This window comes from Paenibacillus sp. FSL R5-0766 (assembly GCF_037971845.1).
Classification (GTDB): domain Bacteria; phylum Bacillota; class Bacilli; order Paenibacillales; family Paenibacillaceae; genus Paenibacillus.
In genome coordinates this window covers 4,671,034-4,728,704 of the sequence record NZ_CP150227.1, presented here as the reverse complement: position 1 = coordinate 4,728,704, position 57,671 = coordinate 4,671,034, and the positions used below count along the sequence as shown (strand labels likewise).

Sequence of the window (57,671 nt, the reverse complement as noted above, 5' to 3'; positions counted from 1 at the left end):
CCAGTGTGTTGGGTGAACTGGAGTTAAGAGATCGCTGATTAGCCGTCTTGCCGGATTTGTTTTTGATATGGACAGATGCTCTGGAATGCCTGGAAGCCGACTGTAACTGGGATGTATGAGGACGCGTAGGTATCGATTTTTTCTTTGAGGGATTCAATAGTCAACCTCCTTATAACGGAGTTCAGTGCTTCCATCGTTCATACTATGTTATGTCGATTTTCAGATTGAGTTCGCAAAAATGAGTGAATCCCCAGCCCGTTAGATGTTGGGCCCGGTCGCTAGTATTAGCGAAGCAGGTAACCCATTATACGCTCTGTTAATACAGGTCTAACAAACGGTGTTTATAGTGAGGATCATAGAGTGAAGCTTGAACACAGGAGGCGCTGGAATGAGGAACATGGAGATTATTGCCCATCGCGGTGCATCTGCCGTATGCCCGGAGAATACGATGAGCGCTTTTGAACGGAGTCTGGAGCTTGGAGCAACAGGCATTGAAACCGATGTGCAGATGACGAGTGATGGCAGACTGGTACTGATTCATGATGAGACGTTAAGCCGAACTGGCGGCGCAGAAGGCTGGGTTAAGGATACGACTTACCATCAATTGCGCACACGGGATGCGGGGTCCTGGTTCCATGCTGATTTTACCGGGGAACGTATTCCTTCTCTGGAGGAGTTATTCAAGCTGGTACAGGGGAAAGGAACACTGCTTAATCTGGAATTGAAAAATGGTATTGTGAGTTATAAGGGGATGGAAGAGAAGGTTATACAAGCGATCCGGGATTGGAATCTGGAGCAACAGGTTGTGCTGTCGAGCTTCAATCATGCTTCGCTTGTGAGATGTAAACGCCTTGCCCCGGAGATTCGTACAGCACTTCTATATATGGAAAAGCTGTACCGTCCCTATGATTATGCCGCCAAACTCGAAGCTTCCGGCCTTCATCCCTACAAGCTGGCAGTCACACAAGAAGATGTTGCTGCTGCACTGGCACATGGCGTTGTTACCTATCCATTTACCGTGAATGATCCTGTCGAGATGCAGGCCATGATTGACATGGGTGTGCAAGGGATCATTACCGATGTTCCGGATGTCCTGGCATCCTTACTTACGGTACATGCCCGTTAAACGAGTCTGTATTTTACATGTTCTACATATGCAATGATAAGGCTGTGTTCGAGCTTTTTGGCTCTTGCGCAGCCTTTTTGCGGGTAAAATTGTGTGCAAATCTTCATATATGCAATAAACATGTCCTATTTGTCCATTGCCAGCGCCGGTGGATTCACTTACAATGGTTTATGGGAATGAGAATCAATATCATTAAAGTTCGGTATTTATAGAGAGGTGATTGTTATGTACATAGGTTTGAGCAGTACCACTCATAGCGAGGGTGGGCGCGTATGAGTTCACAAGCTTCACCAGAAAAACATAATCCGGATTCACCCACTGCGAAGATACACACTCGTCCGTGGGCAGCCACGCTTATTCTTACAGGGGGAGTTTTGCTACTCGCTCTGGGTATGGCGTTGTCCATTTCTTTTGGCGCTGCTGATATTAAGCTTAGTGTAGTCTGGAAGGCTATCTTTGATTTCAATCCTGAATTGACTCCACATCAGATTATATGGGAGATTCGGTTACCACGTATTCTTGGAGGAGCAATGGTAGGTGCATGTTTCGCTGTAGCTGGTGCGATCATGCAGGGCATGACTCGTAACCCGCTGGCCGATTCAGGTCTGCTTGGGTTAAATGCGGGAGCTGGATTTGCACTTGCAGTTTGTTTTGCCTTCTTCCCTGGCTTGCCATTTATGTATATCATCATGTATTCCTTCCTTGGGGCAGGGCTTGGTGTCCTGTTGGTGTATGGTTTTGGTGCAGCTTCCAAATCAGGCCTTACACCACTACGCCTTGTACTTGCAGGTGCAGCTGTATCAGCGATGTTGTCGGCACTCAGTGAAGGGATTGCATTGTATTTCAGAATTGGACAAGATCTGGCTTTCTGGACAGCCGGTGGTGTAGCCGGAACGAAGTGGTCTCAACTTGAGGTCATGTTCCCATGGGTACTCGCGGCACTGATCGCAGGTCTTCTCATCTCCCGTTCCATTACTCTGCTTAGTCTCGGAGAAGATATTGCGGTGGGCTTGGGGCAACGTACTGGGTTGATCAAGCTCATAGGCCTGATTGTTGTACTGATTCTCGCGGGTACAGCTGTGTCCGTGGTGGGTGCGGTCGGTTTTGTTGGACTCATTATTCCCCATCTCACGCGGAAGCTGGTTGGGGTAGATTATCGCTGGATTATTCCATGTTCCGCTGTGATGGGGAGTTTGCTACTCGTATTTGCGGATCTGGCTGCACGTATGATTAACCCGCCGTACGAGACGCCAATTGGCGCATTGGTTGCCCTCATCGGGGTACCATTCTTCCTGTATCTGGCGCGTAAAGAAAGGAGGACTCTGTAACGATGGAATCCTCAACAATAGTTGGAGCAGAGCGCAAGAAGAGAACCAAGAGTACGATTGTCCTCATTGTGCTTGCCCTATTAATTATTACGGCTTTTGTGGTGAGCATGAACACAGGTTTTACCAAGCTTTCGCCGCTTGAGGTGTTGCGAACCCTGTTTGGTGGAGGCACGGCGAAACAGGAATTGATCCTGTTTGAATTCCGTCTGCCACGGATTGTGATTTCGGTGCTGGTCGGGGCCGGACTTGCGTTATCTGGTTGTATTTTGCAGGGAGTATCTCGGAATGCGTTGGCAGATCCGGGGATCCTCGGGATTAATGCAGGTGCTGGTCTGGTCGTCATGTTATTTGTTTCCTTTTTCCCGACAACGACAGCAGCGCCGGTATTTCTTTTGCCAATTCTGGCCCTGATCGGTTCCGGTTTTGCTGCATTTCTGATCTACGTTCTCTCTTACAAAAAAGGAGAGGGCATTATGCCTACTCGTATGTTGCTTACGGGGATCGGGGTAGCGGCGGGAATCAGTTCTGCCATGATCGTGCTTACGTTACGGCTTAGTCCGGAAAAATATCAATTTGTAGCTACCTGGATGGCAGGCAGCATCTGGGGTTCGAACTGGAAATTTGTAACGGCATTGCTACCGTTTCTTATTATTCTTGTCCCGCTTGTTCTGTATAAGGCACGTGTACTAAACGTACTGAATCTGGGGGACCAGACTGCAAGTGGACTCGGGACTCCGGTTGAGCGTGAGCGACTGATTTTGCTTGCGGCTGCTGTAGGACTTGCCGGCTCATGTGTATCTGTGAGTGGGGGGATCGGTTTTGTAGGTCTGATCGGACCGCATTTGGCGCGTCGTCTGGTGGGTCCAAAACATCAATTCCTTTTACCCGCATCTGCACTGATCGGTTCTTTGCTCGTACTGGTTGCAGATACGCTCGGTCGTGTCATCCTGCAGCCTTCGGAGATTCCTGCGGGGATCCTGGTTGCCATTATTGGTGCGCCATACTTCCTGTACCTCTTAAGCAAGACGAAATAGAACGTAATCATTATTGTGTGATTGCATAAGGAGGACTTCAGTCCATGCTTCGCCGTTTCTTTGCCTATTATAGGCCTTACAAAAAGCTTTTTATTCTTGACTTCAGCTGTGCGATTCTAGTCGCGCTGCTTGAACTGGCTTTTCCACTGGCGGTCAACCGGGTAGTCGATGATCTGCTGCCAGGCGGTCGCTGGGACTGGATTCTATGGGCATGTCTGGCATTGCTCGGCATCTACTTATTGAATTCATTTTTGAACTTCGTGGTTACCTATTGGGGACACAAGCTAGGCATTAACATTGAGACGGATATGCGTAAAAGTCTGTTTAATCATGTGCAGAAGTTATCGTTTCGTTTCTTCGATAATACAAAAACAGGACACCTCGTCTCCCGCATGACTAACGACCTGATGGATATCGGTGAGATTGCCCATCATGGTCCAGAGGATGTATTTATCGCGGTCATGACCCTAATTGGGGCATTCAGCATCATGATGAGCATTAACGGAAATCTGGCGGTGTTAACCTTTATCATCGTACCGTTGATTATTTATCTGTCGCTCTACTTTGGTAGCAAAATGTCCAAGGCATTCAGCCGAATGTTTGGAGATATTGCGGACTTCAACGCTCGTGTAGAGAACAATATTACAGGTATCCGTGTTGTTCAGGCTTTTGCCAATGAAGAGCATGAAAAAGCACAATTCGCTGTGAACAACGGTCGTTTCCGTCAGACCAAGCTGATCGCATACAAAATCATGGCCTGGAACTCCTCTGTCAGTTATATGCTGATGAAGCTGGTATCCCTCTTTGTCTTGGTATGCGGAACATGGTTTGTCATTAAAGGCAGTATGACCTACGGTCAGTTCATTGCATTTATTATGCTGTCCAATGTGTTCCTGACACCGATTCAGAAGATCAACTCGGTTATTGAGACGTATCCGAAAGGGATTGCAGGCTTTAAACGTTATACGGAGTTACTTGATATGGAACCGGATGTGGAAGATCGTCCAGGAGCCGTTACAGTATCCCATTTGCGTGGAGATATCCGTTATGAGCAAGTGACCTTTGGTTATTCAGATCAGGAGCCTGTGCTCAAAGGTATTGATCTAAACGTACGTGCAGGTGAAACTGTAGCGCTTGTCGGTCCATCAGGGGCAGGTAAAACAACGCTATGCAGTCTGCTGCCGCGGTTCTATGATGTGCTGGAAGGTCGCATCACGATCGATGGGCAGGAGATACAGGGTATGACACTGGACTCCTTACGTAGTCATATCGGAATTGTACAACAGGACGTGTTCCTCTTCGATGGAAGCATTCGGGAGAACATTGCCTACGGCAAGCTGGATGCATCCGAAGAAGAAATCTGGATGGCCGCTAGACGTGCCCAGATGGAACCTTTGATTCAATCGATGCCGGAAGGATTGGATACGTTAATTGGTGAACGCGGTGTGAAGCTGTCCGGTGGACAGAAACAGCGTTTATCTATTGCCCGTATGTTCCTGAAAAACCCGCCAATTCTGATCCTGGACGAAGCCACATCCGCGCTGGATACAGAAACGGAAGCGGCGATTCAGCAATCCCTTGCTGAACTGTCAGAGGGTCGGACCACACTGGTTATTGCTCACCGATTGGCTACGATCAAAAATGCAGACCGCATTATTGTCGTTGCTGAACAAGGTATTACGGAGCAGGGACGTCATGAAGAATTACTCGCAGCTGGTGGGGTGTATAGCCGCCTTCACTATGCGCAGTTTGGCGCGTAACCTATTCAATGTGGATGTAACAATGTAAATACGAGAAGTAACGCCATCGTTGTTGACTTGGAAGGAGTCAGGACGGTGGCGTTTTTTCTTTTTCATAATTATTGTGTGAGTCTGAGGTGCAACGTTGTTATCTGTCTGTGATCATGAATGTGGAAACGGGTAATATAGTAAAGAGAACGCTTAACGTGTAAGATATGTTCATCATCTTGAAGATGTAGGAGGTGCACGATATGCAGTTGAACGATATGCTGAAAATTCTTATAACCTGTCTATTATTTATTCTGATTTGGTGGCTACTGACTCAAGGGATTCGCAAAATTTCCAGTACTCGTGCGGGGTCCGGTTTCCAACGCTGGGGTGGATGGTCCATTGGACTTTTCATTGTTGGCGCTGTGCCACTCGGTTTTTCGCTATACACAGAGATCTTTGATAAGCGCCTGGATGCCAACATCGGGTTAGGTCTAGCCATGCTGTTTGTTTGGGCTTATTGTGTGATCTTGTTGTGTGCGGCGTTGATGATCTGGGGAAGGTACGTGTACAAAAGGGATATGAAGAAGTGAATATTTGGGTTGATCGTGTTGAGCCCGTCAGGAAGTTAAGGGTGAGCTGACAGCTGTATTTGTAACAATAAACTGATATGGAACGTTAATTTTAGAAAGAGGTGTTATTAAAGGGGGATTTACATATGTCCAACCTTCGTCGAGTCCTCATATTGCTCTCAATCCTAATCGTATGCCTTACGGGATGTTCAGGACATATCGAGTGCAACTCCGTGCAGACTCAAGCCAATGCACCAAGTGAAGATGGATTCACTGGTTATGTGGTTGAACGCAAAGACAATTCCATTCTTGTGGTTGATCCTGCATATGAGGATTTCAGTGCGAACGGAGGAAAAAATCGGTATTATCCGGCAAAATGGTTCTCCAATGCGCCTGATCCGCAGATCGGCTCCTATGTTGAAGTCTGGACGGATGGAGGCCCGGAAAATGAACCCTATCCTGGGCAGGCCAGAGCAGAAAAGATAGCGGTATCTTGTCCAGTGGCACCGGATGGCGCGCATATGACGGATGCGGATGCGATTCGTAGCGGACTTCTTTCACCTGATGCAGAGAACATCCGTGTTCCAGTCATTGAGGACAAGCGGTTTGATGCAGATTCAGGGACATGGACCCTTCTTATGCGAGATGCGATGACAGCGAATGAAGGGCAAGTAGTTCATGTGACCGTGAAGGACGAGAAGCAAGTTAAGATACAAGGCGAAGAATAAGGAGTTCATAGCTTTATGATGGTGGAGAAGCGTGCGTTGCACAAGATATGATTCAAATTGAAAGAAGTGACACGGATTGATTCATTGTAAGCTATCATGATTTTTGAACCGCCTGTAAGTTCTCTTACTGTCCATCATGTATTATGATTCTATAAAAAGGGAAAGGACTCCTCTGCCCATGGAACTATCAAGGTCTCAGCAATTAGCTCAAGAGCATGTAACCAATTATGCAAGAAGCCGCAAAAATGAAGCGGAGCAAACCATTAGGGAAATCCTTCGTATGTCCAACATCGAGCTGAAGACATTTGAAGATGCTATCACTAAACTAAAATCTCATGCAAGTATCGCGCTACACTTTCACCCAGATCGATTAGATCCGAATATGAAAAGCGTGGCTGAGGCACTACTTGAGCAGGGGGTTTATAAAAGTCAGTTTGAGACTTTCTTATCGAATGGAAGTGTATCCGCATTTTCAGGCGGTGAACGTGACGTTTGGGAAAATAAAATGTTTGGCGGAGCGTACCAAATAAATGGCTCAACCAATAGCGAACGGCCCAAGTATGGGGCACTCAATGTTATGTTACATCCCGATGGACCTGCTCCACGTTTTGGATCATGTTATCTCCTTTTATCGACTGAGGTCTCTCATCGTTGCACGTATACATATTTGGATTCTCACCAAGACCCCGAGGAAAAGGGAACGTATGAGGAATTTGACCTCATTTTGGCTGCTCTCTTGAGGGATGTATTCTATAGTAATTTTGCCATTGGTGAAAGAAATCTAACGGTTCAAAAGTTAATCGATTATATGCTCGTCAATCTTGAGAAACCATTCCAAAATCCATCAAACCAAGAGCCAAACCGAAATCTGGACCATTATATCGAAGCTCAGGTTCATGGTGATATTTCCCTTGAAAAAGATGTCAAGATGCTTGTTGCCGACCCATCATTTAAAGGCACCCATACTGGACGAATCTTAGAGCAGATATGTTTAAAGTATTCCATTGATCTCCACTGGCACATGGGCTTTACACTATTGGTTGATGAGGTTCCTATGGATTTTCGAGGTCCTTTGATGCCTTCACTAGCCAAGAGAATTGCAAAAAGTGATTTTATTGATGCAAATATCATTGGTTCTGCAGCTATGGACTTGAAACGAAACCCAAGCCATTGGAGCGATCGAGGAACCTACAAAGAAGTTCTACAAGAGTTAAAATTACTCTGGCATGTCTTAGTGAGATATGGAAAGCCAATGGAAGAGTGAAATAGTACTCTAACAACCTTGAGCGCTTAACCGTTCAAGGTTGTTTTTTATCATTCAAACGGATTACTGACTATACATTTATCTATAAATCTGCTGTCACAAAAACGAACGTATGTTTTACAAATACATTGACTTTTTGTCCTGACAATAATATATTGTTGTCAGGACAAAAAAAAGAGGTGAAGCAAATGTCCGCCAAAAAGATGGGGCGGCCTAAATCTGACAAACCCAAAAGCAGAACGATTGAAATACGTGTCGATGAGGAAATTATGAACAAGCTCGATATTTCGGCTGAGAAGCTGAATACGAATCGATCAGACATCGTTCGCAAAGGGATTGAGAAGATTTACGACGAACTCCAAAAATGAAAAAAGGAAGCAGCGTAAGTCCCACGAAGAACACGCTGCTTCCTAACCCACAATCACTTGTTGAATGAGCGACTGCATAAATATCCTATCATGTGTAGAACGTTCATTCAAGTGAGGTGCGAATTGATATACAGGAGGATGCACATGAATTCGATATTAGAAGCATTATATAATGGACGACTTCGACCGGATGAGATGATGATGCCGACACATCCTGAATACCAAGCGTTAGGACGGCAGATTGCAGCTCTGACAGAGCAGTGGAAGAATCGATTGAGCGGGGAAGAATTCCGTGAGCTTGAACAGTTATTTGACTTGTGTGGCAGATGTGAGGGCATGCATACGGAAGCAGCGTTTGCACAAGGTTTTCGTCTGGGTGCCAACATGTTAATTGAAGTCATGAGTCAGCGTGAGGAATCGGTGTTGGAGTTTAACTAAGTTTAACGATGTCAGCAGAGATCCGGTTTACTTTTACAGCTAAGTTCTCAGGAAATGACGTGCATACAACATACTTATTTTGCACCATAAAATGGTATCATAAATATATTATAACAAGGCCCTCGAACCTTCTCTGCATTCAGCAACAGGGTTCGAGGGCTTTACTTAAACATACAGTTAACAATATATATAGGGGAAGAACCTGTTAAACTAATTGTTTTTTAATCCGCAATATTCCCTGCCATCTTCAGACGACGCGCAATTTCCTTAAAGTCTTCTTGCGAAATACCTGGTGCAAACTCTTCCTCGACCGCAGGAGCTTCCGGAATCGGGAATCCTTCAGGTATCCCTTGAATGACTTCCAGAGGTTGTCCATCTTCGGGGTGAGTTCCTTTCCAGATCTGTCCAATCGTGTTGAAATCTTTATCACTATAGGTATACAGCTTGGTGTGTACCCCTTTTTCTTCATATTTGCGAGCCTCGTTGAAGGCTTTGTTGTTCAGTGAAGGAATAGGCACCAGCTTGGTCACATTTACGCCAGTTGCAATCTCAAGTGCTTTCGCATATGCGACAACATGAACGCCGCCACGTACCAGCAGGAAACCAACCACTTCCCGGGCTGCCGGGTGATCCGTCATCTCATATACTTTCATTTTATGAGTACGAGCGCCACATTCTAGGAAGAAGTTATGCAGCAGATCCTCGACCAGGTTGCCACTGTTGAAGACGTTTGCTCCTGTCCATGGATTACCCATAGAGTCAAAAGGCATTGCGCCTTGTGCACCTGCCAGATAGTGATACGACAGACGAGCATCTTTTACGGAACCAAGCGGCGTATCATCGGGTTCTTTGTACTCGGTTGAACCTCTGAGGCACTTGTTAATGCCATGAGACACGAGCTCAACATGACCCAATTCTTCGGCGGTAATGCTCATGACGAGGTCATAGAAAGGCTTCAGCTTTTCTTTGGATCGAAAATTAAACGATTGATAGAGGTAGTTGTTCAACGTTGACATTTCTCCGAATTTGCCGCCGAGTAATTCTTGTATAGCTGCCGCAGCATTCGGATCTGGCTTCTCGACATTGGGAATCTCAATCAGGATTTCATCCAAGCGTTTGAACATTCGGGTGTAACCTCCTCTTATTGGTATTGCAGATCGTGTAGAGTTTCAGATCGTGAAGTCACTCTGTCATGGCCTATTACACGTCTATTGGTTTTTTTAAACAAAAAATCAACCAAATGGGACTTAAGCATCGGATAACGCAAGCCGCATATCTTCTCCCATTTGTTATTTCCAATACCGTAAAATTTATGTATAATCAAACATTCAAACGAGTCTTCACGTACAAGAGAAGAGAGTCATGAATCCATAAAGGAGTAAGAGATGAACAAGCGTTGGATACGAATAGTTGGGATTGTAATGTTTCTAATGATTCTGATGTACATAAGCAGCGAGAATGCCATAGCATATGTCGTTACGAACGAGGTTCAGGTCGATGAAGCAACGAGGCAGTTACTTGAAAAGAAATACGGGTTGGAGCGTCCTGAGGAACCACAGATACAACAACATTTTCTCTCGGGTGATTGGGGAGTGAGTTTCCGGACGGAGCCTCCTGATTCGTTTGACCGACTTGTTCATGTGGTTCCTTTTTCCCTACGGCCACTGGCCTGGATCTTTCGTTTATTCGTGTAAAATGAAACCCGGACGGGCAATATAACAGAAACATATTGTCCCAAGGAGTGAGTGAAATGAGAATGCTCATCGTTACCGTCATGTCGGTAGTTCTGAGTTTAGCCGGAATTACATCAGGCACAGGCGCCGCCATCCCTGATTATGCGAAGTGGGGAATTATTGCGGTCAAAGAAACACAGACCAAGTATAATGTGGATATTTTGGACTATAAGCATATCGGTCGCACCTCTCTAACAGCAGATCAATCACGGGAACAGTTCAAGCTATGGGTTCGTGCGAAAGACGGCAAACAATTCGCAGTCTATGTAAATGTTGATTTTAATCCATCTACACAGCAATTAAAGAAAGTACAATTTTCCGAATCGGATCGACACTGATCCGCTGGACTTGGTCATTACAAGCCATGTTTTCATATTAGCTATACTATGGGTTGAACCAGACTGCCTTAATCATTAAGGTGAACGTCTGGTTTTTTATTTTACAAAAATCCTTTTTTTACTATTGAATAAAGAACTTATGTTCGCATATAATATGAAATACAAACAAACGTTCTTATCGGAGGGATGATTATGCTAGGGAAATATATTGGCCAGGTGGTGGAGCTTGTCTACATGGATCGTGCAGGGCAGATTACGCAGCGACAGATTCGAATTAACAGTGTACGTGGCGGGATGATTAGAGCATCAGCGGGAAAAGAAGGCTCACCCCGAACATTTCTGGAGCAAGGTATTCTGGCATGGCGTCCTGTTACCGATCTGAATGGGGAGGTAAAGTATGCTGAACGACTTTGAACGCAAGATTTTGCGTATTATGGTGAACTATGCAGGGCAACGGCGCAGGTTGCCGCGAATGGATGAACTGGAGAACAAGACGGGACGAAGCAGAGCTTACATTCATGAGTCTTTGCTGGAGCTTGAACGCACCGGGCACATCGCGTGGGAGAACCGGTCTAATCTCGAAGGGATACAGATTTTGCAGGCATGGGAACAGGTACAACAGCCGGTTCGCAAAAGCCAGCCTTCCGGAGACTCCGTAAAATATTTTACGGACTACTAATCATAATAAGAAAACACCAACCCGGGTAACCGGATCGGTGCTTATTGTGTCACATGTACGACATGTGTATCTATTTTAGAAATGGGGAAGTTGGTCCAGGTTGTTGGTTGGGTCACCGTCGGCATCGCCGCGAATGTACATTTCGCCATCCTTGCCTTTAAATACATTCACACCGGCAATAGCGCCAGCCTGTACTTCTGCAAGTGCCTGCTGATAATCCAGTACACGTCCTGCCGAAGTCTGAAAGGCTGTCAGGTCACCGTCGCCATTTTTCTGTACAGCTGTGAAACTCTCGCGTGTTGTTTGATCCATGATGTCACACTCTCCTTATATGACGAGATAGGAATCTGCTTACCTGATTAGCCTATCCCAATTCATCGGAAGTATGCGCCATATGCTAATAAAGACCTGCCAACGCGGAGGTTTTACAAGCTCTTTCTCATACGAACATGCAGAATATCTGCATCATAAAAAGGTTCTTCCGAAATCACTTCATAACCCAGTTTTTCATAGAATTTCTGTGCCTGACACTGCGCATCCAGTACAGAATAGGATAAGCCGAGTTCACGTGCCAGCTCCTCCATCGCGAGCAAAAGCACACGTCCATAACCAAATGAACGATGAGATTCAAGCACCGCGATCCGCTGCATTTTGGCCGTATCCTTGCTGTAATAGATCAGACGTCCTGTGGCTACTGCTTGCCCATCTGTACTTAACAATACATGATGCACATCTGGACTGATGACATCATATTGATCAATCTCAATCTCGGCAGGCACCTGTTGCTCGATCACAAAAACGTGATGGCGAATTCCCAAGGCTTGCTCCAGTTGTTCTTCTGTCGTTACATAACTAATCTCAGCTGCCAATTCCATTCCTTCTTTCTGCTCTTGCGCGACATATCAGACTGAATTATACAAAAAAATGTTTTTCCTGTATAGTGAAGTCTGGAACATATTGGGAGAGGAGGGGGTAGTGATGGGCATGACAGGCATCATGGTAATTACATTGTTAATGTCGGCGGGAATGATTACTCTGTTGTATTACGTTACGAAGAAAGCATACTCACGCAAGTGGGATGAAGATGAGTAATTCACCTGTTAACCTTCACGGCAAGACTTCACTGCTTCCTCGTGGAGAATACACATCTTGAATTACAGATTTGGAGTACACGTCCAGCCAGACGGGCAGAGACTCATCATTTTCATTGGGCTGTTGTAATTGTTGGAATTGTACCGTATGTTCATCCCTCTCCAAGCCGCAACCAGTAACGGTTGTAATGAGAATCACAAGCCCAACGCAGGGGAAGAAGCATTTGGCAAATGTATGTTTATTGGATCTTGACCGTTTTGTTATGCTTCTCATAGGGAATTCACCTCATTGTAGAAATGGTAATCTTTCCTTTATTGTGCACCATTTCGGGTGAATTATAACCAAATAAATCATTGACAATGAACACGGTTACTTGATATGATACTGTTACTTGATTGGGAAACCATTATATATCATGATCTGTTAGCTCAGCTAAGTTTGAATACATCATAATTATTACAGGGCGATAGCTCAGCGGGAGAGCATTATCTTGACAGGGTAAGGGTCGTGGGTTCGATCCCCACTCGTCCTATATGAAAAAATTAGAGGCAACTTCTTTTGAGAATTATATCTCAAGAGGAGTTGTTTTTTTATATAATAATATGGCTACCTCCAATAATAAGTGTAGGTGGTTTTTGTTGATAATAAATTTAATGGTACAGTTTCTCTTCCTCTTTTTAAACAAAACTTAAATAAAACATAAATTCAGCGTAAGGTTCGTCTTCTATACTTGGTTCTGAGGTCAATATAGAACAGGAGAAGGAGAGAACTTATGAATTATTCAAGTCCATTTACATCAAAGTTAGCCAGAGTAGGGATCGCGGGTACACTGGCTTTAATACTGGCAACAAGCCCACTGGCCAACATGGGGGTTGTTGCCGCGGAAGCAGACCCAGCACCTGTATCTACGAAGATATATAACACACAGAAAGAATCGATAGAGCAACCCCCGATTCAATACCAGATCCAGGCTCGGCTGAATGAGAAGGACATGACGATCCAGGGGAGCGAGAAGGTAACGTATCACAACACAAGCAAGGATACCCTCCAGCAGCTGGTTCTTCATACATATGCTGATGCGAACCTCTCCAAGTCTACACAGGCGAGCATGTACCAACAGCATAATGAAAAGATTAGTGAAGATCATCCGGAGAAGACAGCGGAGGACTTTCTGGGTGGCATCGATATTCAGGCTGTAAGCGCAGATAGCCAATCGCTTGATTTCAATAAGGAAAACCAAGCGTTGACCGTGCAGTTGAAAGAGCCCGTTCAACCAGGCGAATCGGTATCATTCCAACTGGAGTTTCAGTTGAATATCCCCTATGGCTCACAGCGAGTGTCCTACTACAAGGACATGATCAATGGTGCGCACTGGTTCCCGGTGATGTCTGTATACGACGAGGTTAAGCATCAATGGAACAAGGCACCGTATAGTCGAACATTTGAGAGCGATTATTACACCTCATCGGACTTTGAAGTTCAATTCAATGTTCCTGATGAGTATCAGATAGCTATGTCGGGCTCTATCACCACTCAAGACAGTACAGAACATGGTCGTAAAGTTGTGTCTGCTGTGGCCGAGAATACGAGAGAGTTTGTTTTCTTTGCAAGTCCTAATCTTCAAGTGGAGCGCGCTACCCGTAACGGTCTGACGGTGGAATACTATTATTACAACGATGATCCATCCAAGAAAAAGATAGTTGACCGCTACATTAATCAGGCATTCAAGGTCATTGACTTCTATAGTGAGAAATATGGCAAGTATCCCTATCCAGAGTTCCGAATTGTCGAGACGTATGTACAAGGCGTTGCCGTGGAGTATGCGAGGCTCATTCAGATGGGACAGATTCAAAATGGTGCTGTTCCAGAAGAAGACACAACATTTGTTCATGAAATAGCGCATCAGTGGTTCCATGCATTGATCGGTAATAATTCGGAGACAGAATCCTTCCTGGATGAAGGCTTTGCCGATTTCTCCATGGTGTATTTTGCCGAGAAACAGGGAGACAAGCTAAATGGATTCAGATCTATTCAGTTCGATACTGCGCCCGTAGATATGGCGATTGCGTCAACAAACGATGAAGCTGGGGATTTGGCAAGTTTGGTATATTATCAGAAGGGAAGACAAGCGATCTATCAGCTTTACCGTTCCGTCGGTGAAGAGAAATTTGACGAGTTGATGAGGACATATTTCAAACGCTACGTGTACCAAAATGCAACGGTAGAGGGGCTGCTTCAAACCATTGAAGATGTGCTTGGTAAAGAAATACGTTCAGAAATGCAGATGGCCCTATATCAGCCTGATTTTGTCTTAAAGCCGGAATACCAATTATCACAGGAAGAGACCGCCGCATATGTGCATGATATCTTACAACAACAGTATCAGGCTGTCATGGGCATGATCCCTAATCTGCCTTATGAAGTAATGAATCGATTGATGGACAAAGTCCTTCAAGGCGAGGAATTAACCATTGTGCTCAGTGATCAGGTGAGCAAGCTTGCAACTAAACAGCAGGAAGATATGGTTAATCAGTTGACTGGATTCCTTGATATGACCGGTATGAGATACGACATTATACGGGATCGCAAGGAATTGAAGCAAAAGATGAAAAAAGAGATCGGCAACAGCAACCTTATTGTCATTGGCAATGCCAAGTCAAACGGATTGGTGCAGGCTTTGAAATTCAACATTATCGACCGGACGAAACAGACGGGTTTTCCTTGGAAAAATACCATGAATCAACCTCTCGCCGCGGGTGCATATGTGATCAAACATCCCTATAACCAGAATCGATTGATGCTTCATTATTTCTGGAATGAGGATCATCTGAGTGATGCGGCATTTGAAGCTTTTAAGCTGAAAATAGAGGAATCTATCGGATTCACTAACGACTTTTACCAGTACTATGTATTGGATCACCAAGGCAAGGAGAAATCCAATAAAAAAATAGCGAATCCCATATCTTCATTTTTTGCGGAGCAATAAGTCATTGGTTTTAGAAAAGTGAAGAAAGCATCCCTTGTAACACCACGAAATAATTGTTTAAGAGAACATCTATATTGCAGTTTCTTCCTCTAATCAGGTTAGCCAATTGTTATTGGTTAGCCTGTTTATGTTGTTTTGCAAACCAGTCTTGGAATATTAGGCCTTAAAATGGGCATGATGCTTTAACAGAAAGGTAACTTCATGAATATACTTATCGTGAGAAAACAATAGGAGGGATTAATATGAAGGATCAACATTATCCTGGCATGCCATGGAAAGAGACAGTCACTGATCACAACGGTAAGGAAAGCAAAGGAATTAACAAAATGAGAGCGTATTCATATAATACAGACATTCGCTCTATCATTCGTGTTATTCAGGGGCCGGCTGCGAATATGGGTAATGTTGTTGATCTCTCTAATCTACTAAAGGGCGCATCGGAATTAGTATACTTCTCTCCATTGGACATTGTCACCCTGAACGTTAAGGAGGTTGTGTAACATGTCAATGGTTGAAAAAAATATCCAGGCAGAACAGACTGCTAATGTCACAGCCAACAGTTTCACTTCACCTTATGATTATTGCGATGCAGAAACCAGACGGATGTACACGCCTCAATTTGATAAAAAAATGGACAATCCTATGTATACCGCTGCAATGGCGGGCCTTCAATCGATCTATTGGTTTCGGGCGATCAAGGTAAAGGGGCTTATCCCTGATGCAAAAGCAGATTATTATGCTACGTATTCTACCAACCATCATCACATCGGAGGAATTGGACTAGCCTATTCCAACAGTCCGACAGGACCATGGACCAAACACGGACAGGTGTATCTCGATACCGTGGTTGGGAATTCGACGGAAACTCCATTTGTGATCTGGAACGATGAAGAACAATTGTTCTTTATGTATTATCAACAAAACGGTCTGGGGATCAATCAATCGACGGCACTTGCGACCTCTGTAGACATGATCAACTGGACAAGAGTGGGTTTGATTTTGGACAAACCTCCCGGGTTTCCAGGTGATGGTCATACCGGTTACTTCTCGTGTTTCAGAAATGGCGGCAAATGGATCGGTTTCTCGGTGATGGGTGGTGGTGACTTTGGTCGTAAATGTATCTGGCATTCACATGACGGACGTAGCTGGTTAGCTGATCCAAGACCATTAATGGGTGGTAATGATGCCACTTTAAGTGCAGGAGAAAATATTTCGAGACCCAATGCTGGTGTATTTATGTACAAAGGGAGCATGTGGTGGCTGGGTATGTTATCAGCTTATGCTTCCGGTGGGGTTACGACGGTAGCTCGGCCTGCCATTGCCAAGATCAGCGCAGACTTTCGTCAACTGCTGGACAAACCTACAGATATATATTTTCCGGCATTGAATTGGGAAACGACCAACATGCAATCCTTGATGGTGTCCGTTATGGACGGTGTAGTGTACGTGTATTACAATACCGATCATAATATCGGTGTAGCCTATTCGGTGGGGGTGTAGAGATGGTTATACGTGATGCAGCGGGTCAGATCGTGCCCTTTGGAAAGGTTCACAGACAGCTTGTGGCCGATTTTCTATACGGAACGTTACCGGATTGGGTGGAGGTGGTGGGCACCCCTACGTTTGAGCCTTTGCCCGACAGAGGGACCATAACCGTTACAACACCGACAACGGCAGGAGCCACGGCAGAGTTGAAAATGAAACATCTGATTGACAGCTCGAAAGTAACCGCAATTGCAATCACTTTGGAAGCGCTACAATTAAACGGGAACATTGGAATCTCAGTTCAGGTTGGCATTAAATCGAAGGATAGCAAGGCCGGAATCACTTTTTTTCAAAATGTAAATCAGAAGTATGGTATGGTCCGTGCCTATAAAGCAGATGGAACGTACACGGATTTTAATCAAAACATGGTGTTCTTCACCACACATGGCGTAGCAGGAGATGAAGCACAGAACCGTAAGAATCTCACTGTGCTGCTCTGTACCGGGTTACAGTTCTCGGCGGGGTTCGAGAGACCGTCCGTATGGCTTGGTGCGGATGATCAATATGGCGGTGTTGCTGCTGACCTTAGCGGGGGGTTGTTCCAACATGGAGAATTGCAGTGTCTTTTGAAACTGACTACAAGTAAGGCAGAGGCCAAGTATTTCAAATGTGCACAGATGAAAGTGGATATCTGGAGTAACTGATTGGAATGACAAAGAGAAAAAATAGATTATCTGCATGGATAGGTGAAAGACATACGTGCAGTAATTTGGTACCTAAACACGGACGCTTTGAAAAAGAAGTGCAGTGTTTAGGTACCTTTTTTATTTAGATAAGGTTCATGATTGTACCGCCTGCGGCACCAGCAACGACAACGATCCACGGTGGTACTTTCCAAAAAACGAGCATTAGAAACAAGATACACACCAGTGCAAAATCAACAGGAGTTAGGATCGCAGTTGTCCAAAGCGGATCGTACAACGCTGCTAACAAAATACCTACAACGGCTGCATTAATTCCGATTAATGCTCCTTGAATTTTTGAGCTCTTGCATAAAGAATTCCAGAAGGGCAATGCGCCTACGATTAGAAGGAACGCTGGCAAAAAGATAGCAATCGTTGCAACCAAGGCACCGGGAACCCCACGCATCATCGCTCCTAAATAACTGGCAAAGGTAAACAATGGTCCGGGTACAGCTTGTGCAGCTCCATATCCCGCCAAAAAGTCGGACTTGTTCATCAGACCTGTAGGGACGAATTCACGTTCCAGTAACGGAAGTACAACATGTCCTCCACCAAATACAAGTGAGCCTGAACGGTAGAAGCTATCAAAGAATAACAGCCATCCCGAACGATCAAATGGTGTGAGTAACGGGAGAAGAATCAGGATTCCAAAGAATAGAGCCAAACAGATTATTGCCAAGTTACGACTTACCGGGATAGACAAGTCTACTGTCTTAATACCTGTCATTTTTCTAAAATGAATCATGCCTATTATGCCTGCAATAACAATAAAAAGGATAGGAGTGAACGAAGTCTGCCACACAAGAGTAGCCGCTGCAGTAAAGATAGCGATGGTTGCCCTGTAACGGTCAGGAGTTAGTTTTTGCCCCATGCCCAATATCGCTTGAGCGACAATAGCTACAGCAACAATTTTAAGACCATGAATCCAGCCAGTACTGCTGATATCAAATCCTTGCAGAAGGAAAGCGAACAAAACTAACGCAATGACAGAAGGAAGTGTGAAACCAAGCCAAGCCATCAGTCCTCCCAACAAACCGCTGCGGATGATGCCAATTCCAATTCCGACTTGACTGCTGGCGGGCCCGGGCAAAAATTGACATAACGCAACTAAATCTGCATAGCTTCGTTCATCCATCCACTTTCTACGGCGAACATATTCTTCATGAAAGTAACCGAGATGAGCGATCGGTCCTCCAAATGAAGTCAGGCCAAGTTTAGTGGATATAGCTAACACTTCAGAAAGTGCTCTGACTTTATGTTTGGGCTTGTCCGGGGTTAGAAATGAATTATTCTCCAAACGTGTTATTCCTCCTTAACGGTTCGATGCAGGTTATCTAATAACTACATTATAATCCTCCTCATCGCGATTCATTTAAACGCAGCATTAAACTATATTATTTTTTTTATATTAGCTATTTACATACACAATTTAATTGTGTACAATGTAATTGTTAGCGATACAAGAGAAGTCAAAATTTAGTCAAAATAAATCTAATCAACTAAAGGAGTTTTCACAAATGAAAACATTATATGAAACAACAGTCATCAATACAGGCGGACGTCAAGGCATCGTACAATCCCCAGATAATGTGTTTATGTTGGATGTTGCTGCACCACCTGAACTGGGAGGACAAGTGACGACAGCTACCAATCCGGAGCAGTTGTTTGCAGCAGGGTATAGTGCTTGTTTTAACTCCGCACTGGAGTTTCAATTGAAGAAACACAAAGTTGAAATTGAAAGAAGTACCGTAGCTGCTACTGTAATGTTGGTGACGGACTCTGAGGACAACGGCGTGAAGCTTCAAGTCGATTTGGAAGTTAAGATTCTCGGTCTGGATGAGGAAACAGCACAGAAGTTTGTGAAACTTGCCCATGACTACTGCCCATACTCCAAAGGAATTAAAGGGAACGTGAATGTTAACGTGGAACTGGCGTAACTGATACTATTTGTTATTGATAAGAAGCCTCCGAGAAATCGGAGGTTTTTTTGTATTATTTTGCTCCGTTGTAAAATGTGCTTTGCCCGGAAAAAGCAATATTAATGATTGTAACATACCTATAGGGGGTATAATGAATGGTATAAATAGAATTAAAGGAGTGCAGAACATGAAAAAGTACGTATTGACCATATCGACTATATTGATTACAAGCAGTTTGGTTTTGAGTGGATGTGGCAAGGAGACTCGGCAGACTAGTGAAAGTAACGATGACAGTCATACAGCTGCTGCAGGTGAGATGCACCATTCTGAGTCGGGAGAGCTACCGGAAGGACTGCGCGAAAAAAACAATCCCACCTTCCCAATAGGAAGCCAGGCGCTGATGAGTGCCGACCACATGTCAGGCATGAAGGGGGCGAAAGCAAAGATCGTTGGAGCATATGAGACTACGGTATATGCAGTTACGTATACGCCAACCACAGGCGGAGATCCCGTGCAAAATCATAAATGGGTTATCCATGAGGAAATAGAGGACCATATGGATCAAGCGTATGAGGCAGGTTCTGAGGTAGTGTTGAGCGCTGATCACATGAAAGGAATGAAGGGCGCCAAGGCCACAATTGATTCTGCTGAACAGACAACGGTATATATGGTTGATTATACCCCTACAACAGGGGGAGATTCGATAAAGAATCACAAATGGGTCACAGAAGAAGAATTATCTGCTATCCAATAGAACCATTTGTATGAAACAGCCTTTTTAAGCATAAAAATCAACTTCACACTCAATTATGGGTTATAATGGTATTAAAGTTTATACAAAACTGCTGAAAGGGGAATGTACTTATGATGGATTTTAGTAAACCACCCCATGGCTCTGAGACCGATACCCACCGTCAGCGTCATCAGGAGAATGAACAGAAATACCTGTCCGGAGGCAAGAGCATTTGGTATGAAATCAGCAACTGGCTCATTCTCGGAGGTATCCTCCTTGTCATATTTTTATTATTTAAATACGTTTTCTAAATAGACACACAACCGGGCGAATCCCCATATGATGGACTACATCAGTAAGCACTTGGGGAAATGGGGAATCCGGGATGGCAAAAGCAAAGGGTAAGAAAGCTCCCGCATTAAAGAGTGATAAAATACGTGTATCCATGAAGTTGGTCACTTCGGATGTATGTGAGAGATGTAAGACACCCTGTACGCGAGGAATGGATTATGCTGCACGTATGAGAATTGAAGGGGCTTTAGGCAAGGGCGTTCCCTGTATATTGACCCGCCATACTTCTTCATAACTCTTCGTATAATCCCGTATATATAACAGTTATAGATCAGGGGCATCCTTTAATGAGGATCGCCTCTTTTTGTGCATTCCAAGGGGTGGAAAAAATTCTGGATAAAAAATGAAAAATGATGAAAAACAGCGCAACTTTGTGGATGAATCTGCAGTATAAATGTACAACAGCTAGCAGCAGGGGAGGGAATATTGACGGGATGAAATGGAAACGAATATTGCTTTGTGTCACGGTATTCTCCTTGCTCGGCGGGTCTTTATTGTTTGCTGACTCAGTGAACGAGAAGATTCGTGTTCTCATTAACGGCAAGGAAGCAGCTGATGGAGGTTATCTCATTGATGGAACGACCTATGTACCTGTAAGAGAAGCCGGAGGCGTCGTCAAATGGGACAGCAGTAACAAGAGAGTAACGGTGATCAAACCGAATGTACATATTTTTCTCTTCAAGGGAGACACTGTATTTGGTAACGTTAACGTAGGTAAGCTGAAATTCAATGTATTTTCACAAGTGGACAGTCTGACAGCAGATGTAGCTGCAGTGAAAGTAACGATTACCAATCCAAGCGGTCAGGTGAAGGATATCCAGTCCCAGGAGCTTACGACACAGAAGGATAACTTCTGGTTCCGCACATATGATTTTACGTACGATTTCAGTCGTGCTGGCAAGTATCAGGTTGGCTTTCATATTAAAGAAAATGCAAACAGCAGCTACGTCCTGGTAGCGGAGAAAATCATTACAGCGCTGAACGATTGAAGCGAAAATAACCCTGTGAGTTAAATTGACCTGGGTCATTGAACATGTTACGATATGCAAGGTTACACAATTTCTATTTATAAAGCGAGGTATTTCAATGAGCGATCACACACATGAACACGGCGATGGCTGCGGATGCGGGCAAGACCACGACCACGACCACGAGCATGAAGAAGTCCTTCTCACATTAACAGACGAGAACGGCCAAGACGTGGAGATGGTTTTGGTGGAGACGTTTGACGTGGAGAAGCATGTTTATGCGCTCCTGCTGGAACGTAACAATCCTGAAGCTGACGGCATCATCCTGCGTATGGAAGAAGAAGACGAGGAAATGGTGCTCTACAATATTGAAGACGAAGAAGAGTGGAACCGCGTTGAAGCGGCTTACAACGAACTCGTTGCATCACAAGAATAGTCATTCTTTTGGAACATAACATGAAGGCTCCTTGATCTCAGGGGGCCTTTTGTTTTGTTTGTAAGAGGTATATGAGCATGCACACCACCGGTTTGAACGACGAAATAGACGGGAAAATGCAAACTCGCTTGTCTCATGAAATAAAAATGGACCAAGCTAGGGCTTGGTCCGTTAAGTTTATCCCCTGCACAGCGCAAGGGGGTTGTTTTAGAAAATGGCATCGGCTTCCACGATCACTTTAACATTGGTTACGCTGCGATCTTCGGGTCCTTTGACGGGTAATCCAACTTCGACATGATCGATGATGTAGTCGATATTTTCCTGGGTGATAACCTCACCCGGTAACAGGATCGGAATTCCTGGCGGATAGACATAGATGAATTCCGAGATAATACGTCCTGCGGATTCCTTAAACGGAATCACTTCGGTATCACCGTAGAATGCATCGCGTGGAGTCAGCATCAACTGTGGAATGTCCGGAACTTTTACGACCAGTTCATGGGCCGGGTTCACTTGATAATAGGTACGGGAGAGATCCTGCAAAGCGTTCAGCAAGATATCCACGCTGTCATCCGTATCTCCTGGCGTGATGAGACACAGAATATTGTACATATCACTAAGTTCGACCTCGATGTTGTAATGTTCACGCAGCCAGTTCTCTGTTTCATATCCTGTAATACCCAGATGGCGAACATGGATCGTTACTTTGGTTGGATCATAGTTGAAGGTCGCTTCTGTACCCAGCAACTCTCTACCGAAGCAATACAGTCCATCCATATCGTTAATCGAACGTCTGGCAAACTCAGCCAGTTCAATCGCCTTCTGTGCAATCTCACGACCGTGGAGTGCCAGGTTACGTCTTGATGTATCGAGTGAAGCAAGCAAAATGTATGAAGTTGATGTTGAGGTGAGCAGACTGAGGATCGTCTGTACACGCTGTGGATTCACGAACCCATTCTTTGTGTTCAGGTTGAGTACGGAACTCTGTGTCATGGAGCCACCAAGCTTGTGAACACTGGTTGCAGCCATATCGGCACCTGCTGCCATCGCAGACAACGGCAGATCCTCATGGAAATGAATGAGTACGCCATGTGCTTCATCAACAAGGACAGGGACTTGGTAGCTGTGTGCAAGCTCTACAATCTCTTTCAGATCGGTAACCACGCCGTAATAGGTCGGGTTAATTACAAGCAATGCCTTGGCATCTGGATGACGCTCAAGTGCACGACGGATAGACTGTGTAGTCACTCCGTGGTCAATGCCCAGATTGGCATCTTGTGAAGGAGAAACAAATACGGGTTTGGCGCCTGAGAAAATAATCGCGGACAGAACCGATTTATGCACATTACGGGGCACAATAATTTTGTCACCCGGTGAACATACAGACAGAATCATGGTCATAATGGCACTGCTTGTGCCTTGGACACTAAAATAGGTATAATCGGCTCCGAAGGCATCTGCTGCCAAAATCTGTGCTTCCTGAATGACACCGGTTGGCTGATGCAGGTCATCCAACGGTGCGATGTTAATCAAATCTATGGAGAAGGCATTATCGCCAATAAATTCACGGAATTCGGTATCCGCTCCCAATCCTTTTTTATGGCCCGGAATATGAAACTGTACCGGATTGAGTGCCGCATGATTTTTTAAAGCGGTAAACAGCGGCGTACGGTGGTGATTCATCAGTGCTGTCACAACCCTTCCTAATAAAATTGGTAAACAAAGATGAGTATAGCAAATTAAGAACCGAATGCAACAGTATAATCGACAATTTTTTGATTTGCCGAGATTTGGACACATTCCCCACGGTTACACTAAGGATAGGGAATAGGCAAATGAACGCCGAAAGGGGAAAAAGAATGCAAACCGATACAAAACCAGCCAAAATTTTGCGATCACCATTTTTTATCGCGATGTGGCTGACACTTTTTCTAGTTGAAATTATCAAAGGGGCCCTGTTGGTAGCAGTTCTGCCGGTGTATATGGACAATATACTGGGTCTGTCTGCAGGCGTCATTGGTGTGGCATTTGCTCTTCAATATTTGGGAGATAATCTGTTCCGGGCGCCTTCCGGCTGGGCAGCAGAACGGATCGGGTTCCGCGCAACGATGGTTACAGCATTAATCTGTACCTTAATCGCTGTTATTATGATCCTTTTTCTCAAAAGTGCCTTTGGACTGGCCATGGCCTGTCTCATTCTTGGCATTGGTACGTCACCACTATGGCCTTGCGCCATGACAGGAGTGACTGCGATGTCAGGCCCACAGAACAAGAATGGTACAGCAATGGGGGCGCTGGAGATGGCTGCTCTAGGGGGAACGGGGCTTGGACCTATAGGGATGAACTGGCTGCTGGAGCGCACGCATCATGATTATCGAACGATATTCCTTGTGCTAATGGGTTGTGCCATTCTCGTTATTCTGGTGGCCATGATTCTTCCTGGACGTGTCATTGTTGAAGGAGAGCATGCCGAGCAAGTAGCGAAGAATAGTGATGGAAAATATCCAGCCAAACCGAATCTGCTCACGCCGTTCATCCGGCTGCAAAAGAGTGTGAAGGGCACACTGCAACGGGTACGCAGCACGCTTAATGTTAATCCACTCGTGTATCCTGCACTGTTTATGCAATCGTTTGTCATTGGGCTGCTTAGTCCAGTAATCACGCTATATACACGCACAGACCTGCACATTTCACCGAATCTTTACAGTTTGTTGCTGATTGCGGGAGGTGGAATAACCGTTATTGCCTTGCTGCCTGTAGGTAAAATGGTAGACAGGTTTGGTACGAAACCGTTCCTGAATATTGGTTTTTTGATGGCGGCGGCGAGTCTGTTCGCATTCTCCTCCATAACATCCATTCCGGTGGTGTTTGGTATTGTCATGCTGGTGGGCATCAGTTATGCCATGATTTTGCCCGCCTGGAATGCTTTTGTAGCTACGCTGATTCCCAAAGGAGAGCGGGGAGCAATCTGGGGATTCTTCCTTACATTGCAGGGATCAGGCATGGTTGTAGGCCCCATTGTTTCCGGACTGCTGTGGGACCACGTGAGCCATCCGGCTCCATTCATCGGCAGTGCCATCGTCATGGCAGGACTTGCCGTTGTGCACTTTGTGTTATCCCGCAATCCGTTTCGCACCGCTCCGGCCAAATAAGCAAAAGAAAAGGGAGTTCCACCAACCGTCTTGGTTGTGGGGCTCCCTTTTTCGCGTCCAATATATCACGATAATCGGGGGCTTGCCCCTGTGCGTCTGCGGAAAGCTGCAATCCGGCGGTCCTTTCGGTGAAAAATAGTCAAATAACCAAGTACCCTTACATAAAATGAAGTATAAAATAGGGTAAGCCGATTGAGTAGAAGCGATTGAAGACGAGGGCCGGAGTTGATCCGGTACAGATGGAGGGAGTGCCGTGAATAAGAGTTATGAAGTTGAATATTGCAATCTGGAGCTGCGGTTCAACCGTCGGCATATCCAAAATTTGATCAGAGACCTTATTCGTGAGGGATATTCACTATATTGGAGCGAGGACGAATCCTTTTTTATCCTGTCAGTCCGGACCGGCCGCAAGCTGGTAAAGCTCCGCTTTCAACAGACACGCACGGGGAACTACAAGATGACTGGGGATTATATCATTAAGGATGCCAAGCTTGCAGAGTGGCTGGAGAAGCTGATTGGAGATACACGCGGGCATGCAGTTGTGAAGCGGTTCAAGGATCAGCAGATGACCGTGGAGAACATTTTATTCGGTGAAGTCATTCGTCTCGTGGAAGTGTCTGGGTTCAAACAGCGTGTCATTTTTCAAAAGGAACCTGCGCCGACGGCGGAAGAGATGGAAGAAATGTTCCTCTCGCGTGAAGGCGAGGAAAGGCTCATGTTGTTGCGCATGGAAGTGGATGATGAACTGGAACGCCTCTACACGGCCATGCAGATGGATAATATCGAAAAAGCAAATGCTTGCCGTGAAGTCTTAAAACAGTTGTCTGGGCATCTGTTAATGTTGGAAGGGTGACAAGATAAGGCCGTATTTATGAAAATACGATGAACACCTCAGCAGATTGGGGTGTTTTCTCGTTGCGTAGCTGTGCCACGGGGTTCACTTCTATACATAAAACCGTTAAAATGGGAGTATTGTTGAGAATTTATTTCAATAAAATTAATTGGAGCAAAGGATGGAGGACCAGATGACAAAACAACAAATTGGCGTAATTGGCCTGGCTGTCATGGGCAAAAATTTGGCCCTTAACATTGAAAGCAAAGGTTTCTCAGTATCGGTATATAACCGTTCCCCGGAGAAAACCCATGATCTTCTGAAAGAAGCTGAAGGTAAAAACCTGACAGGCTCATTCTCCATTGAAGAGTTCGTAGCATCCCTGGAATCCCCGCGCAAAATTTTGATCATGGTACAAGCCGGCAAAGCGACCGACGCTACCATTGAACAACTGCTTCCTCACCTGGATGAGGGCGACATCATCATTGATGGAGGGAACGCATACTTCCCTGACACGCAACGTCGCAGCAAAGAGTTGGAAGACAAAGGCATTCGTTTCATCGGTACAGGTGTATCCGGTGGTGAAGAAGGCGCACTGAAAGGCCCTTCCATCATGCCAGGTGGACAGGAAAGTGCTTATAAACTGGTTGAACCGATCCTGACGGCGATCTCGGCCAAAGTCGGTGACGATCCATGTTGTACATATATTGGACCAGACGGTGCCGGACACTATGTGAAAATGGTGCATAACGGTATCGAGTACGGAGATATGCAGTTGATTGGTGAAGCGTACCACTTGCTCAAATCCGTATTAAACGTTTCCGTTGAAGAGCTTCACGCAATCTTTACGGAATGGAATCAAGGGGAGCTGGATAGCTACCTGATCGAAATCACGGCAGATATCTTCTCCAAATACGATCCGGAAACCGGCAAACCAATGGTTGACGTTATTCTGGACGCGGCTGGACAAAAAGGAACAGGTAAATGGACAAGCCAAAGCGCGCTGGATCTCGGCGTACCATTGTCCATGATTACAGAATCCGTATTCTCCCGTTTCTTGTCTGCCATGAAGGACGAGCGTGTAGCAGCTAGCAAAATCCTGAATGGACCAGCGACTGAAGCATTCTCTGGCGACAAAAAAGCGTTCATCGAGAGCGTGCGTAAAGCCCTCTTCGCAAGTAAAATCGTATCCTACGCACAAGGATTTGCACAAATGCGTGCAGCTTCCGATGAGTATGGCTGGGATCTGAAATACGGCAACATTGCCATGATCTTCCGTGGCGGTTGCATCATCCGTTCGCAGTTCCTGCAAAACATCAAGGAAGCTTATGATAAAGACGCAGCTCTGAAAAACTTGCTCTTGGATCCGTACTTCCAGAACATCGTTGAGTCTTATCAAGACGCATGGCGTGAAGTTGTAGCGGCTGCTGTTAAACAAGGTGTTCCGGTACCTGGCTTCTCCAGCGCCCTTTCTTACTACGACAGCTACCGTACAGAGCGTTTGCCAGCAAACTTGCTGCAAGCTCAACGTGACTACTTCGGTGCTCACACGTTCAAACGTGTGGACAAAGAAGGCAGCTTCCACCACAACTGGATGGAGTAGTACCACATATACAAGTCTATTAGATTTGGCCAAAGTACCCTTAAGCAGGAGTTTTGGCCTACTAAGGGGCTTAGAAGAGGTTTGGCGTTCCGGTGATTGCCGGTCAACGCCAGGCCTCTTTTTGGTCTTTCCCAGTCCGCAGGGCTGTGTTATGATAGGACAAAAGTGCTCACGAATTGCTTGAATTAAAGGAGTGTACACCTTGAGCAAGTCTAACAATATTATTCTCATCGGTATGATGGGAACCGGCAAATCAACCGTCGCTGACATGCTTGCACGCGAGCTTGGTTATCGATTGATTGATGTAGACGCCGCGGTGGAAAAAGAGGAAGGCTGTACGATTCCAGAATTGTTCACTGGCAAGGGAGAGACGTATTTCCGTGATGCCGAGAGCCGCATGTTATGCTCGGTGCTGGAGAAGAAGTCACAGGTCATAGCGACCGGAGGTGGCGTGGTGCTGCGTTCGGATAATTGTGACGTGATGTTGAAGAATGGTTGGGTTGTTGCCTTGACTGCTGATCCGGCAGTGATTGTAGAGCGTGTTAGTGGCTGTGACAATCGTCCACTCCTCGCAGGTAATGCAGAGGAACGCATTCAGGCAATTATGGAAGAACGGAAAGACGCATATCGGTTCGCACATTATACGGTGGATACAACCGAGTTATCCGCTGCCGAAGTGACTCGTTTAATTTTAGCGCATTACCGCGTCTAAGCTTGTTATCATCGAAGTTTGATGGTTGATAGGTGGTGGCAGATATAACAAAACGGGCCATATAGGCCCGTTTCTAGGAGTAGAGCAGAGGTCACAAGGTTACAAATGACTTTGCTTCCCTCCGGGTTTCTCTAGTCTTCCTGTTGCCACTGAAGCATACCGCCGACCATGTTTGTACAGCCTTCATATCCCAGTTGTTGCAGATATTCACAGGCACGCTCACTGCGGTAACCGCTACGACAGATGATCACGATCTCGCCTGATTTCTCAATCTCAGACAGTCGATCCGGAATCTGTCCAAGCGGAATATGCTTGGCTCCTTCGATCATGCCTTGCGCGACTTCATCGTCCTCGCGGACGTCTATCATCTGCAGCTTCTCTCCCGCCTGTAAACGGCGGCGCAGCTCAGACGTTTCAATTTCAGCTATTTGTGTCATATTCAGGTCCTCTTTTCTGTATGGACTTAACGCTATAATGATACCCAAGCGATGCACGGAATGTCAATTTGGCCACAATATAATCAATGAAGGAGAATTTCATCCATGGACGTTATTGTTAAACCAACTCCCACTCTGAACGGGGAAATCGGGGCTCTGTCCTCCAAAAACTACACGACTCGCTATTTGCTGGCTGCTGCGCTGGCAGAAGGCACAAGTACCATTCATTTCCCGGCACACAGTGAAGACAGTGACGCCATGCGCAGATGTATTCGCGATCTGGGGGCAGTGCTTGAAGAAGACGACAACAAGATTGTGATCCAGGGTTTTGGCAGTCATCCCCGTGATGTGCGTGAATTGAATGTAGGGAATGCAGGTGCTGTACTTCGTTTCCTGATGGGCGTTACAGCGCTCTGCCCTGAAGTAACTTTTGTGAATACGTACCCGGATTCTTTGGGCAAACGCCCCCATGATGACCTGATCGATGCGCTTGGTCAATTGGGTGTAGATGTACAGCACGAACAAGGACGCCTGCCGATTACAATCAAGGGTGGCAATGCCAAGGGTGGACACATTCGTGTATCCGGCTCCGTTAGCTCCCAATATCTGAGTGCATTGTTGTTTGTTACGCCGTTGCTTGCAGAAGACAGCACCATCGAAGTACTGAATGACCTGAAGTCCAAGGTCGTTATCGGACAGACCCTGGAAGTGCTGGAGCAGGCAGGCATCGTTATCCATGCAAGCGATGATTACATGTCCTTCCGTGTACCAGGTGGACAGGCTTACCAGCCGACGACCTACACGGTTCAAGGGGACTACCCGGGTTCAGCAGCGGTTCTTGCCGCAGCAGCGGTTACACAGTCTGATGTGAAAATTCTGCGCCTGATGGAGCAGAGCAAACAGGGTGAACGTGCCATCGTTGACGTGCTGCGCATGATGGAAGTGCCATTGACACATGAGAACGATGTTGTACACGTTCAAGGTAATGGCAGACTGAAAGCGATCGAATTCGATGGGGATGCCGCGACGGACGCCGTTTTGGCTATGGTAGCCGCAGCTGTGTTTGCGGAAGGAACGTCACGGTTCTATAATGTAGAGAACCTGCGTTACAAGGAATGTGACCGAATCACTGATTACTTGAACGAACTGCGGAAGGCAGGAGCGAACGTTGAAGAGCGTCAAGCCGAGATTATCGTACACGGACGTCCGGAAGGCGTTGAAGGCGGCGTTGAGATTAACGCTCACTACGATCATCGCGTAATTATGGCGCTTACAGTCGTTGGTTTGCGTTCCAAGGAGCCGCTTCGTATTCGGGATGCACACCATGTAGCCAAGTCTTATCCGCAATATTTCGATCATTTGCAGGCGCTTGGCGCCTCGGTTCAATGGGTAAAAGAGTAAATAACTGAAAACCTGTTTTTGAACACGCACTTTAATCAGAAAAGGATGGTGCTTGAACATGGAATTTAACAACCCTACTCGTGAAGAAATTGGACAACTTTTGCGCAAGGCAGGCAACATCGCAGTCGTCGGCTTATCAGACAAATCAGATCGCACTTCCTATATGGTGGCAGAAGCCATGCAGAGCAGAGGTTATCGCATCATCCCGGTTAATCCACAGGTGCAAGGTGAAATCCTGGGAGAGACGGTATATGCTACACTCGCGGATATTCCAGAGCCGGTAGACATTGTCAATGTATTTCGTCGCGAAGAGTTTTGCGCGGATGTCGCTCGTGACGCCGCTGCCATCAAAGCAAATGTGCTGTGGCTGCAACTTGGCATCCATAGTGATGAAGCGGTCCAGATTGCTGCAGAGAACGCCATGACAGCGGTAACGAATCGTTGTATCAAGGTAGAGGATTCCATCGTTCTGCGCGGCGCTGGACGCGGCTGAGAGGCTCGTTCACCTGTGATCGAATGATCTCCTGATCTGAACCAATTGAATGATTATAGGATGAATCCCGTTAACTTGAAGTTGACGGGATTTTTTCTGTTCTATTTTTGCCGTATTAATTACCAATTGGTTACTGTTTTGCTTTGACAAAACGTTGCGTAAAGCTTACCATCTAGGATAGAAAGGAGAGGTCGCCATGAATTGGCTCGGATCCTTGCAGCAGCTCGGACGAGCGGTAATGCTGCCTACAATGGTCCTGCCCGCCGCCGCAATTTTGCTCAGTGTTGGCAGTCTGCCTTGGGACGCCTGGGGATTGGATATTGTCGGTGAAGTGTCTACCGTGGCCGGACACGGTATTTTTTATTTCTTACCGTATCTGTTCGCTGTCGGTGTAGCACTGGGACTCTCCAACCAGGCCGGACAAGCGGGACTTGCTGCTCTGGCTGGTATCGTGATATATGATCAGGTAACTCGGAACTTCGGGGATGGCACCGTTCAGCCCGCTTCCTTAATCGGAATCATACTCGGCGCCCTTGCCGGTGGGATGCATAATCGGTTTAAAAGCATTAAACTGCCTGAAATTTTACAATTTTTTGGAGGTTCAAGGTTTGTTTTGCTCATTGTCGGACTCTGTTCGGCATTGTTCTCCTGTTTTATGTTATGGCTCGCTCCGATCCTACAGCATGGATTGAACGGCATTGCTACCTGGGAATACAGTCTCGGGGGTTTTGGACTATTCATCTACGGAGTGTTATACAGGGTGCTGGTTGCTTTTGGGCTTCATCACCTGCTTAACAATGTGTTTTGGTTCCAGTTAGGGACGTTTGAAACGCCTGATGGTAACATTGTGCAAGGGGATTTGCCCCGATTTTTTGCAGGTGATCCAACAGCAGGATTCTTTATGGCGGGTTTGTTTCCCATCATGATGTTTGCCATTCCGGCAATAGCCTTTGCTATTATTCAGGAAGCCAGGGAAGATCTGAAACCAAAAATCAAGAAAACTTTTCTGACATCGGCACTCGTTTGTTTTCTAACCGGGGTATCGGAACAGATTGAGTTTGCTTTTTTGTTCGCGGCACCATATCTGTTCATCGTGCATGCAGTGATGTCCGGCGTTGCCATGTGGATTAGTTACTGGCTTGATATCCGGCATGGATTTTCTTACTCCGCAGGTATTATTGATTACATACTCAATTTCCATCTATCGGAGAATGCTTGGAAGCTCATTCCGATTGGCATACTATATGGGCTGGTTTACTACTTCCTGTTCCGATGGGCGATTCGTACGTTCAAGATTCCAACACCAGGACGTGAAGAGGGCTCCATGCTGGAAGATTGGGTAGGTAACATTCCTTATCAGGCACCTTTAATCCTCGAAGCATTAGGTGGGAAGAGTAACATTGTACAGGTTGAAGCATGTATTACACGTCTTCGCCTGACTGTGCATGATGACCGCTTGATCGACACGGGTGCCATGAAGAGTATGGGGTCCGCTGGACTGATCAAGCTGGGTGGCGGTAACGTACAGGTGGTATTCGGGACCTACTCGGAATTGATTCGGGAAGAAATCGCGAAGCTGCTGGAAAGAGATCTGCAACAGGTTCTGTTCTGTGCCCCCGTTCAAGGCAAAATGCTCCCGATTGAAGAGGTACCGGATCAGATCTTTGCAGCCAAGCTTGTCGGTGATGGTGTAGCCTTTGTTCCGGAAAAGGGAGAGCTGGTCTCACCCGTGTACGGAACGATTATGCACTTGTACCCGACCATGCATGCCTTGGGTATATCTACCCGTGAGGGGCTTGAAGTGTTACTGCATATCGGCATCGATACCTCTCAGTTGAAAGGCCATTTTGAAGCTTTTGTTCAGGAGGGCGATACGGTGGAGCCGGGGCAGTTGTTGATCAAGTTTGATCTGGCAGTACTCCGCGAGCAAGCGGCGTCACTAACAACACCAATGGTAATTACGAATCCAGATCGTGTAAAATCATGGAGTTTTGCTCCATTTAAGCAAGTTAAGAAAGGTCAGGCATCCGTTATGTCCGTGGTGCTCTATGACAGGAACGTTGGAGGGGTAGAATGAAGATACAAGGCATCAACGGAGCTGCAGGCATAGCCATCGGCAAAGCATTTGTCCTGCCCAGTTGGGAATGGGATCTGCCGGATCAGAAGATGGATTCGGTGGATCTCGCCCAAGAGTTCGAACGGCTGTATGAGGGCATACGGACATCAAAGGATGAGATCGAATATATCAAAAATGAGTTCAAGGAAGTTGTTGGTCCAGAGGAGTCCAGTATCTTTGATGCACATCTGGCCATCTTGGAAGATCCGGTATTCATGAACGAAATTCGCGGCATTATCGAGCGTCAATATAAGGCAGCAGAAGTGGCGGTCAAAGAAGCCATAGACCATTTTGTCACGATGTTTGACTTGCTGGAAGACGAGTATATGAAGGAGCGGGCCATTGACATCAAGGATGTGGGTAACCGTCTGCTCAAGCATTTGCTCGGTGCACCGGAGATTACACTTCCTTCGGATACCCAGCCGTATGTACTCGTTGCCAAAGAACTGTCGCCATCTCAACTGGCGCATCTGAATCCCACCCATGTACTAGGCATTGTGACCTTGATTGGCGGGAAAACATCACATTCTGCGATTATGGCTCGTGCCCTTGGCATTCCTCTCGTTTCCGGTCTGGAAGCGAGTCTTGGCATGCCGGTAGAGACAGGGGATATGCTTGTGGTGGATGGTGACAATGGCTTGGTATTTACAGACCCGGATCGCAAGACAATTGAACGGTATACCATGCTTCGCAGCAAACAACTGAAGAAAAAGGAACAACTTCAAGTCCTTGCTACCGTGGATGCTGTAACCAAAGATGGGGCCGTTTTGCACTTGGCTTCCAATATCAGTTCGGTGAAGGAATTGGACCTTGCTTTGAAACAAGGAGCCAAAGGTGTGGGCTTGTTCCGAACAGAATTCTTGTACATGGACCGTGCGACTTTCCCGGGTGAGCAAGAACAGTATGAGGTGTACCGCCTTGTGGCAGAGAAAACAGCAGGACAATCCGTTGTTATTCGTACACTGGATATCGGTGGTGACAAGCAACTCGATTACTTTGAATTGCCGGAGGAAGACAATCCGTTTCTGGGTTACCGAGCTATTCGGATTAGTCTCGACCGCAAGGATCTGTTCAAAACACAACTTACAGCCATTCTGCGTGCCAGCGCTGCTGGAAATGTCAAAATCATGTACCCGATGATCTCTTCGGTGGAAGAACTTCAGCAGGCCAATGAGATTCTTCGTGAGGCGATGTCCGATCTGGACGAGCGCGGATTATCCTACGACCCTCATATTCAGGTGGGAATTATGATTGAAGTTCCTGCAGCGGTGATGATTGCTGATCTGCTCGCAGAGGAAGCTGATTTCTTCAGTATTGGTACGAACGACCTGGTTCAATATGTACTGGCAGTAGATCGAATGAATGAGCAGATTGCTCATATGTATCACCCCTATCATCCGGCTGTTCTGCGGATGCTTCGTGCGACAGCAGATGCGGCTCATACGGCTGGAATTGATGTCAGTGTGTGCGGAGAGATGGCAGGGGACGAACGTGCTATTCCGCTTTGGTTGGAGCTTGGCATTCGCCACTTGAGTATGTCTCCACAATCTCTGTTACGTGTGAAGCACAGAGTGCTGAACACAACAGCATCGGCTGCCAAAGAAGAAGCGCGAAAATGCTTCGCCTTACGGACGAGCGGAGATATTGAGGAGCGATTGCAAGTCTTTAATGACTCCACGGGAAGTCCAGATGAACAAAGTGGTTCGAACGCATCGTGATTAGGGAAACTGGATATAAATACCTTTAAGTTAATATATTTACATTTGTGATATTATTTATCGAAAAACTTGTTATATAAAATAACCCCACTGTGCATGAGAGCACAATGGGGTTATTTTTACTTGTCAGCGAGTGCATCACAGAATGCCTTGCCATAAGGAGGAAGGTCAGGCGGACGACGTGCTGAGATGATATGTCCATCAACAACAACGGCTTCATCTTTCCAGATCGCACCTGCATTTTCCATGTCATCCCGAATGCCTGGTGTAGAGGTTACTGTAACCCCGTCCAGAATTTTGGCAGAAATCAGTACCCAACCCGCATGACAGATCTGTCCAATCGGTTTCCGGTCTGCATTCATTTCCTTCACAAGCTCCAGTACTTTGGGATAACGACGCAGCTTGTCTGGCGCCCAGCCGCCTGGCACGAGAATACCATCGTAATCTGAACTGTCGAGTTCATCGAAACTGTATTCGGCTTCAGCAGGCACACCGTATTTGCCAATATAGGTTTTTCCTTTTTTCTCTCCAGCAAGATGCACTTCTGCACCTTCTTCACGAACCCGATGTACAGGGTACCACAATTCCAAATCCTCGAATTCTTCATCGACCAGAGCGATGACTTTTTTACCGGTTAATCTCATGTCCATCTCTCCTTTTTGCGGTGATTAGATCTGTTTCGTCTTTAATTGTAACAGATTCTCCAAGGGACTTCATGGAAGTGCATATTCAGTTTGGAGGAAGCGATTACAAGTCAGTAACTGCCTGCATTCGACAACCTTCATCTGGAGGGAGTGGTAATTTGTGCAACCTTTCGTTTATAGCAGGATTTGAGCCGAAATAGGTCGAATGGTACTTATATAGAGTATAGAACGAATGAGGTGATGGTTGTGCGCAAGTCGTGCAGATGTGGACATGTAATGGAGTTGGAATTAAGAACAGTGGTATACGCCAAAAAAGTGGAGATTCGAAACGTACCCGTATTTGCGTGTACAGACTGTGTATCATATGAAGTGCTTCCGCCGGTCAAGCCGGACTTAACAGAATGCATAAGCACATTGGGTGAACAGCCCGTGAAGCAAGACGTATCTTTTGGTGAACGTAATGAACTGGCAGACCTGTTTCATGAGCTACTGCTGGCCTGGCCGGATGTGACCGATCGGGAGATGGAATATCGAATGCAGCAAGCAGTGGAGGAGCGTATCAATCTATTGCTGGACATTATGGGTTACGCAACGAAGTCTGGTGATACAGCGTGGATTGAGACCACGGAGCGCAGATTGAGTCAATTATCCGGATTTGTATGGCAGGAGTACTTCTCAAATGCTGTCTAATTTTGACGTGTAAAATGCTTGTTTTCATGAAAATTGGCTTTTTCGCGCACTTTTTGTTAAGATATCGAAGAGTGAAAACGCTCAACGTAGCGGTATTCCTGGTAAAGGGGGATGTATATCTAATGGCTGACATGACTAAAATGACAAGTATTGAACAGCTAAACTCCGCATTGGAGGCTACCAAGGATCAACCCTTGCTTCTGTTTAAGCATAGCACGCGCTGTCCGATCAGCTCAAACGCTTATCAGGAGATGAACGATTATTTGCTTAACAATGCCAATGAACAAGTGAAATATGGCATCATCTATGTTGTGGAAGATCGCCCGGTATCCAATGAAGTAGCAGATAAGCTGGGTGTTAAGCACGAATCTCCACAGGCGATCCTGATCAAAAAGGGAATTCCTGTATGGCATACTTCCCATTCAGATATTACTAGAACCACACTTACGAATGTTTTGAGTGAGTCCTAAAGCCTATTTTAATTGATTAATGCAAAAATTTGTCGTAATATAAATCTTAATGAAAATGGTATGAAAATTTACTGGTAATGGAGAGAAGTACTGTGACGGTAACCATTTATGATGTGGCACGTGAAGCTGGAGTGTCTATGGCAACGGTATCACGGGTAGTTAATAATAACCCTAATGTCAAACCGCAAACGCGGAAAAAAGTATATGAAGCCATCGAACGGTTGGGATATCGTCCGAATGCGGTAGCCAGAGGTCTGGCAAGCAAGAAGACAACCACGGTCGGGGTCGTTATTCCGGATATTTCGAACTCAACCTTCGCGGAGATTGCCCGCGGAATTGAAGATATTGCGAATATGTATCACTACAATATTATTTTGTGTAATGCAGACAAGAAGAAAGAAAAAGAAATTCGTGTTATTAACACGTTGCTCGAAAAACAAGTAGACGGACTGCTCTTCATGGGCGGAACAGTAACGGACGAACACATTCAGGCGTTCCAGTCTGCGGCTGTGCCGATCGTACTTTGTGCAACAAGTGATGAGAAGGGCACATTCCCTTCAGTGGATATTGACCATGAGGCGGCTGCGTTTGACGCGGTAAACACCCTGATTCGTCATGGCCACAAGGAAATTGCGATGATCAGTGGTACACTGCAAGATCCGGCGAATGGGTATGCCCGTTTCCAAGGATACAAAAAAGCACTGGAAGCAGCGGGGATTGAATACCAGGAGGATCTTGTTCGAATCGGTAACTATCGATATGAATCCGGTGTGGAAGCAATGAAATATTTCCTTGGACTCAAGAAAAAACCATCAGCTATCTTTGCTGCTACAGATGAAATGGCCATTGGTGCCATTCACAGCATTCAGGATGACGGTCTGAAAGTACCGGATGACTTCTCCATTATTAGTGTGGATAACATCCGTATGGCTTCCATGGTGCGTCCTCAGTTGACAACAGTGGCTCAGCCAATGTACGACCTTGGCGCAGTAGCGATGCGTTTGCTGACCAAGTTGATGAAGAAAGAAAATGTGGAGAACCCACGGGTCATTTTGCCGCATGAAACGATTCTTCGTCTGTCTGTAAGTCACGCAGATGTAGTTTAATCGGGATTATATACAGTAAGGGAGAAGTCATTATTCTCTCTACATAGTGGATATGCGAAAGCTCCGGAGACGGAGCTTTTGTGCTGAATGAGGTTAAAAGTGAAAACAGGAGGTATTCGGAAGATGCGTGAAACGATTGGGATTATCGGAGCAATGGATGAGGAAGTTGAGCTTTTGCTGGCAGGTATGAAGCAGCTTGAGACGGTCAAACAAACCGGCATTACATACGTTGCAGGCGAGTGGCTGGGTAAGCAAATTGTCGTGTGCAAATCCGGCGTAGGTAAAGTAAATGCAGCGGTTACAACGCAGATCTTGATTGATCGTTTTCAGGTTAATCGCATTATCTTCACAGGTGTTGCGGGTGCAGTTAACCCGGAGCTGAACATCGGAGATATGGTTATATCGTCTGTATGTGTTCAGCACGACATGGATGTAACGCCACTGGGGTTCGAACGCGGGGTTATTCCTTACCAAGAGACATCTGCATTCCCTGCCGAGGCTTCGCTTATTACATTGGCTGAAGAAGCGTGTAAAGCACAGGGAGCCAATTACCTGATCGGTAAAGTGTTATCTGGAGACCAATTTATTGCAAGTAAAGATACGGTTAACATGTTATATACTGAAATGGACGGTGCATGTGCCGAGATGGAAGGGGCAGCAGTTGCTCAGGTCTGTTACATGAATCGAGTACCATTTGTTGTCCTGCGTGGGATGTCAGATAAAGCGGATGGTTCGGCGCATGTTAATTTTGCTGAATTTACCGTGGAATCTTCTCAGCGTTCACATCGTATTGTGGAGTATATGTTAGAAAATATGTAATGGCATAAATTACGATTGCAATGCCAACCCAAAATCAATGAAAAACCGCTCTTCGATTAGCTGTTCCATGAAGTATGGAGCAACGCTGCGAGAGGCGGTTTTTGTTATGTATATCGTTTTTCGAACAGATCATTGAATTAGTACATGAACCGATGGCGGAAGCGTACACGATCAAACTGTTCTTCCGATGTGATGGGCACCTGGCTTCCGATACGTACCATCAAACAGTTCGCAGGATGTGAACAGATTTCGGGGTCGTCTGTTGCATACCAGGTCATGTCGATCGTTTCCATCAGCCTCTCCATCATTTTGCGATAATCCCATACGTTTAATCCGCTGCCCTTCAGATCCCAATGCCAATAATATTCTGTGGTGAAAATAATGTAGTTCTCCATGTATTTATCTTCCAGAGCCGTAAGTAACATCTCACGTCCAATGCCAAGCGAGCGATAGTCGTCCGCAACCTCGATTGCCCCAAGCTCAATCAGATCAGTCATATTACCCTCGGACCAGCGTTCACAATCATCCGCATAGTGAAAGGTTACATAACCGATAATCGTTTCATTTTCGTGTGCAATGATAATTCGACCTTCAGGCAATGCTGCAATCTCGGCCAGAGCTTCCTGCTGCTCCATTGGGCGCCGAAAGGCATCCAGATCTGGATGGAAGGCAAGACGGGTTATCTCCTCGGCTTGCACGGGACCTTCAATTGTAATTCGGTGGCCGGACTTGAAGATGGAACGCATATGATGTTCTTTGATATGTTCCATGGTTCATGCTCCTCTCTTTCCCACTTATAGAGGTTGTTCTTCAAAAAGAACGCTATAGCAAAAATCCAAAAAATTGAAAAGCCATAGACGACAATTGAAAAGATTTGCTATAATTGCGTAGACAAAAAATGTTCACAATTCAATACAGTATAGTTAACATCTGTTTGGCCGAGCAAGTACATGATGAGAAGTTCTCTCTACTAATGTAAGCGCTAACTGGAAGTTCAGTCAACACAAAGGCAATGAGGATTGACCCCTAACGGGAATCGAAATGTCGAGTTGAAGGAGGCTGGCAAGCATGAGTCAAGCACATGGTGAGATGCTGCAAACGGTTGTGTCTGAATCTAATCTGGGCGATTACACGGAGGCGAGAAGCCGGTTCGATTGGGAATCGGTGGAAAGGCACTTTACGTGGCACGCCAGCGGAAAAGTAAACATGGCGCATGAAGCGATTGATCGTCATGTACTGGAAGGAAGGGGCGGGAAAACCGCTTTATTGTATAGCGATGCTTCACGTGAAGAGGCCTATACTTTTGCTGATCTGAGCGAACAGTCGAGTCGGTTCGGGAACGTTCTCCGCAAATATGGCATAACCAAAGGGGAACGGGTGTTTATTTTTATGCCTCGAAGTCCTGAACTGTATTTTAGTCTTCTGGGTATATTGAAAGCCGGAGCCATCGCGGGCCCTTTGTTCGAAGCTTTTATGGAAACGGCAGTGAAGGATCGGCTGGAGGATAGCGGAGCAGTAGCACTCGTGACCACTCCCGAATTGCTAAAACGCATCAAACGTTCCGAATTGCCCGAGCTAAAACATATATTTATTGTGGGTGGAGGCGCGCAGACTGAGGAAGGACTCATCGATTTTGATTCAGAGATGTCTGCCGCTTCGGATGAGATGGAAGTAGAGTGGCTGAATCGTGAGGATGGTTTGCTTATTCATTATACCTCAGGCTCTACGGGTAAACCCAAAGGGGTGTACCATGTTCAAAATGCCATGATTCAGCACTATTATACAGGTAAGGTTGTTCTGGATTTACGTGAGGATGATGTGTACTGGTGTACTGCTGACCCTGGTTGGGTGACAGGCACCTCTTACGGTATCTTTGCTCCATGGCTCAACGGAGTAACCAATGTAATACGAGGCGGTCGTTTCAGTCCTCAAGATTGGTACAGTACCATCCAGAAGAACAAAGTCACGATCTGGTACAGTGCACCAACGGCCTTCCGTATGCTGATGGGAGCGGGAGAAGAGACCATCGCCCAGTTTGATCTGAGCAGTCTGCGTCATGTCATGTCTGTCGGTGAACCGCTCAATCCGGAGGTTGTTCGTTGGGGTTGGAAAGCCTATGGTCAGCGAATTCATGATACATGGTGGATGACGGAAACAGGTGCACAGCTGATCTGTAACTATCCCGGAATGCCGATCAAACCTGGCTCCATGGGACGTCCGTTGCCTGGCATCGAAGCAGCCATTATTGATGATCGCGGGCAGGAATTGCCGCCGTACAGTATGGGTAATCTGGCCATACGGGCACCTTGGCCATCCATGATGGCGAAGATCTGGAATAACCCTGTGAAATACGAGGAGTATTTCAGGCTTACGGGCTGGTATGTATCCGGTGACTCCGCTTATATGGATGAAGAAGGATATTTCTGGTTCCAGGGACGTATTGATGATGTGATTAATTCGTCAGGGGAGCGTATCGGCCCCTTTGAGGTGGAGAGCAAGCTTGTGGAGCATCCTGCGGTAGCAGAGGCGGGTGTAATCGGTAAGCCGGATGTTACACGTGGGGAGATCATCAAGGCCTTTGTGGCGCTTCGTGAAGGATATGAGGCGACACCGGAGCTGAAAGAAGAGATCTATCGTTTTGTCAAAGAGGGTCTGTCTGCCCACGCTGCTCCGCGTGAGATTGAGTTTAAGGATAAACTGCCCAAGACACGTTCCGGCAAGATCATGCGCCGTGTCCTGAAAGCCTGGGAGCTTGATCTGCCAACAGGAGATCTATCCACCATTGAAGACTAACGCGACAGTGCTAGGATCATCAATGTGTTGGTATCGATGGTCATGCATTGAGTAGTGGGAAGAAGTTAATATTCTGCGGTTCCGAATACAGTGACTCTACCCATTAAAATGGATTGTAAAAGCCTGTTTTATGCCAATGGCATGAAGCGGGCTTTTTGGCTTACTTTAAATACAAATAAAAAGCCGCACACTCAGATACAGTCTGAGGATGCGGCTTGTTTTGGAAAGCTATGCCTTAATCAGGGTTGAAAATGTATCGCTGCAGAAGGTTCGGATTCACCTGCACTGTTGCTGGCAGATACCTTGAACCATCCACTGGTCGATGCCGGTACTCCATAATCCATGGTATTTCCCGCTGTTGTTCCGATTTTGGTGTAAGGAGCCGAGCCTGTTTCACTGTAATATACAGTATAACTATCTGCGTCTGGAGTCGACGCCCATTGAATGCGCAGTCCTTGAGTGAGGGCAGATACGCTGACTTGACCAGGTGTGCCTGGGGCTGTCGTTGTTGTATTATCGGTCTGCGTTTCTCCCGGCGTAATGACTGTACCTGGAACTTCAATTGGTTCATCAATCTCTTCTTCCACAGGAGGAGCTACACCAGCACTATTTACTGTAGCGCTAGGAGCAGACTCTCTGCCGGCAACATCCACTGCCGTTACATAGAAGGCGAAGTTACCGCCTTGCGCTGCATATGCAGAGAATGATCTGGATTCACCAGTCAGGACAACCTGACCCTGGTTCTGGAATCCTCCACCGTTTACTGAACGGTACAAACGATAACCCACGACATCATTTTCAGGTGTGGCATTAAATGTAATGATAGCTCTGTCACCTGAGGTTGAGATGCGTACGTTGCCTGGTGCATCAGGAGCTTTGCCGTTATCTGTCCTTGGATCAATCTGTGTTGGCATGTCTGCACCAGCATCTTCAGGAAGATAATAAGCAAGTGACTCATGTCTACTCATACGTGAGAATGCATTTTGCAATTCTTTGATGAGATCCGAGATTGGTTTTTTACGCTTGATTACTGTTTTTTCCTTCAACATGTCCGAAGGTGTTCCGTCACGCGGAATATAGTTTACACCATTGTAAGTAATGTACTTGGCTTTGGCTACACCGTCATCACTATCCTTCGGAACAAACTTGCTGTTGAAAATATCCGTAACAAATTTGTCAGTCATGGATGTTGGCAACTTGCCACTGTATGCCGACACCGTGCGCGTTTCGATGCCAGATGGTTTTTTGAACGAATTCGTGACGAAAAGATCTTTTTGCGTATCGATCACTTCGTTCAGGATTTTCGACCACAGTTGCTGTGCACGTTTTCTCTGTGATTTACTTTCCAGCGTATTCACCGGCTGTTTGTATCCAACCCACACGCCAAGTGTGACATCTGGTGTATAACCTTCAAACCAGACATCTGCGTAGTTTTGAGTGGAACCCGTTTTACCTACGATTGGCACACTCTTGGAATATTTGTAATTTTCACGTACTTTATCTGCCGTTCCTTCTGTAATAACGGTCCGCAGCATATCGGTCATCAGGTATGCTGTCTGCTCCGAGAAGGCTTGGACAGGTTCAGTATCATGTTTATAAACGATGTTGCCTTTGGAATCTACAATTTTGCTAATCATGTAAGAATCGTTATATACACCCTTATTGGCGATAGCACCATAGGCACTGGTTAATTCTTCAACGGTTACACCGTATTGGAGACCTCCGAGAACACCTGTCTGAGCCTGATAGTCTTCCTTCTGAATGGTGGTAATCCCCAGTTTCTTGGCGAAGGTCCAAGCTTTCTCGATCCCTACTTCTTCATTAAACAACTTCAGAGCTGGTATATTAAGAGAATAATTCAGTGCTCTGCGGGCAGTGACCAGTCCCTGATACCGATTGTTGGCATTCTTGGCAATGTGGTAGCCGCTCGGACCATTTTTGAGAATGATCGGTGAGTCATCAATAATAGAAGCAGGTTGGACAAGACCCTCATCCAGAGCTGGCAGATAAGCTGCAATAGGTTTCATCGTTGAACCTGGCTGACGTATCATCTGCGTTGCATAGTTCATCTGTTCGTCCTGGAAATCCCGACCCTCAATCATGCCCAGAATAGCACCGGTTTTGTGATTAATCAGCATGGCAGCAGTTTGTTCTTTTCCTTTGACAGGATCATCTGCTGAGAAATTGCTGTCATCTTCCGCAATGGTACGCATCGTTTTGTAGATACTTTTGTTGATGGTCGTGTATATCCGATATCCACCTGTCCGCAGTTGCGTCTGAGCTTCCTCTAATAATGCACTGCTTTCCTTCTGAGGTGTGGCTGCATCCGTAGCTTTGTCTGTAGATTCAGCTGTGTCGGAATTCAACTGTTTCATCAAAATCTGTGCAGCTTGTCGTTCCGTTTCCATCATAAGATATGGATAAGTGTTGTAAGCCTTGATGGTCTTCGGAGCGAGTGAGCTTTTGATATCAAAAGCAAGAGCTTTGTCATACTCGGACTGATTGATTTTGCCCAGTTCAAGCATACGGCGCAGTACCAGATGCTGACGGTTGATTGCGCGGTCAAAATTCTCCTCTACAAAATCACCTTTACCGTTAAAAGCGGAGTAAGAGGAGGGGAGTTGTGGTAATCCAGCAAGATAAGCAGCTTGAGCGATGTTGATTTTTTCTAGATCATTAATATTGAACAATCCTTTGGCTGCCGCTTTGATTCCGTAAACGTTGTATCCGCTGGAACCATTACCAAAAGGAACTTTGTTCAGATAGGCTGTCATGATCTCGTCTTTGGTCAGGAAACGTTCGAGTCGGAGTGAGAGCAAAATTTCTTTCACTTTCCGATCTTCCGTGCGATCCAGATTCAAAAACACACGACGCGCCAATTGCTGAGTCAGTGTACTACCGCCGGTTTGTACTGATTCTTTCAGCACTTTCTGTTTCACGGCACGTAGTGTTCCACTCATGTCTACACCTTTATGTTCGTAAAAATGATTGTCTTCAATCGAAATGACAGCATCAATAACCTTCTGTGGGATCTGGTCCGTAGTGACCGGACGCCTGTCTTCTTCCGTACGTAATTGACCGATCGGACTGCCGTCGGCAAAGTAAGCAAAGCCTGTGATGGAGTTTTCGCTGACTTTTTGTTCAATCAGGGCCCTTGAACGGACAGGCTCGTCTTTCACAATGGAACTGACGTATCCCATCAAAGCACCGCCTACAAATAGTGCCCCCATAAATCCAAGGACAACCATCCATTTGACGAAACTTCCCAGTCTGCGGGCAAAGCTGCGTTTGCGTACAGGCTGTTCATCGGGCTTTTTCTTATTAACATCAACCATTCAGTGTCTTCCTCCTTTTAACAGCACTTATTATAGCATAAAAAGGCGGGTTTGCATGCCTGAGAAATACAAGTAATGGTCGAAATTTGCCATTCTGCCATGCATTATGCTATATATCATGCGATATTGAAGCACATTTCATGAGCTCTAAGCCAAAATAAGCAGGCCACCTCCATGCTGAGGTGCATAGGGTGACCTGAATGATTTGTCGTATTGGAGGTCTTCTACATTAGGTTTTGAAGCGTTGAATCAGTTCTAATAGTTCCTGGGTAAGATTAGCCAGTGAGGCAGATGCCGCCGTAATCTCTTCCATGGATGCGAGTTGTTCCTCAGAGGCAGAGGCAACACGAGTTGCATGATCTGCCGTCTCATGACCAATGGTTTTGAGTTGCACTAACGTGGCATCCACCTGCTGTGATCCAGCTGACATCTGCTGCGCAATGGCTGAGACATGCTCAATCTGCTCATTAACATCTGTGATCTGTGATGAAATGGAGAGGAATAGTTCACCACTCTCATTAATTACTTCCGCTATATGGCTCACCTCGGCATTCCCCTGTTCCATATTTTCAACGAGAGAAAGGACCTCTTGCTGAACGCTATGAATTAACGCTGCAATCTGCGCTGCCGATATTCTGGATTGTTCAGCCAGATTACGAATCTCGGAAGCAACAACACCAAACCCGCGCCCATGTTCACCTGCTCGTGATGCTTCGATGGAAGCATTAAGGGCAAGTAGATTGGTTTGACGGCTAACTTCCGTGATCATGCCTGTAATATGGCCAATCTCTTCCGAACGTTGACGGAAATTCTCCAGTGCGGTCATGGACGTCTGCACAGAAGAGGTGGCGCTATCGACCATACGCATGGCGGACTGAATCTTATCGGTTCCAACAGTTGTTCGCTCAGCCACAGCTCGTGATGAATCCGATACATCGGAGGCGGCCTTTGCAATTCTTCCGATCCCTGCAGATATTTCATTCATGGAACGGGAGGACTCTTGCAGCTCCTGCATCTGTTTACCTGCTTTATCTGCAACTTCGACTCCTGTTAATGCAATCAGTTCGGCTGCTTTACCTGTTTCTTCGGCACCTGCGGTCAATTGTTGAGAGGTGGAGCCGACAGATAAAGCATGTTCGGATATAACCGATATGGTATGTCGCAGTGTATCCATCATCTGATTCAGATGACCCGCCATGACGCCAAATTCATCTTTGGATCGTACAGGTAACTTTTGTGTCAAATCCCCGCCAGCCAGCTGTCCAGCGACGATATTAACTTGATTCAACTGCCTTACAATGGAGACGATAGTGTAGGTAACCACACTTGCAAGCAGAAGTACAGCCAGTGCGGCAATCAGTATGGACCAGTTCAAGCTGTCATAGAAGGGTTGAAGGATGTGGCTCTTTGGCAGCGCCGATACAAGGTACCAGTTTGAATCCGTTCCTTGTAACCTGGCGGGCTCGGCAATAAATAGTTCTTCCCCCACTTCAGGGTCAGTGGCGTAAAACTGAGACTCGCCAGACTGTATACGCTGAATGACTGTCTTCATTTCAGATGGAATTACGGCTCCTTCATTAGGCAGTTCCGGTTTGGAGCCATGTGCAGCAATCTGTCCTTCACTAGTAATCAGCATGGCATAACCCTGATCGGGATTAAGTGATGCTATATTTTGCTGAAAACGATCAATGGTAAAGTCGGCCCCAACAATGCCCAGAAAATTTTTGTTTTCATCTAACTAGAGGGAGGACAATCGAAACGAGCAGTGTTTCTTTTCCGCCAACCGTGTAGGTAACAGGCTCGGACCAATAGATGGATTTGGTTTTCTTTGGCTGCTGATAGTAAGTACTGGTTTCACTGTTTCCCTCATAGGTAGTCAGAGGCTCAAAATGCAGGGTATTACCGTCCCGTATGGCGTAGGGGATGAAGCGGCCTGTAGCATCATCATAGTCATTTTTATTCACGTGATCCGCATCGTTTCCATCAAAGGCATTAGGTTCCCAGCCCGTATAAAAGCCAAAAACTTTCTCATCCTTTTTCAGATACTGTTCAAGGAGTCTAACGGCTTCCTCACGGTTGAGTGATCCATTCTGAGCGGCATCCAATAACGTGGTACTCATGGTGTCCAATGTGTTTTTGACCTGATTAATGTCTGTCATAAACTCTTTCGTAGCCCGATTTGCAGCCTGTCCAGCAACGCTTTCACCGTACTGCAGGCTTTTGTCGTAAATGGACTTGGTGTTAAATGCAATCAGGGCTCCAATACAACAGAGTAATACGATCCCGAGTAAAAGTCCAAGCTTAACAGCGAGCTTACGATTGCGAAAAAAATGCATGTTCTAATCCCCCTCGATGTCATTCTTGTGATGTATATATGGATGTGTGCTTCTCCTGAAGGGAGTCTATATTTTATATCGTTATTTACGTTCCTATAATGAAGATAATTAAAAAAAGCATAGAAAAACAGCTGCCGAGAAAATCTCGACAGCTGTTTGGATTGAAACTTTAATGTGATTGCAACGATTAACGGTTGTAGAACTCGACGATTTGTTTTTCATCGATGTCTTGGGACAATTCAGCACGCTCAGGCAAGCGGATGAATTTACCTTCTACAGCTGCTTCGTTGTATTCAACGTATGCTGGAAGATGCGAACGGCCTTCCAAAGCTTCTTTAATGGAAGAAAGAGCACGGCTCTTCTCACGCAAGCCGATTACATCGCCAGTGCTTACTTGGTAAGAAGCGATATCGACTTTTTTGCCGTTTACAGTTACGTGACCGTGTGCTACCAACTGACGCGCTCCAGCGCGGGAGTTAGCGAACCCAAGGCGGTAAACGAGGTTGTCAAGGCGGCACTCAAGCAAGAACATGAAGTTCTCACCGGCAATACCTTGCATTTTTTGAGCTTTAGAGAACAGTGTGCGGAATTGCTTCTCGCCCAAACCGTACATGTGGCGCAATTTTTGTTTTTCTTGCAATTGCATACCGTAGTTGCTCATTTTTCTGCGTTGGTTAGCTCCGTGCTGACCTGGAGGGAAAGGACGTTTCAATTCTTTGCCTGTTCCGCTAAGGGAAATGCCGAGGCGACGGCTCAATTTAAATTTAGGACCAGTGTAACGTGCCATGTTTAAAGTAGCTCCTTTTTAGTTAAAGTTCATATTAGGGCTCTGTTTGCGCTCCAATTTGTTGATGCGGGCTTGGCCTCGCATAGAACGATCAGGAAAGTTCAGCCGCTGTCCTGAAAGCAACAAAAAGAATGAGGGTGACACAACCGGTAATGCCCAAATTTAAAGACCCATTAGTAGTCTTCATCAACAATTTATATTACAGTTTAAGAGAAACAAAGTCAAGCGTAGAATAAAAGCAAAAAAACGTCTAAATTTGTCGATAGGTCATTGGGCCTAAAATAATGGGACGATTTTCTGAAATATGGATGCAAAAAAGCTTTAAACAGAGTAAAATAGATTGTATCTTAACTTTAAATCATCTTTATGTAACAAGGTTATCGCAACGATTTGCAGGTTTGCGATAACGTCTGCAGATTAATGCATCCTGGTGGATGCAAAAACGGTGCAAAGGAGCGCCTGACATGTTAGAACATCTAAGAAGTTTACCTGCCAGCTTGAATTCACGAAGTTCGGGCGATTCCGCATCTTTTGCCGCTCCTCATTCTCATGAAGAGCATGTGTTGTGGATGCAAAAAATGGATATCACACCTTTTGATTTTTCATATTTGGGCAGCTTGCTAGAGCAGGCATACAGTGACTGGAACTCCAGAGTGGGTTCAAGGCTGGCCAGAACATCAACCTTTTACAGCGTATGGAACACGGAAGGCGATTGCATAGGATACGATAGCGATCATGAAGCTGATCCGGGCGTAAATGCACGCAGGCTGGTATTGGAATGTTTGGATAAGAGACAGGTCCTGTCCCTTAAAGGGACAAGCGAACACGGAGAGTATCTTATAATAACACATCCCTTATTCTCCAGAACAAACAAGGATATGTTTGCCGTATTCACTGCTGTGATCTATGAATCCAATGGATATGAAACGTCTGAAGCTGTGGTTCAATCTGAGGCATTGCATTATCGCACCTGCTTTTACCGAAGATTTGAATACATATTTATGACGGACCTGTTACACGCTCATGAACAAACAGCCCGTGAGGAACACCGGAGGTCCATCCTCTTTCAGATTGTTCAGCGAATGCATGACAAAATGGATGTCGAGGCCATATTGGATGAGGTATTTGACAGTATGGACTACTTGTACCCGGCCACTTATATCAAATTATATATGTCTCAGGATCAGAGTAATTCTGATCCACGGATTAAACCGTTGCTTGTCCACGAGCGAGGAGAAGATATTTGTGTGCGCTCATTTATGGAAGGTAAGCTGATTGTTGCTCGCTCAGATGATGCAGAGAACCGCATTGTAGATATAGGGATTCCGCTGAAAGGCAAACAAGGCATATACGGTGTGTTCCATGTCGAAATGAATGAAGAGATTATGGAAGAATCGGACTTGCAATTGATTACGATGATGGTAGACACTGCAGGCACGGCCTTTGAGAACGCCAAGTTGCATGAACAATCCAATATGTTAATTCAGGAACTTCGTTTAATTAATGATCTTACACAGCGGTTGAACAAAAGCCTGCATCTTTCGGAGATTTATCAATTATCCGAGCAAGAGTTAAAGGAAATATTCCAGGCTGAAACGTGTTGCATTCTTCAACTCAATGACAGTACAAATGACTTCGAAGTGATGTCATCTAACGTGAAAGATGTTTTTCACCAATCCTTTTCAGTAGATTACGGTATCGCAGGCTTGGTGTACCGAACAGAGGAACCGCTTATTATAGTCAATTATGCGCAATATGATAAAGTGTCCTCCTTTTTCATGGAAGATACGGGCTCCATGTCACTGATTGCATCACCGATCAGAGTCAATGGTGAAGTGAAGGGTGCCATTTTGCTGGGACACAGTAGAGAGCACTACTTTTCATATGATAACTATCGGCTCTTGCAGATGTTATCCATCCATATCGGGCTTGCCCTTTCAAATGCCACGCTGCATGCCGAGGTTCGGCGCTTGGCTAATCTGGATATGTTGACAGGTCTGTACGTGAGGCATTATCTGGATAGTGTGATTCACGAGCGACAGGCTCATGAATTCTGTGGCTCCCTCATTGTGGTGGATATTGATCAGTTCAAACAGGTGAATGACACATTCGGACACCAGACGGGGGATCAAGTATTGAAGCAAGTGAGTGAGATTGTCACCAGCTCTGTTCGCTCGGAGGATATCTGTGCCAGATGGGGTGGAGAAGAACTGGCGATCTATATGCCACAGGTGAGTGTAAGGCAGGCGTTAGATTATGCGGAAGTGATTCGAAAGAGAGTCGCAGAAGAGACCAGACCGCCTGTTACGGTATCCAGTGGCATCGCAGAGTGGAATTGGATGGATGAAAAGGTCAGTGTAGAGTCCTTGTTTTATCGGGCTGATATGGCTTTGTACAGCGCCAAGAATGGTGGTCGGAACAGAATCGTTGTAGAGGAACAGGATGTAACACGTTAAGAGAACAATTCCAATTGCGGAGTCGTTCTCTTTTTTTTTGTGCATCGGAGATCAAGTTGTGTATAGAAGGAAGTATAAGCGTATACGGGCGGGGCAATCTATGGAGAAAGTTCTCGGAAGGGTGAAGATAGACATGTTTAACCGCCATTCGGTACGTACATTATGGTTATTTGTGAGCATCGTGATTATTGGTGTTCCGGGTTGTGGATTAATCCAGCGAGATCAAACGCCTGAAGAGGTTTTTTCCCTGGCTTTATCCGGGATAGCGGGAAAAGAAACATTGAGTTTTGAAGGAGAGGCAGGACTTCGACGGGAGAACAGTGGGCTGTTTGAGAATCAGTTCAAATTTGAAGGCAAGCTGGAGAATCATGATCGTCTGACCCTTCAGACCCGATTACCTGGAGAGGTGACCGCTGTGGGCACAGGCATTCAAACAACTGCCGTAAAAAATAACGGACAGCCCAGTGGCTTTAGCGCCTCTTTCGAGCGGAAACAAGGGCAATGGATGGCATTGTCAGCGCAGCATGAGCCGCTCCGTGGCTCTCTTTCTCGTTTTAATCCAATTGCCCAATTGGAGAAGATCGATGGGATGCACAAAACCATTCAATCCGAGTATGGTGCCGGTCGTCGAACCAGAACATTACGGATTGAACTTGCACCGGAAGACGCCAAATCATGGGCTGTAGCCCAGCTAAACGACGAGATGAACGCCATTCGGGCAGAATATATGCATAAGTCAGCTACGATGAAAGGGACGCGTAAGGAAAAGCTTGAGAAGGATCTGGAGAAAGTTTGGAAACAGGGTGAAACAACGATGCAACAAATGATGAAACAAGCGAGCGTGCAGACGGTATATCATCTCACGGTAGATCGGAAGAGCAGTCTGCCTCTTCGCTTATCCTCTGAAAGTCAGATGAGTTACACGGACAACAACCATAAAAGTAACAAAGAAGCCCTTGTCACCGATGTTAACTTCAAGTCATATCAATAAACGAAGTGAGGGACTGCCTGCTGACGGGATGACTGTTCGCGTGCTACAATAGTATCGTAATTTACCGTTGTTCAATTCAAGTATGGCAGATGACAGGAGGATTTTACCAAGATGAAAGACCCAAGAATTCAAAAGCTTGCAGCAAACCTGGTGGGCTATTCAGTAGATGTACAGCCTGGTGAAAATGTATTGGTTGAGATGATTGGATCGGAACGTGATCTGATTAACGCCATTATAGAAGAGGTAGGCAAAAAAGGTGGTAACGTCTTTGTACAGTTGACTGATAAAACCGTACAGCGTGCGATGCTGAAAAATGCCACAGAAGAAATGATGAAAACATGGGCAGAGATTGATCTGAACCGTATGAAACAGATGGATTGTTATATCGGTATTCGTGCGGGAGAAAATGTGAATGATCTGTCCGATGTACCGGAAGAAAAAATGAAAATGTACAATTCATTGTACTCCCACCCGGTACATAGCGAACAACGTGTCAAACATACGAAATGGGTTGTACTTCGTTACCCTAATGCAAGTATGGCGCAACTCGCCAATACAAGTACAGAAGCGTTCGAAGATTTCTACTTCGACGTATGTAACCTGGATTACGCCAAAATGGACAAAGCGCAGGACTCGCTCGCTAACCTGATGAAGCGGACGGACAAAGTTCGTATCACTGGACCAGGAACAGAACTGAGCTTCTCCATTAAAGATATCGGTGCAGAGAAATGTTCTGGCCAAAAAAATATCCCGGATGGCGAAGTGTACAGTGCCCCTGTGCGTAATTCCGTGAACGGAACGATTAGTTATAACACACCAACGCTGTATAACGGAGTGACATTTGAAAATATCAAGTTCACATTCGAGAACGGAAAAATCATTGAAGCGACAAGTAACGATACAGAGCGTTTGAATGAAATCCTGAATTCGGATGAGGGTGCTCGTCATATCGGTGAATTCGCGATTGGATTTAACCCGCATATTCTGCATCCAATGAAAGATATCCTGTTCGATGAGAAAATCGCAGGCAGCTTGCACTTTACACCGGGTCAGGCATACGAAGAAACGGACAATGGCAACCGCTCGTCCATCCACTGGGATCTGGTATTGATCCAGCGTCCGGATTACGGCGGCGGGGAGATTTATTTTGACGATGTGCTGATTCGCAAAGACGGTATCTTTGTTATTCCTGAGCTGGAATGCCTGAATCCGGACCGTTTGAAGTAGGAACAGGATTTTGCTGTTGCTAGGAAAGCGGATTCACGGTATCATGTAGTGGTAATTAATAGATGATACCAATAGTAAAAAGACGGAGGGATTCCTATGTCGAGTAATAACGCGGCTGTAGTGGAAATTGCTCAAACAGCAGGCAAGTTTACTTCTTCAATCGTGCTTCATTCGGAGAACAAGTATATCGATGTAAAAAGTATTCTCGGATTGTTTACAACGCTGATTAGCACGCACAGCTATGAACTGCATGTTCATGGTCCAGATGCAGTTGAAGCGAAAGCAGCCATGTCAGAAGTATTTGCCAAGCATGGACTGAATGTAAGCATTGCATCTGAGTAATAGCTCTCAAGAAGCACCTTTGCCTTTTTAGGCAGGGGTGTTTTTTGGCATGGAATGATCTGAATACTCGTCTGGACGTGACTGGAACAGGTGGATTAAGCTTCAACAGAAGGCTTAACTTTGCGGGCTTATTTTGGTCAAGTTCTTGTATTAGCTCTTCATTTCGTCTAATATTAGAGGTAGAACGTCTTTACGCGATTTTTGGGACATAGGGGGGAAAAATGCATGACTTCATCTGATCTGCAGGACCAGCTGAATTTGAAAGCGATCAGTCTTCTTCAAGAAGATGCAGATAAAATACAGAAGCTTATTGAAGTACAGATGGAGAATCTGGCTACCCGCTACTGCCCTCTCTATGAGGAAGTATTGGATACACAGATGTATGGGTTCTCCAAGGAAGTTGATTTTGCTGTTCGTGCAGGGCTCCTTCCAGAAGGTGCAGGTAAGCAGCTGGTTAGCGCGCTTGAGCGGAATTTGGCAATTCTATATGAAGCCTTGAACAAGAAGAATGAGCAATAGCCTGCAAATGCGCGGGTCAGAATAGAAGGCATGCAGGCGTTTATGCATGCTTTTTTTGTGCGTCTGAACGGGACTGGGATGAAAGCCAGCCGGAAGGCGTATACAAACAAAGAGACAGCACCGAATGTAAATTCGGCCTGCCTCTTGTAGCTTGTTTATTTTAGAGTTATATAAATTAAACTAAACATTTACACAAAACGGAGAGGACAGAAATAACCTGAAGAAGCGGAGCGTTCGCCTTTATCCCCGGATTTACCCCTTTATAAAAGGAATCAAAAAAATCTGGGGATAACAGCGATCGGAAGGTTGTTCTGTCATCGGAGTGTCCAGTGTAAATATTCTTTAGTTCAACTTATATCGCTACGTGAAGGCCTGGTTACACCAGGAAGAAGGATACACCGAGTATGATATATACCACGAGCAGGAGTAAACCTTCGTACCAATTCGTTGAACCATCTTGGGTAATGGACTTCGCAATAAATACGGATACGCCGATGGCGACTAACTCAATCGTTGTAAATACGATATCCATGGTTCTGCCTGTGAAGTAGCTGACAAAAATCAGTACAGGAGCAACGAAGAGTGCGATCTGTAAACTGCTGCCAACCGCAATCTCAACGGCGGCTCCAATTTTATTTTTCATGGCAAGCATGATGGCTGCACTGTGTTCGGCCGCATTACCGATGATGGCGACAAGGAATGCACCGACAAACAGTTCGCTAAGTCCAAATTCCGAAGTGAATACTTCGAGCGTGCCCACTAGCCATTCACTGACAAAGGCAACCATGACTGTTGCGAGCACCAGGTAGAGAATTGATTTTTTCTTGGACCATGCCGGAGCATGCTCATGGGGTAGCTCTTCATCGCGATCCTCAGTAACGTCTGCAAGGTAGTTCTTATGCGTTACCATGGAGAATAGCAACCACGCAATATACGCGAGAATGAGCAATCCGGCCACGATGAGACTAAGTGTATTGGTGTCTTTCTGTGTAATGGAATGTGTATTGAGAAAGACTGCTGGAATAAACAGGGCAATGATGGCAACAATCATCAAGGAACCATTCAGACCTGCAAGTGAAACATTATAATTCTGAATTTTGAACTTGAGTCCTCCGGCAAAAATACTTAACCCAAGCACTAACAGCAGATTTCCGATGATGGAACCTGTCAGACTTGCTTTGACCATGTCGAAGAGTCCCTCTTTGACGAGGAAAATGGCGATGATCAATTCGGCGGCATTGCCGAAGGTTGCATTCAAGAATCCACCCAGCCGCTGTCCGGCGTAGTGGGCAACATTTTCGGTGGCTTTGCCTAAAAAACCGGCCACAAAAATAACCGAAATGGCTGATATCACGAACTGTAGAATCGAATCCCATTTCAAGTAGTGGGCGATGGCACTGAGTGCAAAGAATGCAATCAGCAAAATGGATGAAATCCGGTTTCTCACAACAAACACCTCGGTTATAAATTATTTTGTTTTGAATTGCATTGTAAATCGCTTATGAGATTATTTTCATATTTCAATATAACCAAGTGGTGGTAGGTTGTAAACGCATCTTTTTGAGTTTAATTTGCTTTTTGGGGTGGAAAGGATTTAAAATACGAGTAACGAAGTGAAGGAGGATGTGGCATGGCAGAACAACTTCAACTGGAGAGCGGAAACATCCGGATTGCCGATGACGTGGTTGCAAAAATTGCCGGAATGGCTGCAATGGAAACACCCGGAATTGCCGCAATGTCTGGAGGATTGTCAGAGGGCTGGGCGAAGCGACTCAGCGGTAAAAACGTACAGAAAGGCGTGAGCGTTGAGGTCGGCCAGCTGGAAGCAGCCATTGACCTGCGCATCATCGTCCTGTACGAAACCCCGATTCATGAAGTTTCCCGTATGCTTCAGCAGAATGTAAGAGAAGCGGTAGAGACCATGACCGGATTACGCGTGGTTGAAGTCAATGTAAAGGTAGAAGGCGTATCTTTCAAAGGCGACGATCTGTAGAAATCGCAATCCGCAATGGAGGACAGAGTCATATTGACCTGTTCTTCATCTTGATAGACAGAGTTTATTCAGTACACAGAAAAAGGCTGCGCATCCATTGGGTGCACAGCCTTTTTTGTGTTGCTTTTTTATCGAATCCGACGGATGGACTCCCGTGAACGAAGAGCAGGAGAGGTACGAGTCTGTGTCTGTACAGTCACGGACTTCGTTTTCTCTTCCTTGATCACGTCCAGATTGTTAGTACGTGAGATACTGAGCAGAATGCCCATGGCAACCATCATCACAAAGAGTGAGGTACCCCCATAACTGATAAATGGAAGCGTGACCCCCGTCACCGGAATGGTCTGAGTTACACCACCAATGTTGATAAATGCCTGAATCGCGATCAGTCCCATGATACCTATGCCGACCAGTGTTCCGAATGGATCGGGACAGCGAAGAGAGACAATGATTCCGCGCCAGATGAAGTACAGGTAAACAAGCAGGAATAATGCACTTCCGATGAATCCGAGTTCTTCCCCAATTACGGAGAAAATAAAGTCATTATACGCATTTGGCAAATAGTGCAGCTTCATCGTACCTTGTCCAATCCCGGAACCTGTCATGCCGCCATCACCAATGGCAACAAGAGAACGGTAGAGGTTAAGACTTCCGCCATTAATATCGGATAATGGATCAAGAAAAGCCTGAATACGTCCGATCTTGTAGTTCTGCTCCGCAGTGACTGCTGTTGTAGCAGTCGTTGTGTCGGAAGGAGACATGGAAGAAAACAGGGAATTCGCTCCAAACGCCAGTGCCCCACCGAGCACAACCAGGAGAATCGAACCCAGGATATGTTTCATACTGGCTCCACCGGCATAGATCAAGAGACCACAGGTAGACACCAGAATGAAGGTGGTACCGAAGTCTGGTTGCAGCATAATCAGCCCTGCGATGAATCCAACGATGAACAAGACGGGAACGTACCCTGTCTTGAAAACCCTGAATTTCTCACCTTTTTTTGTAATAAGAGCAGAGAGATAGAGAATGATAGCAATTTTCGCGAACTCTGCAGGCTGAAGACTGAAACCGAAAATGTGAATCCAGCTTCGTGCACCGTTCAATACTGCACCTGAGATCAAAACAATCACCAGCATGACCGTAGTGAGCAGGAAAAAGGGTGCATAGAGCTTTTTGTACTTGTTGAAGCGGATATTCATGGCAAAAAACATGCCAAATAGACCGATAATCGCCCACATAAGTTGTTTTTTCGTGAAGTAAAGGGCATCATTGTTAAATTTATCGCTTGCGATTGCAATGCTGGAACTGGAGCTGAATACCATCACCAGTCCAAAGCCCACCAACAATAAAGTGAGGATTAGCAGTTGAAAATCCGGCGTGCCTCTCTTCTTTTTCGTTTGGGCCGTTTGTTGTTTCATCGTTTGGCCCAGCCTATGCTTCCAGCAGTTCTTTGAGCTGCTGTAATTTTTCGGCTGCCAGCTTCACGACTGGTTGCGGAACGGAAGAGTCATAATCCAGGCCGTGAGGGAAAGTGGCTTTGCCAAGGTATACTGCTTCAACAGCAAGAACGGTATCCGGTTTTTCCAATTTGCCTTCCACAGCGCGGGTATTAATGCGTACAAAGTATTCTGAGTTGGTTTGTTCATCTTCAATTTTGTAGTCATATGTAGCACGGTAATATTCCCATTGCCACCGGACAAATCCGACTTTCTCGGCGCTCTCATCCAGGTATGCCAAGTCGCTCTTCAAGCCATCCAAGCCTGTATTCTCAAAAATCATAAGCGTTTGATCCTCCTCATAAGCTTCCGAGTATAATTTCTCGAGTATTTCTCTAGTTCATGATAGTATGTTTCCCCTTCCCGTGCAAGCTTTCCGAAGGCGTTTCGTATCGGTTTTCTTCCAATTCTGCTACAATATACAGCAATAGGTTTGAAGAGGAAGGTTCGGGCTTGATCCAAGTCCCGTTCAAGATTGAAAGGGTGGAGAGACATGACTAATAATATATGGTGGGAAGATCTGCAGATCCACATGGTGGAATGGCGGCGTCACCTTCATCGCAATCCCGAGGTTTCCTTTCATGAGGAGAAGACATCTTCTTTTGTAGCGGATATGTTGGAGAGCTTTGGCGTGGAAGTGAGGCGTCATGTTGGTGGTCACGGGGTCATCGGTACCATTCGTGGGGACAAGCCGGGTCCTGTAGTCATGCTGCGAGCTGACATGGACGCACTTCCAATTCAGGATGAGAAGAATATTGAGTATGCATCACAACAAGCAGGAGCGATGCATGCATGCGGCCACGATGGTCATATCTCCATCTTGCTCGGTACGGCATTGTATTTCAGCCGTCACAAGCAGGAGATTCAAGGAGAGATTCGTTTTTTGTTCCAGCCTGCAGAAGAACTGCTGCCGGGCGGTGCAGTTCAGGTCATTGCGGATGGTGCGCTTGAAGGCGTGGATGTCATATATGGCATTCATCTGTGGACCCCGTTGCCTGTAGGTGTAGTTGCCAGTAAAGCAGGACCGATGATGGCGGCGGCGGACGATTTTTACATTGAGATCAAAGGCAAAGGTGGACATGGCGGGATGCCACAATCCACGATAGATAGTCTTATCGCGGGTTCTGCGCTTGTGATGCAGCTTCAGACCGTTGT

General features: G+C 45.9%; 59 protein-coding genes and 1 tRNA gene (2 of these 60 only partly in view). 43 read left to right on the top strand and 17 right to left on the bottom strand.

Features of this window, described 5'->3' with window-relative positions:
- A protein-coding gene (locus MKY66_RS20485; protein WP_076211469.1) for a hypothetical protein crosses the window boundary here: on the bottom strand, positions 1-157 show its 5' portion. The gene continues 110 nt to the left of window position 1, outside the view; only the first 157 of its 267 coding nucleotides appear in the window; it begins with the start codon at positions 155-157; the stop codon falls past the left edge of the window.
- 231 nt (positions 158-388) lie between these two features.
- Between MKY66_RS20485 and MKY66_RS20480 the strand changes: the two genes are divergently transcribed.
- From MKY66_RS20480 to MKY66_RS20440, 9 genes are all read left to right on the top strand, one after another.
- A complete protein-coding gene (locus MKY66_RS20480; protein ID WP_076211467.1) occupies positions 389-1,126 on the top strand; it encodes a glycerophosphodiester phosphodiesterase in 738 nt (245 codons plus the stop codon).
- Between the two features lie 272 nt (positions 1,127-1,398).
- The gene (locus MKY66_RS20475; RefSeq protein WP_036614761.1) at positions 1,399-2,454 is read left to right on the top strand and encodes an iron ABC transporter permease; all 1,056 of its coding nucleotides are present in this window, start codon (positions 1,399-1,401) and stop codon (positions 2,452-2,454) included.
- A 2-nt stretch (positions 2,455-2,456) separates the two neighbouring features.
- Positions 2,457-3,488: an iron ABC transporter permease gene (locus MKY66_RS20470; RefSeq protein ID WP_036674863.1), complete on the top strand. Its 1,032-nt coding sequence runs from the start codon at positions 2,457-2,459 to the stop codon at positions 3,486-3,488.
- 44 nt (positions 3,489-3,532) lie between these two features.
- Positions 3,533-5,248, top strand: coding sequence for an ABC transporter ATP-binding protein (locus tag MKY66_RS20465; RefSeq protein ID WP_076211465.1), 1,716 nt, complete (start codon positions 3,533-3,535; stop codon positions 5,246-5,248).
- Positions 5,249-5,478: 230 nt separating this feature from the next.
- Positions 5,479-5,808: a hypothetical protein gene (locus tag MKY66_RS20460; protein ID WP_076211463.1), complete on the top strand. Its 330-nt coding sequence runs from the start codon at positions 5,479-5,481 to the stop codon at positions 5,806-5,808.
- A gap of 125 nt (positions 5,809-5,933) precedes the next feature.
- Complete coding sequence (locus tag MKY66_RS20455; protein ID WP_076211461.1) at positions 5,934-6,515, top strand: DUF3221 domain-containing protein; 582 nt, start codon at positions 5,934-5,936, stop codon at positions 6,513-6,515.
- 178 nt (positions 6,516-6,693) lie between these two features.
- Positions 6,694-7,779, top strand: a complete 1,086-nt coding sequence (locus tag MKY66_RS20450) for a DUF3626 domain-containing protein (RefSeq protein ID WP_076211458.1) — start codon at positions 6,694-6,696, stop codon at positions 7,777-7,779.
- A 188-nt stretch (positions 7,780-7,967) separates the two neighbouring features.
- Positions 7,968-8,147 (top strand): ribbon-helix-helix domain-containing protein, encoded by a 180-nt coding sequence (locus tag MKY66_RS20445; protein ID WP_017687382.1) that lies wholly within the window; start codon positions 7,968-7,970, stop codon positions 8,145-8,147.
- Positions 8,148-8,291: 144 nt separating this feature from the next.
- Positions 8,292-8,585 carry a DUF6809 family protein gene (locus tag MKY66_RS20440; RefSeq protein ID WP_076211456.1) on the top strand — a complete coding sequence of 98 codons (294 nt, stop codon included), beginning with the start codon at positions 8,292-8,294 and terminating at the stop codon, positions 8,583-8,585.
- Between the two features lie 221 nt (positions 8,586-8,806).
- On the opposite strand, the gene MKY66_RS20435 is transcribed toward MKY66_RS20440, so the two are convergent.
- On the bottom strand, positions 8,807-9,709 hold the full coding sequence (locus MKY66_RS20435; RefSeq protein ID WP_036614750.1) for a manganese catalase family protein: 903 nt from the start codon (positions 9,707-9,709) through the stop codon (positions 8,807-8,809).
- Positions 9,710-9,970: 261 nt separating this feature from the next.
- Between MKY66_RS20435 and MKY66_RS20430 the strand changes: the two genes are divergently transcribed.
- From MKY66_RS20430 to MKY66_RS20415, 4 genes are all read left to right on the top strand, one after another.
- Entirely contained in the window at positions 9,971-10,279 is a 309-nt protein-coding gene (locus MKY66_RS20430) for a hypothetical protein (protein WP_076211455.1), read from the top strand.
- A gap of 56 nt (positions 10,280-10,335) precedes the next feature.
- Positions 10,336-10,656 (top strand): DUF3889 domain-containing protein, encoded by a 321-nt coding sequence (locus MKY66_RS20425; RefSeq protein ID WP_036614744.1) that lies wholly within the window; start codon positions 10,336-10,338, stop codon positions 10,654-10,656.
- A 192-nt stretch (positions 10,657-10,848) separates the two neighbouring features.
- Complete coding sequence (locus MKY66_RS20420) at positions 10,849-11,070, top strand: hypothetical protein (protein ID WP_076211452.1); 222 nt, start codon at positions 10,849-10,851, stop codon at positions 11,068-11,070.
- Entirely contained in the window at positions 11,054-11,335 is a 282-nt protein-coding gene (locus MKY66_RS20415; protein ID WP_076211450.1) for a hypothetical protein, read from the top strand. Before MKY66_RS20420 ends, MKY66_RS20415 begins: the two co-directional genes overlap by 17 nt.
- Before the next feature lie 75 nt (positions 11,336-11,410).
- On the opposite strand, the gene MKY66_RS20410 is transcribed toward MKY66_RS20415, so the two are convergent.
- From MKY66_RS20410 to MKY66_RS20400, 3 genes are all read right to left on the bottom strand, one after another.
- Entirely contained in the window at positions 11,411-11,647 is a 237-nt protein-coding gene (locus MKY66_RS20410; RefSeq protein ID WP_076211448.1) for a DUF3892 domain-containing protein, read from the bottom strand.
- A gap of 113 nt (positions 11,648-11,760) precedes the next feature.
- Positions 11,761-12,204 (bottom strand): GNAT family N-acetyltransferase, encoded by a 444-nt coding sequence (locus MKY66_RS20405; RefSeq protein ID WP_076211716.1) that lies wholly within the window; start codon positions 12,202-12,204, stop codon positions 11,761-11,763.
- A 238-nt stretch (positions 12,205-12,442) separates the two neighbouring features.
- Positions 12,443-12,700, bottom strand: a complete 258-nt coding sequence (locus tag MKY66_RS20400; RefSeq protein ID WP_076211446.1) for a hypothetical protein — start codon at positions 12,698-12,700, stop codon at positions 12,443-12,445.
- Between the two features lie 187 nt (positions 12,701-12,887).
- Between MKY66_RS20400 and MKY66_RS20395 the strand changes: the two genes are divergently transcribed.
- From MKY66_RS20395 to MKY66_RS20375, 5 genes are all read left to right on the top strand, one after another.
- Positions 12,888-12,959 (top strand) — tRNA-Val (locus MKY66_RS20395).
- Positions 12,960-13,199: 240 nt separating this feature from the next.
- Positions 13,200-15,413, top strand: coding sequence for a M1 family metallopeptidase (locus MKY66_RS20390; protein ID WP_076211444.1), 2,214 nt, complete (start codon positions 13,200-13,202; stop codon positions 15,411-15,413).
- A gap of 242 nt (positions 15,414-15,655) precedes the next feature.
- Complete coding sequence (locus MKY66_RS20385; protein ID WP_076211442.1) at positions 15,656-15,913, top strand: hypothetical protein; 258 nt, start codon at positions 15,656-15,658, stop codon at positions 15,911-15,913.
- 1 nt (position 15,914) lies between these two features.
- Positions 15,915-16,913 carry a hypothetical protein gene (locus MKY66_RS20380; protein ID WP_076211439.1) on the top strand — a complete coding sequence of 333 codons (999 nt, stop codon included), beginning with the start codon at positions 15,915-15,917 and terminating at the stop codon, positions 16,911-16,913.
- 2 nt (positions 16,914-16,915) lie between these two features.
- Complete coding sequence (locus MKY66_RS20375; protein ID WP_076211438.1) at positions 16,916-17,602, top strand: hypothetical protein; 687 nt, start codon at positions 16,916-16,918, stop codon at positions 17,600-17,602.
- 124 nt (positions 17,603-17,726) lie between these two features.
- Here the strand turns inward: MKY66_RS20375 and MKY66_RS20370 are convergent, their stop codons facing one another.
- A complete protein-coding gene (locus tag MKY66_RS20370; protein ID WP_076211436.1) occupies positions 17,727-18,938 on the bottom strand; it encodes a chromate transporter in 1,212 nt (403 codons plus the stop codon).
- A gap of 220 nt (positions 18,939-19,158) precedes the next feature.
- Here MKY66_RS20370 and MKY66_RS20365 point away from each other — a divergent pair, with 220 nt between their 5' ends.
- The 5 genes from MKY66_RS20365 (at position 19,159) to MKY66_RS20345 (ending at position 22,048) form a co-directional block, all read left to right on the top strand.
- Positions 19,159-19,578: an organic hydroperoxide resistance protein gene (locus tag MKY66_RS20365; RefSeq protein WP_017687397.1), complete on the top strand. Its 420-nt coding sequence runs from the start codon at positions 19,159-19,161 to the stop codon at positions 19,576-19,578.
- A 169-nt stretch (positions 19,579-19,747) separates the two neighbouring features.
- Complete coding sequence (locus MKY66_RS20360; RefSeq protein ID WP_076211714.1) at positions 19,748-20,314, top strand: YdhK family protein; 567 nt, start codon at positions 19,748-19,750, stop codon at positions 20,312-20,314.
- A 110-nt stretch (positions 20,315-20,424) separates the two neighbouring features.
- The gene (locus MKY66_RS20355) at positions 20,425-20,604 is read left to right on the top strand and encodes a hypothetical protein (protein WP_017687398.1); all 180 of its coding nucleotides are present in this window, start codon (positions 20,425-20,427) and stop codon (positions 20,602-20,604) included.
- Between the two features lie 474 nt (positions 20,605-21,078).
- The gene (locus MKY66_RS20350; protein ID WP_036614723.1) at positions 21,079-21,633 is read left to right on the top strand and encodes a copper amine oxidase; all 555 of its coding nucleotides are present in this window, start codon (positions 21,079-21,081) and stop codon (positions 21,631-21,633) included.
- Between the two features lie 97 nt (positions 21,634-21,730).
- On the top strand, positions 21,731-22,048 hold the full coding sequence (locus MKY66_RS20345; protein ID WP_036614722.1) for a DUF1292 domain-containing protein: 318 nt from the start codon (positions 21,731-21,733) through the stop codon (positions 22,046-22,048).
- A 207-nt stretch (positions 22,049-22,255) separates the two neighbouring features.
- Here the strand turns inward: MKY66_RS20345 and MKY66_RS20340 are convergent, their stop codons facing one another.
- On the bottom strand, positions 22,256-23,731 hold the full coding sequence (locus MKY66_RS20340) for an aminotransferase class I/II-fold pyridoxal phosphate-dependent enzyme (protein ID WP_047844430.1): 1,476 nt from the start codon (positions 23,729-23,731) through the stop codon (positions 22,256-22,258).
- Positions 23,732-23,907: 176 nt separating this feature from the next.
- Between MKY66_RS20340 and MKY66_RS20335 the strand changes: the two genes are divergently transcribed.
- From MKY66_RS20335 to MKY66_RS20320, 4 genes are all read left to right on the top strand, one after another.
- The gene (locus tag MKY66_RS20335; protein ID WP_076211435.1) at positions 23,908-25,200 is read left to right on the top strand and encodes an MFS transporter; all 1,293 of its coding nucleotides are present in this window, start codon (positions 23,908-23,910) and stop codon (positions 25,198-25,200) included.
- Between the two features lie 253 nt (positions 25,201-25,453).
- Positions 25,454-26,053, top strand: coding sequence for a hypothetical protein (locus MKY66_RS20330; protein ID WP_076211433.1), 600 nt, complete (start codon positions 25,454-25,456; stop codon positions 26,051-26,053).
- Positions 26,054-26,225: 172 nt separating this feature from the next.
- Complete coding sequence (gndA, locus tag MKY66_RS20325) at positions 26,226-27,635, top strand: NADP-dependent phosphogluconate dehydrogenase (protein WP_076211431.1); 1,410 nt, start codon at positions 26,226-26,228, stop codon at positions 27,633-27,635.
- A gap of 202 nt (positions 27,636-27,837) precedes the next feature.
- Positions 27,838-28,347: a shikimate kinase gene (locus MKY66_RS20320; RefSeq protein ID WP_036614703.1), complete on the top strand. Its 510-nt coding sequence runs from the start codon at positions 27,838-27,840 to the stop codon at positions 28,345-28,347.
- A gap of 131 nt (positions 28,348-28,478) precedes the next feature.
- Here the strand turns inward: MKY66_RS20320 and MKY66_RS20315 are convergent, their stop codons facing one another.
- The gene (locus tag MKY66_RS20315) at positions 28,479-28,784 is read right to left on the bottom strand and encodes a rhodanese-like domain-containing protein (RefSeq protein WP_017687407.1); all 306 of its coding nucleotides are present in this window, start codon (positions 28,782-28,784) and stop codon (positions 28,479-28,481) included.
- A gap of 105 nt (positions 28,785-28,889) precedes the next feature.
- On the opposite strand from MKY66_RS20315, the gene aroA reads away from it, so the two are divergent.
- From aroA to ptsP, 4 genes are all read left to right on the top strand, one after another.
- Positions 28,890-30,185: a 3-phosphoshikimate 1-carboxyvinyltransferase gene (aroA, locus tag MKY66_RS20310; RefSeq protein ID WP_076211430.1), complete on the top strand. Its 1,296-nt coding sequence runs from the start codon at positions 28,890-28,892 to the stop codon at positions 30,183-30,185.
- 58 nt (positions 30,186-30,243) lie between these two features.
- Positions 30,244-30,678: a CoA-binding protein gene (locus MKY66_RS20305; protein ID WP_076211428.1), complete on the top strand. Its 435-nt coding sequence runs from the start codon at positions 30,244-30,246 to the stop codon at positions 30,676-30,678.
- 196 nt (positions 30,679-30,874) lie between these two features.
- On the top strand, positions 30,875-32,755 hold the full coding sequence (locus MKY66_RS20300) for a glucose PTS transporter subunit IIA (RefSeq protein WP_036674872.1): 1,881 nt from the start codon (positions 30,875-30,877) through the stop codon (positions 32,753-32,755).
- A complete protein-coding gene (gene ptsP, locus MKY66_RS20295) occupies positions 32,752-34,512 on the top strand; it encodes a phosphoenolpyruvate--protein phosphotransferase (protein WP_036614699.1) in 1,761 nt (586 codons plus the stop codon). The genes MKY66_RS20300 and ptsP overlap by 4 nt, the downstream gene beginning before the upstream one ends.
- Positions 34,513-34,631: 119 nt before the next feature.
- On the opposite strand, the gene MKY66_RS20290 is transcribed toward ptsP, so the two are convergent.
- On the bottom strand, positions 34,632-35,156 hold the full coding sequence (locus MKY66_RS20290; protein ID WP_036674874.1) for a type 1 glutamine amidotransferase domain-containing protein: 525 nt from the start codon (positions 35,154-35,156) through the stop codon (positions 34,632-34,634).
- Positions 35,157-35,438: 282 nt separating this feature from the next.
- Between MKY66_RS20290 and MKY66_RS20285 the strand changes: the two genes are divergently transcribed.
- From MKY66_RS20285 to MKY66_RS20270, 4 genes are all read left to right on the top strand, one after another.
- A complete protein-coding gene (locus tag MKY66_RS20285) occupies positions 35,439-35,846 on the top strand; it encodes a hypothetical protein (protein WP_339805731.1) in 408 nt (135 codons plus the stop codon).
- Positions 35,847-35,968: 122 nt separating this feature from the next.
- Positions 35,969-36,316: a bacillithiol system redox-active protein YtxJ gene (ytxJ, locus tag MKY66_RS20280; RefSeq protein ID WP_076211424.1), complete on the top strand. Its 348-nt coding sequence runs from the start codon at positions 35,969-35,971 to the stop codon at positions 36,314-36,316.
- Between the two features lie 92 nt (positions 36,317-36,408).
- Positions 36,409-37,422 (top strand): catabolite control protein A, encoded by a 1,014-nt coding sequence (ccpA, locus tag MKY66_RS20275; protein WP_036614690.1) that lies wholly within the window; start codon positions 36,409-36,411, stop codon positions 37,420-37,422.
- 123 nt (positions 37,423-37,545) lie between these two features.
- Positions 37,546-38,241: a 5'-methylthioadenosine/adenosylhomocysteine nucleosidase gene (locus MKY66_RS20270; protein WP_076211422.1), complete on the top strand. Its 696-nt coding sequence runs from the start codon at positions 37,546-37,548 to the stop codon at positions 38,239-38,241.
- A 137-nt stretch (positions 38,242-38,378) separates the two neighbouring features.
- Here MKY66_RS20270 and MKY66_RS20265 read toward each other — a convergent pair whose 3' ends face one another.
- Positions 38,379-39,011, bottom strand: coding sequence for a GNAT family N-acetyltransferase (locus MKY66_RS20265; RefSeq protein WP_076211420.1), 633 nt, complete (start codon positions 39,009-39,011; stop codon positions 38,379-38,381).
- 298 nt (positions 39,012-39,309) lie between these two features.
- Here MKY66_RS20265 and acsA point away from each other — a divergent pair, with 298 nt between their 5' ends.
- Positions 39,310-41,034 carry an acetate--CoA ligase gene (gene acsA, locus MKY66_RS20260; RefSeq protein WP_076211418.1) on the top strand — a complete coding sequence of 575 codons (1,725 nt, stop codon included), beginning with the start codon at positions 39,310-39,312 and terminating at the stop codon, positions 41,032-41,034.
- A gap of 239 nt (positions 41,035-41,273) precedes the next feature.
- Here acsA and MKY66_RS20255 read toward each other — a convergent pair whose 3' ends face one another.
- The 4 genes from MKY66_RS20255 to rpsD form a co-directional block, all read right to left on the bottom strand.
- A complete protein-coding gene (locus MKY66_RS20255) occupies positions 41,274-44,369 on the bottom strand; it encodes a transglycosylase domain-containing protein (protein ID WP_076211416.1) in 3,096 nt (1,031 codons plus the stop codon).
- A 229-nt stretch (positions 44,370-44,598) separates the two neighbouring features.
- Positions 44,599-46,005: a methyl-accepting chemotaxis protein gene (locus MKY66_RS20250; protein ID WP_076211414.1), complete on the bottom strand. Its 1,407-nt coding sequence runs from the start codon at positions 46,003-46,005 to the stop codon at positions 44,599-44,601.
- A 94-nt stretch (positions 46,006-46,099) separates the two neighbouring features.
- The gene (locus MKY66_RS20245) at positions 46,100-46,705 is read right to left on the bottom strand and encodes a cache domain-containing protein (protein ID WP_076211412.1); all 606 of its coding nucleotides are present in this window, start codon (positions 46,703-46,705) and stop codon (positions 46,100-46,102) included.
- A 187-nt stretch (positions 46,706-46,892) separates the two neighbouring features.
- A complete protein-coding gene (gene rpsD / locus MKY66_RS20240; RefSeq protein ID WP_076211410.1) occupies positions 46,893-47,492 on the bottom strand; it encodes a 30S ribosomal protein S4 in 600 nt (199 codons plus the stop codon).
- 464 nt (positions 47,493-47,956) lie between these two features.
- Between rpsD and MKY66_RS20235 the strand changes: the two genes are divergently transcribed.
- From MKY66_RS20235 to MKY66_RS20215, 5 genes are all read left to right on the top strand, one after another.
- Entirely contained in the window at positions 47,957-49,948 is a 1,992-nt protein-coding gene (locus MKY66_RS20235) for a sensor domain-containing diguanylate cyclase (RefSeq protein WP_076211408.1), read from the top strand.
- A gap of 133 nt (positions 49,949-50,081) precedes the next feature.
- Complete coding sequence (locus tag MKY66_RS20230) at positions 50,082-50,939, top strand: hypothetical protein (RefSeq protein WP_339805722.1); 858 nt, start codon at positions 50,082-50,084, stop codon at positions 50,937-50,939.
- 111 nt (positions 50,940-51,050) lie between these two features.
- Positions 51,051-52,166 (top strand): aminopeptidase, encoded by a 1,116-nt coding sequence (locus tag MKY66_RS20225; protein WP_076211404.1) that lies wholly within the window; start codon positions 51,051-51,053, stop codon positions 52,164-52,166.
- 96 nt (positions 52,167-52,262) lie between these two features.
- Complete coding sequence (locus MKY66_RS20220) at positions 52,263-52,508, top strand: HPr family phosphocarrier protein (protein ID WP_036614658.1); 246 nt, start codon at positions 52,263-52,265, stop codon at positions 52,506-52,508.
- Between the two features lie 225 nt (positions 52,509-52,733).
- Positions 52,734-53,027, top strand: a complete 294-nt coding sequence (locus MKY66_RS20215) for a YlaN family protein (protein WP_017687426.1) — start codon at positions 52,734-52,736, stop codon at positions 53,025-53,027.
- Between the two features lie 376 nt (positions 53,028-53,403).
- Here the strand turns inward: MKY66_RS20215 and cax are convergent, their stop codons facing one another.
- Positions 53,404-54,474 (bottom strand): calcium/proton exchanger, encoded by a 1,071-nt coding sequence (gene cax, locus MKY66_RS20210; protein ID WP_036674882.1) that lies wholly within the window; start codon positions 54,472-54,474, stop codon positions 53,404-53,406.
- A gap of 183 nt (positions 54,475-54,657) precedes the next feature.
- Between cax and MKY66_RS20205 the strand changes: the two genes are divergently transcribed.
- The gene (locus MKY66_RS20205) at positions 54,658-55,020 is read left to right on the top strand and encodes an Asp23/Gls24 family envelope stress response protein (RefSeq protein ID WP_017687428.1); all 363 of its coding nucleotides are present in this window, start codon (positions 54,658-54,660) and stop codon (positions 55,018-55,020) included.
- 128 nt (positions 55,021-55,148) lie between these two features.
- Here the strand turns inward: MKY66_RS20205 and ftsW are convergent, their stop codons facing one another.
- Entirely contained in the window at positions 55,149-56,438 is a 1,290-nt protein-coding gene (ftsW, locus tag MKY66_RS20200; protein ID WP_076211402.1) for a putative lipid II flippase FtsW, read from the bottom strand.
- A gap of 13 nt (positions 56,439-56,451) precedes the next feature.
- Positions 56,452-56,799, bottom strand: a complete 348-nt coding sequence (locus MKY66_RS20195; protein WP_074095774.1) for a YugN family protein — start codon at positions 56,797-56,799, stop codon at positions 56,452-56,454.
- 210 nt (positions 56,800-57,009) lie between these two features.
- Between MKY66_RS20195 and MKY66_RS20190 the strand changes: the two genes are divergently transcribed.
- A protein-coding gene (locus MKY66_RS20190; protein WP_076211400.1) for a M20 family metallopeptidase crosses the window boundary here: on the top strand, positions 57,010-57,671 show its 5' portion. The gene runs 508 nt beyond the window's last position; 662 of the gene's 1,170 nt are visible here — the first part of the coding sequence; it begins with the start codon at positions 57,010-57,012; its stop codon lies beyond the right edge, outside the window.

Bases quoted from the DNA above. Each gene is read 5' to 3' on its own strand.
- MKY66_RS20480 (WP_076211467.1), top strand. From the start codon at position 389: ATGAGGAACATGGAGATTATTGCCCATCGCGGTGCATCTGCCGTATGC.
- MKY66_RS20475 (WP_036614761.1), top strand. From the start codon at position 1,399: ATGAGTTCACAAGCTTCACCAGAAAAACATAATCCGGATTCACCCACT.
- MKY66_RS20470 (WP_036674863.1), top strand. From the start codon at position 2,457: ATGGAATCCTCAACAATAGTTGGAGCAGAGCGCAAGAAGAGAACCAAG.
- MKY66_RS20465 (WP_076211465.1), top strand. From the start codon at position 3,533: ATGCTTCGCCGTTTCTTTGCCTATTATAGGCCTTACAAAAAGCTTTTT.
- MKY66_RS20460 (WP_076211463.1), top strand. From the start codon at position 5,479: ATGCAGTTGAACGATATGCTGAAAATTCTTATAACCTGTCTATTATTT.
- MKY66_RS20455 (WP_076211461.1), top strand. From the start codon at position 5,934: ATGTCCAACCTTCGTCGAGTCCTCATATTGCTCTCAATCCTAATCGTA.
- MKY66_RS20450 (WP_076211458.1), top strand. From the start codon at position 6,694: ATGGAACTATCAAGGTCTCAGCAATTAGCTCAAGAGCATGTAACCAAT.
- MKY66_RS20445 (WP_017687382.1), top strand. From the start codon at position 7,968: ATGTCCGCCAAAAAGATGGGGCGGCCTAAATCTGACAAACCCAAAAGC.
- MKY66_RS20440 (WP_076211456.1), top strand. From the start codon at position 8,292: ATGAATTCGATATTAGAAGCATTATATAATGGACGACTTCGACCGGAT.
- MKY66_RS20435 (WP_036614750.1), bottom strand. From the start codon at position 9,709: ATGTTCAAACGCTTGGATGAAATCCTGATTGAGATTCCCAATGTCGAG.
- MKY66_RS20430 (WP_076211455.1), top strand. From the start codon at position 9,971: ATGAACAAGCGTTGGATACGAATAGTTGGGATTGTAATGTTTCTAATG.
- MKY66_RS20425 (WP_036614744.1), top strand. From the start codon at position 10,336: ATGAGAATGCTCATCGTTACCGTCATGTCGGTAGTTCTGAGTTTAGCC.
- MKY66_RS20420 (WP_076211452.1), top strand. From the start codon at position 10,849: ATGCTAGGGAAATATATTGGCCAGGTGGTGGAGCTTGTCTACATGGAT.
- MKY66_RS20415 (WP_076211450.1), top strand. From the start codon at position 11,054: ATGCTGAACGACTTTGAACGCAAGATTTTGCGTATTATGGTGAACTAT.
- MKY66_RS20410 (WP_076211448.1), bottom strand. From the start codon at position 11,647: ATGGATCAAACAACACGCGAGAGTTTCACAGCTGTACAGAAAAATGGC.
- MKY66_RS20400 (WP_076211446.1), bottom strand. From the start codon at position 12,700: ATGAGAAGCATAACAAAACGGTCAAGATCCAATAAACATACATTTGCC.
- MKY66_RS20390 (WP_076211444.1), top strand. From the start codon at position 13,200: ATGAATTATTCAAGTCCATTTACATCAAAGTTAGCCAGAGTAGGGATC.
- MKY66_RS20385 (WP_076211442.1), top strand. From the start codon at position 15,656: ATGAAGGATCAACATTATCCTGGCATGCCATGGAAAGAGACAGTCACT.
- MKY66_RS20380 (WP_076211439.1), top strand. From the start codon at position 15,915: ATGTCAATGGTTGAAAAAAATATCCAGGCAGAACAGACTGCTAATGTC.
- MKY66_RS20375 (WP_076211438.1), top strand. From the start codon at position 16,916: ATGGTTATACGTGATGCAGCGGGTCAGATCGTGCCCTTTGGAAAGGTT.
- MKY66_RS20365 (WP_017687397.1), top strand. From the start codon at position 19,159: ATGAAAACATTATATGAAACAACAGTCATCAATACAGGCGGACGTCAA.
- MKY66_RS20360 (WP_076211714.1), top strand. From the start codon at position 19,748: ATGAAAAAGTACGTATTGACCATATCGACTATATTGATTACAAGCAGT.
- MKY66_RS20355 (WP_017687398.1), top strand. From the start codon at position 20,425: ATGATGGATTTTAGTAAACCACCCCATGGCTCTGAGACCGATACCCAC.
- MKY66_RS20350 (WP_036614723.1), top strand. From the start codon at position 21,079: ATGAAATGGAAACGAATATTGCTTTGTGTCACGGTATTCTCCTTGCTC.
- MKY66_RS20345 (WP_036614722.1), top strand. From the start codon at position 21,731: ATGAGCGATCACACACATGAACACGGCGATGGCTGCGGATGCGGGCAA.
- MKY66_RS20340 (WP_047844430.1), bottom strand. From the start codon at position 23,731: ATGAATCACCACCGTACGCCGCTGTTTACCGCTTTAAAAAATCATGCG.
- MKY66_RS20335 (WP_076211435.1), top strand. From the start codon at position 23,908: ATGCAAACCGATACAAAACCAGCCAAAATTTTGCGATCACCATTTTTT.
- gndA (WP_076211431.1), top strand. From the start codon at position 26,226: ATGACAAAACAACAAATTGGCGTAATTGGCCTGGCTGTCATGGGCAAA.
- MKY66_RS20315 (WP_017687407.1), bottom strand. From the start codon at position 28,784: ATGACACAAATAGCTGAAATTGAAACGTCTGAGCTGCGCCGCCGTTTA.
- aroA (WP_076211430.1), top strand. From the start codon at position 28,890: ATGGACGTTATTGTTAAACCAACTCCCACTCTGAACGGGGAAATCGGG.
- MKY66_RS20305 (WP_076211428.1), top strand. From the start codon at position 30,244: ATGGAATTTAACAACCCTACTCGTGAAGAAATTGGACAACTTTTGCGC.
- MKY66_RS20300 (WP_036674872.1), top strand. From the start codon at position 30,875: ATGAATTGGCTCGGATCCTTGCAGCAGCTCGGACGAGCGGTAATGCTG.
- ptsP (WP_036614699.1), top strand. From the start codon at position 32,752: ATGAAGATACAAGGCATCAACGGAGCTGCAGGCATAGCCATCGGCAAA.
- MKY66_RS20290 (WP_036674874.1), bottom strand. From the start codon at position 35,156: ATGAGATTAACCGGTAAAAAAGTCATCGCTCTGGTCGATGAAGAATTC.
- ytxJ (WP_076211424.1), top strand. From the start codon at position 35,969: ATGGCTGACATGACTAAAATGACAAGTATTGAACAGCTAAACTCCGCA.
- MKY66_RS20270 (WP_076211422.1), top strand. From the start codon at position 37,546: ATGCGTGAAACGATTGGGATTATCGGAGCAATGGATGAGGAAGTTGAG.
- MKY66_RS20265 (WP_076211420.1), bottom strand. From the start codon at position 39,011: ATGGAACATATCAAAGAACATCATATGCGTTCCATCTTCAAGTCCGGC.
- acsA (WP_076211418.1), top strand. From the start codon at position 39,310: ATGAGTCAAGCACATGGTGAGATGCTGCAAACGGTTGTGTCTGAATCT.
- MKY66_RS20255 (WP_076211416.1), bottom strand. From the start codon at position 44,369: ATGGTTGATGTTAATAAGAAAAAGCCCGATGAACAGCCTGTACGCAAA.
- MKY66_RS20250 (WP_076211414.1), bottom strand. From the start codon at position 46,005: ATGCTGATTACTAGTGAAGGACAGATTGCTGCACATGGCTCCAAACCG.
- MKY66_RS20245 (WP_076211412.1), bottom strand. From the start codon at position 46,705: ATGCATTTTTTTCGCAATCGTAAGCTCGCTGTTAAGCTTGGACTTTTA.
- rpsD (WP_076211410.1), bottom strand. From the start codon at position 47,492: ATGGCACGTTACACTGGTCCTAAATTTAAATTGAGCCGTCGCCTCGGC.
- MKY66_RS20235 (WP_076211408.1), top strand. From the start codon at position 47,957: ATGTTAGAACATCTAAGAAGTTTACCTGCCAGCTTGAATTCACGAAGT.
- MKY66_RS20230 (WP_339805722.1), top strand. From the start codon at position 50,082: ATGTTTAACCGCCATTCGGTACGTACATTATGGTTATTTGTGAGCATC.
- MKY66_RS20225 (WP_076211404.1), top strand. From the start codon at position 51,051: ATGAAAGACCCAAGAATTCAAAAGCTTGCAGCAAACCTGGTGGGCTAT.
- MKY66_RS20220 (WP_036614658.1), top strand. From the start codon at position 52,263: ATGTCGAGTAATAACGCGGCTGTAGTGGAAATTGCTCAAACAGCAGGC.
- MKY66_RS20215 (WP_017687426.1), top strand. From the start codon at position 52,734: ATGACTTCATCTGATCTGCAGGACCAGCTGAATTTGAAAGCGATCAGT.
- MKY66_RS20205 (WP_017687428.1), top strand. From the start codon at position 54,658: ATGGCAGAACAACTTCAACTGGAGAGCGGAAACATCCGGATTGCCGAT.
- ftsW (WP_076211402.1), bottom strand. From the start codon at position 56,438: ATGAAACAACAAACGGCCCAAACGAAAAAGAAGAGAGGCACGCCGGAT.
- MKY66_RS20195 (WP_074095774.1), bottom strand. From the start codon at position 56,799: ATGATTTTTGAGAATACAGGCTTGGATGGCTTGAAGAGCGACTTGGCA.